This window comes from Pseudomonas sp. GL-B-26 (genome assembly GCF_019947405.1).
GTDB lineage: Bacteria > Pseudomonadota > Gammaproteobacteria > Pseudomonadales > Pseudomonadaceae > Aquipseudomonas.
The window spans coordinates 1-55,274 of the sequence record NZ_JAGYGJ010000014.1 but is presented as its reverse complement, the minus strand read 5'-3'; the positions used below and the strand labels follow the sequence as shown (position 1 = coordinate 55,274).

The window sequence follows — 55,274 nt, the reverse complement described above, 5'->3', positions numbered from 1 at the left end:
CGCCTGATCAAATAGACTTCCTGGCCGAAGTGGCCAGCGAAGGCATCGACATTGCGACTCGTGACAGCGTCAGCGTGGCGGTGCCGAAGGACTTCCACCCAGGCTTCCGCGATCCAGGCTAAAGACCAACGCAGTTCCCTGTGGCGAGGGGGTTTACCCCCGTTGGGTCGCGAAGCGGCCCTAAAAATGGGACTGCTGCGCAGTCCAACGGGGGTAAACCCCCTCGCCACAAAAGCAACTCCGATCCAATTTTTTAGAGACCCAGCATGAGACTGTCCCGCTTCTTTATCGACGCCCCCTTGAGCACCGGCGAACACGAGTTGCCTGAGGCCCAGGCCCATTACATCAGCCGCGTGTTGCGCATGGCCGAGGGTGATGCGTTGCAACTGTTCGACGGTTCGGGCCAGGAGTTTCGCGCCACGCTGGTGGAGGTCGGCAAGAAGCGCGTCGTGGTGCAGATCGATGAAAGCTTCGCCGGGCAGGTCGAGTCGCCATTGTCGATCCATCTCGGCCAGGGCTTGTCCCGTGGCGAGCGGATGGATTGGGCGATTCAGAAAGCCACCGAACTGGGGGTGACTGACATCACCCCGATCTTCAGCGACCGCTGTGAAGTCCGGCTGAAAGATGAGCGCGCCGACAAACGCCTGATGCACTGGCGCCAGGTGGCAATCAGCGCTTGCGAGCAGTGTGGGCGTTCACGGGTGCCGGTGATTCACCCGCCGCTGCTGTTGGCGGATTGGTTGAAGCAGACGGAGGCCGAATTGAAACTGGTACTGCATCCGGTGGCCGAGCCGCTGGTGAGCCATGCGAAACCGGCGACGCTGGCGTTTTTGATCGGCCCGGAAGGCGGGTTGTCCGACGCTGAAGTCGAGCAGGCCAAGGCTGGCGGTTTTCACGCCGCCCGCCTCGGCCCTCGCGTGTTGCGCACCGAAACCGCGCCCGTCGTGGCATTGGCGGTAGCCCAACAGCTTTGGGGCGACTTCTAGGGCCTCTTCGCGAGCAAGCCCGCTCCCACTCTTGATCTCAGGTGTTCACAGATACTGTGTTGACCGCAGATCTAATGTGGGAGCGGGCTTGCTCGCGAAGGCCGGCGACGCGGTTTACAAGACATAAAAAACAAAAAAACTACTGCACCGGATCACTCACCGGTTTAGCGATGATTGCTTTCAGTTCGCTGGTCATCGGGAATTCCAGGTTCAGGCCTTTGGGTGGAATCGGTTGCTGGAACCAGCGCTGATAGATGCCATTGATCTCACCCGAACTGTACAGATCGGCGAGGGTCGAGTTCACCAACGCAAGAAACTGCGGATCATCCTTGCGCACCATGCAGCTGTAGATTTCCCGCGACTGCTCCTCACCCACCACAACCCAGTTATGCGGATCGCGAGCCTTGGCGCGTTCGCCGTAAAGCAGCGCGTCATCCATATAGAACGCCGCCGCCCGACCTGACTGCAGCATCTGGAACGCTTCGCCGTGGTCCTTGGCGCTGATCACGAACATATCGATCTTGTTATCGACGTTGTAGCTCTTCAGAAACCGCTCGTTGGTGGTGCCGGCGGTGGTCACGACGTTCTTGCCACGCAGGTCGGCGAAACTCTTGATGCCGCTGTCCTTCGCCGTGAGCAACTGACCCTTCACGTAGATAAACCCGTAGGAAAACGCCACTTGCTGCATGCGCTCGGCGGTCACGCCGGTGGAGCCGCACTCAAGGTCGACCGTGCCGTTTTGCACCAGCGGAATGCGCGTTTGCGAGGTCACCAGGTTGTACTTCACCTGCAGATCCGGCAGCTCAAGCTTCTGCTTGATTCGCTCGACAATCTTACTCGCCAGGTCCACCGAATAGCCCATCGGCTGCCCCGTGTGATCACCCACGTAAGAGAACGGCACCGACGCATCGCGATAGCCCAGCGTGATGCTCTTGGCATTGGCGACCTTGTTCAGCGTGCCGGTCAATGGCGCTTCGTTGGCCTGGACCTGACTGGCGAGCAGCAGGCCGAGGGTGCAGCCGATCAACGTGATTTTTTGCATTGTTATTCTCCGTTGTGGGTAGAGCGATTAGCGGCGGGCGGCGATCACGGTGATTTCCACCAGAACCTCTGGTCGGGCCAGTTGCGCTTGCAAGGTAGTGCGGGTCGGCGCGTTGCCCGGTGACAGCCACTGCGACCAGACCTCGTTCATGGCAGCGAAATCGCGGCCAATGTCGTTCAGGTAAATGGTCGCGTTGAGCAGATGATCCTTGTCACTGCCAGCTTCGGCCAACAACGCATCGATTTTCGCCAGCACCTCAGCGGTTTGACCGGTGACGTCGGTGCTATCACCCGGAACCTGCCCCGAGAGAAACACCAGATCGCCAAAGGTCACCGCGCCAGAGAGTCGGCTATTGCTGTTGATACGGTTGATGCTCATCGGTTTTTCCTTTTCAAGTCAGGCGACGCGGGGGGCGAGGCCCTGCATTTCGATTGAAGGTGTGCGCCGGGCGATCAACTCGCTGAGCACCCGGGCACTGCCACAGGCCAGGGTAAAACCCAGGGCGCCATGACCGAGATTGAGCCAGAGATTGCGGTATGCCGTGGCGCCAATCAACGGCACACCGCTGGGGGTGGCCGGGCGCATGCCGGCCCATTCGATGGCGGCGTCGTAATCGCCGGCATTGGGTAAGGTTTCCTGCGCCTGGCGCTTGATCAGCGCCAGCCGTTTGGGGTCGAGCGCCGTGTCGAAACCGACAATGTCGACCATCGCCGCCACGCGCAGCTGTTCACCGATGCGGGCGTAAACAATCTTGCGGTTGTAATCGGTGATGCTCAGCTCCGGCGCACGATGTTCGGCGCGGATGGGCAAGGTCAGGCTGTAGCCCTTGAGCGGGTACAGCGGCAGGTTCATGCCGGGCAGCGTCAACGCCGGACTGCGATGACCGGCGGCAATCACCAGTTGCTCGACCGCCAGCACCTGCGACCCCATTTCGACGGCCTGCACCGCGCCGTCCGCGTGGCGAATGCCGGTGACCTTGCGCCCGAGCAAAAACTCGCAACGCCCCGACGCCTGAAGCCGAGCCTGCAGTTGCTGGCAGAAAGCATGGCAATCGGCGACCTCTTCGTCAGGGGTATAAATCGCGCCCACAAACGGCGCCTCGGCCAGTGCAGGCTCCAACTGTGCGCATTCGGCCCGCGACAACACGTGCTGCTGTTGCGGATCGGCCAGGCCATGGCGCGCATGCTCAAAACTCGCGGCTTCACGAAATGTCACCAGTTTGCCGTTGCGTCGCCAGTCGAAACCGTCGAGGCGGTCTTCTTCGCGCCAGCCTTGCAGCGTGGACTGGCTCAGCAGCGCCAGACGCAGCAGGTGCGCGCCGTTGCGCTGATTCACCGAACGACGGCAGGCCGCCAGGAAGGACGCCATCCAGCGCCATTGCGCCGGGTCCAGGCGCAGACGCAGCTTCAACGGCGAGTCACCGCACAGCATCCAGCCAAGCGCCTGCAACGGTACGCCGGCATCGGCCAGTGGCGCGACGTAACGGTAGGACAACTGGCCGCCGTTGGCGAAACTGGTCTCGCTGCCCAGCGAATCCCGGGCCTCGATCAGCGTCACGTCGATGCCGTCGCGCACCAGTGCGTAAGCTGTCGTCAGCCCGATGACGCCGCCACCGATGATGCAAACCCGATGAGCCATGTCTGTCCTTAACCGTTGTTGAAACAGGCTTCAGGTTAGGACCAGGTGACAGACCTTGAACAATGCTTAAAGATGCCTGACCCATAAACAAAGGTTATGGACTTGCCATGCGACTGCGACACATCGAGATTTTCCAGGCCATTCGCCAGACCGGTTCGGTCAGTGGCGCCGCACAGTTGCTGCACGTGTCGCAGCCGGCGGTGAGCAAAGTGCTGCAACACGCCGAGCAGCAACTGGGCTTTCCGTTGTTCCTGCGGGTGCGCGGAAAATTGCAGGCTACGCCCGAAGCGCTGGAGCTTGAGCGCGAGGTCGACAAGGTCACCGAAAGCCTGCAAGGCGTGCGACGTCTGGCCCAGAGCCTGCGGCGCGAGCCGGGTCACAGCGTACGGATCGGCGCGATCCCGGCGCTGGCCCTGTCGCTGCTGCCGCCGGCCATCAACGAGTGGACGCAACGCTACCCGGACATCGTCTGCGAATTGTCCAGCGCCCACAGCCGTGAGCTGATGCAGAACTTGTTGATGCGTGAAGTGGATGTCGCGCTGACCTTGCAACCGCCGGATCATCCAGGCTTGAAGGCGCAAGTCTTGGCCTGCGGGGTTTTGGTGGCGCTGGCGCCGTTGGGCTATTGGACCGACGACGCCTTGAGCCAACCGTTGCCATTGATCGAACTGGCCGGTGCGCCGCTGATCGGCCTGTCCAGCGCCGACCCGTTGGCGGCCAGACTCGACAGCTACCTTGAGGCGGTCGATCCGCCGCCACGGGTTCGCATTGCCGTGCAGACCTATTCGCTGGCGCGGGCGATGGTTGAATCCGGTGCCGGGCTGGCGGTGATCGATCCGTTTACCGCGCTCGGCGCATCCCCCGCCACCACGGCGATTCGACCTCTGGCGCCAGCACTACCGATTACCCTGTACGCGGTCACCCGCGCCGACGAACCGCCGCCCCACACCCTGAGCGACTTGTTGCAGGTGTTCAGCCGACGGGCGCAGGCACAACTGGACCGCTTGATCCCGTAGCGGCCTTAAAGGACATAAAACAGAATCGCCACGAAGTGCAGCAAACTCCCGGCGATCACGAACAGGTGCCAGATCCCGTGGGCATGGCGCAAACGATGATCGAGGGCAAAAAAGATAATGCCCACGGTGTACAGCACGCCGCCCGACGCCAGCCAGGCGAAACCTGTACTGCCCAACGCCGCCAGTAACGGCTTGACCGCCACCAGCACGATCCAGCCCATCACCGCGTAGATCACGATCGACAGAATCCGCGCTTCCGAACGCGGTTTGATCTCTTGCAGGATGCCGATCAGCGCCAATCCCCAGACAATCCCGAACAGCGTCCAGCCCCACGGCCCGCGTAGGGTCACGAGACAGAATGGCGTGTAGCTGCCGGCAATCAGCAGGTAGATCGAAAAGTGATCGACCTTCTGCATGATCGCTTTCTTGCGCCCACGCACGCTGTGGTAAACGGTCGACGCGCTGTAAAGCACCAGCAAGGTAAACCCGTAAATCGCCACGCTGACGATCTTCCACGGGCTGCCGTCCATGCCGGCGATCACCAGCATCCATACCACCCCGACCACCGCTGCCACCGCCCCGACCAGATGCGTCCAGGCGTTCAATCTTTCCCCGTGATACATGTGTTGCTCACCTCAAGATTCGTTGCAACATCGCGTAAGGCTCACGCCTGAAGGTTAAAAGCGCAATGTTTCAAAACACAAATCCCCCAAGAACCCACATACGTGCACAATCGAGCCATTCCAAAAAGAGTCTGCATCATGCTGATCGATGAAGAGTTGACCCTGAAAAAACTCGAGGTGTTCCTGGCCTTCATGCGCACCGGCAACCTGGCCCGGGCTGCCGCCGAATTGCAGACCAGCAATGTCAGCGTGCACCGGGCGATCCACTCCCTGGAAAGCGCCCTGCGCTGCCCGCTGTTCAAGCACGAAGGCCGCAATCTCACACCGCTGGAAAGCGCTTATGTGTTGGAAGAACGGGCGCAGAAGCTGATTCAGGACGTGGTCGAAACCGTGCGCCTGACCCGCGAAGCCGCCGGGTTCTCCGCCGAGCGCTTCAAGCTCGGCTCGCTGTATTCGCTGACGGTGAAGACCGTGCCGCAGCTGATCATGGGCCTGAAGATCCGCCGCAGCGAACTCAACATCGACCTGATCCTCGGCTCGAACTTCGACCTGCTGTACAAGCTCAAGAACATGGAAGTCGACGCGATCCTGGTGTCGTTGGACGAGAGCGTCAACGACCCGGACTGCGAGCAGATTCCGCTGTTTTCCGACGACATCTTTCTCGCCACACCGGCGGATTCAAAGTTTGCCCAACGGGCCGAGGTCGACCTTGCCGAAGTGCGCGATGAGACGTTCATTACGCTGACCCAGGGCTTTGCCACGCACCAGGACGGTAATCGGGTGTTCAAGCAGGCGGGGTTCGAACCGAAGGTGGCGATGCAGGTCAACGACATCTTCACTCTGCTGAGCATGGTCAGCTCGGGCGTGGGTTATGCGTTGCTGCCGGGACGGATTGCGGCGGTGTATGAGAACCGGGTGAAGCTGATTCCGTTGCAGGAAAAGTATCGGTTGCAGCAGCACATTGGGGTGGTGTTCTTGAAGGCCAAGGAGCGGGATCCGAATCTGTTGGCGTTGTTGGCTGAGTGTCGGATGTATGCGAATCGGAATGCTGTGGTGTGACTAAGAACCACCCCTCACCCCAGCCCTCTCCCCAGAGGGGAGAGGGAGCTGACCGAGTTGTTCTTTCAAGCTACATCGACCTGAAATATCGAGTCGAACTCAGGTTTTGAAAACCATGGAGATCGGCTCCCTTTCCCCCTCTCCCCTTTGGGGAGAGGGCTGGGGTGAGGGGTGGTTCTCGACCTTTACCCCACAATCCCGCGAACAATGAAGTACAGCAGCGAAGGCCCAAGCAAGCACCCAAGCCCGGTGTGAAACGTCGCCGTCAACGCCCCATAAGGCACCAACCGCCGATCCGTCGCCGCCAACCCGGCCGTCACACCGCTGACGGTGCCAGCCAACCCACCAAACACCATCGCCGAGCGCGGGTTATCCAGCCCCATCCAGCGTGCCGCCATCGGTGTGCCAACCATCACCAGAATCGCCTTGATCAACCCGGTGGCAATCGACAACGCCACCACATCCGAACTGGCACCAATTGCCGCCCCGGTCACCGGCCCGACGATGTAGGTCACCGCACCCGCGCCGATGGTGGTCATGCTGATCGCATCGCGATAACCGAACACCCAGGCCATGCTCGCACCAACAATGAACGGCAGAATCGTGCCCAGCAGCAGCGCAATCACGCCGATCAAACCAGCCTTTTTCGCTTCGGTGGCCTGCACTTCGAATGCCGTGGCGACGATCGCAAAGTCCCGCAGCATCGCGCCGCCCATCAGACCGATGCCGGAAAACAGCGTCAGGTCCGCCAGGCCTTTTTGCCCGCCAGTCAGGGTGCCGCCGACCCAGGCCAGAACAAGCCCAATCACAATGGCAATCGCCGAACCGTGAATCCGTCCGAACGTCAGGCGCTTGGACAACACCACCGACACCCACATGATCACGCCGACGAACGCGAACGCCGTCACCAGACCGTTATGTTCCAGACCTTTTTCAATGAGATCCCACATATCAACGACCTCCTACTGGAGTGCCAACCGGCGTGATGTCCGCCGGTTCATCGGGCAACGGTTCGCCTTTGTGAGTCCGGCTGATCAGCGCAATGGTGCAACCGCAGATCACTACCGAACCAATCGCCGCGAGCACCGCCACCGGACCACCGTGCAGGGCGGTGACGACGTTCTGTTGCGCGGCCATCGCGACCACGACGGGAATGTACATGGCGCCCCAGAAACCGACGCCCATCTCGCAATCCTTGGTCATGCCGCCGCGTTTATGCATCCACAACCGCGCGCAGATCAGCAGGATCATCGCGATCCCGACGCCACCGACGTTTGATTTCACGCCCAGCAACACGCCGAGCATGTCCCCCACGATCACCCCTGCCAGCGTACAAATCGCCAACAGCGCCACACCATAAATAATCATTGTTGTTGTCCTCAAAGTGCATCGTCGAATGTTGTTTTTGTTGTTCGAAGGCCTGAGTCGGTGTTCTAGGGTTGGCGGCTTCCCTCCTCACGCAACAGCGCCTGCAAGGTATCGAGCCGCGCACCGTCGAAGGCAATCACGGTGCCCTGCTCGAACACCCGGCGCGCCAGCCCGGTCAGCACCGCACCGGGCGGCAGTTCGATCTGTAGACGTACGCCGCGCTCGTAGGCGCTTTGTACCGTGCCGCGCCAATCCACCACGCGGCACATGTTGAACGCCAGGTCGTCGCGCAAGGCTTCAGTGTTGATGACGGGCCGGGCGCGACTGCCGCTCAGGTAGCCCAGCGTCGGTGTTTTCAGCTGCACCTTGGCGAAGGCTTCGGCCAGGGTTTTCGCCGGTGTTTCCAGTAGCGGGCAGTGGGACGGCACGCTGACGGCCAGACGTTTGGCCAGACCTGCACCGCGAGCTTTCGCCAACTCGGCCACTGCTTTCATCGCGCCATCGCTGCCGGCAATGACCACCTGGTTATCGGCGTTGATGTTGGCCAGGTAAACCGGTGTTGCGTCGCTGTGAACTTGCGCGAGCAAGCCTTCCACTGTGGACAAATCCAGCCCCATGATCGCGGTCATGCCGTAACCCTGTGGATAAGCCTGCTGCATCAACTCACCGCGCAGGCTCACCAGATGCAGCGCATCGCTGAAACTCAAGGCGCCAGCGACCACCGCTGCCGGGTAAGCGCCGATGGACAATCCCGCCACGTAATCCGCCGTCATTAACAACTGTCGTGAAGCCGCGACGCCGGCGATCAGCAGGCAGAGCTGAACCGCTCTTGTCGACTTCAGCGCTTCGGCAGAATCCAGAAGAAAAGCGTCTTCCCCGAGGACTTCACTTGCCTCGATCACTGTTTCCACAGGCAAACGATGCAGCATGCCCGGCTGCTGCGCGCCCTGGCCGGGGAACACCAGCAAACTGCTCACGCTGCTTGCTCCTGTGGGTTCCAGGGATTGGTGACCAGACAGGCTTCACTGGCGTTTTTTAGCAGGACCCGTTTCGAGGGACCGGCCCATTCGCGCAGGGCGACAGCACCGAAAGGTGTCTGCAATTGCATGTCCACCTTGCAGAAAGACGCATCAAGCACCCTCAGCATTTCCTGTGCCTGAGAACGATCCAACGGCTGCGGTGTACGCAGGATCAAGTCGAGATCACTGCCCTCATGCAATGCCTGAATACCGCTGGCCAATTCAAATCCGGCACTGCCGCTGACACCCCAAACCCACTCACAGGAATCGAGCATCGGCCGCAGTTGATTGAGGGCACGCACTGCAGGCAAATCCCGATCAATCGAGACATGGCAAAGCGCTTCCGGCCGGACTTGACGCTGGATCGCATCGACCGACATCACCGTCGCATACCGCTGCTCACGCAAGCGCCCGCGCACGCCGACCGCGATGTGATCCGTCGCGCTCAACGCACGCCGAACCACCACCGGTTGACCCGCACTGATCGACTCGATCACCCACGAAGGCGCATCCGCAGGCAACTGCTCTGGAGCCAGCCCCCAGAGCAGGTCGTGGGCCAGAAGCGTGTTCACCACTGCTCTCTCAGCAATTGGCGAACCTGACTCGACGCCGCGCGGTTGCTCGCGCCCAAGCGGCTGCTCAGGTCGCGGCCACTGGTGGCGACATCGCCAATCGCCTGGGTCAGGCATTCAGTCACGCGCGACAGATCCGCCGCCGTCGGCTGCTCGATCTGTTGCACCGACAAGGTTTCCCAGAGCAACCCAAGGCTCGCGTAACTGTCGATGTCATACGCCATCGGCGGCACGCTGGCGGCCAGTGCTTCGAGTTCTTCGACGCTGCGCAACGTCACCCGCGCCGCCGAAGCTTTACCCATCGCGTGAACCATCACGCCGGGATCGCGCAGGGCGATCAGCCGATTGGCCTGATACCCATGAGCCAGAAACGCCCCGGACATCGCCTTGCCCACCAGCAAACCGATCACGGCATGGCCGGCCAGTCGGGCGCGGGCATAACTGTCTGCCGCGCCGGCCAAGGCCTGATGAATGCCGAGTGCTTCTTCGCGCCGACCGTAGGCCTGACTCGGCACGTCGACGATGGCGATCAAGGCGCGTTTCTGCGGTTTATCCAGATCGGCCGCGATGACTTCATCCACGGCTTTGGCCAGTCCCCAACCTTCCAGCAAACCGACCTCGCCATTGCGGGCGCGGACGAAACGGTTGTCGGGATCAGCCACCACCGCGATAAAACGAACGGGCTGGTCACCCAAGACACCGTCGGCAACCATCAATGAAGCGGGTAAACCATCCACCGGTTTCGCGCCCGCACTCAAGGCGTTGAACCAGTTCAAACCTCTCAGGGAATACGAACTCATGAGCGCTCTCCTTGATACAGATCGCGAACCGTCGACGGCTCGATTTGCGGTTCGGCGTCCAGACGGGCCAGCCGTTGCAGGAACAGCTCGGCCTGACGGCTGCGTTGCTGTTCCGGCAAACCTTGCTTAAGCAATTCGCTGACCTGCTGCTGAACCTGCGCCACGTCGTCAGCGACAAAACGATCCACCAAACCGCTGGCGAAACGTTGCTCGCCACCGGTCAGGCTCCAGATGAAGGGACGATCACGGGAGTCGTATTCCTCAAGCCCGGCTTCCTGTTCGATCACTTGCGGACCGTTCAGGCCAAGCCGCGCTTCCTGAGTCACCAGCAAATAGCTGCACAACCCTGCGGCAATCGACATCCCGCCAAAGCAGCCGACGCTGCCCGCCACCACACCAACCACTGGCTGGTATTGGCGCAGATCGACAATCGCCGCATGAATATCGGCAATCGCCGCCAGCCCGAGATTGGCCTCCTGCAAACGTACGCCACCGGTTTCCAGCAGCAACACGGCGCGAGTGGGAACACCGTTGCGGTTGTCTTCGGCCGCCAACTCCAGCGCACCGGCAATCTTCGCCCCGCCGACCTCACCGAGGCTGCCGCCCTGGAATGCACCTTCAATGGCGGCGATCACCACCGGCAAACCGCCGATGCTGCCCTTGGCGATCACCACGCCGTCATCGGCTTGCGGCACCACGCCCTGGCGCGACAGCCATGGCGACATGACGCGTTGAAACGGGTCGAGCAATTCACGGAAGGTACCGGCGTCGAGCAACGCCTTGGCACGTTGCCGGGCACCGAGTTCGACGAAGCTGCGTCTTTGTAGGGATGGCTGGAGGAGATCAGTCATGGCCGATCTCCTCAAAGCCTTGTTCCAGACGCAAGCGCACCACACCCGGCGTCGCGCCGAAGTCGTGGATATCGATCGCCATCGCGGGCGGTGTCTGACCGTCGAACATCCGCGCAAACAGATGCTGCCAGCGTTGTTCGGCGCCGTTGACCGAGGTCTGCACCTTGATCGTCAGTTTGCCGGCCTGTCCGGGTTCGATCAGCACTTCCAGATCGCCCGAGCCGACACAGCCCACCAGCGTCCGGTCGCGTGGCGGCTGCCCGGCGGGGAATTCAAAAGATAAGGTTTCCATCAGAAAGCTCCCTGGATGAGGCCGTCGCCAGACTCGATGCGGTCGATGAACAGGCAGGCTGCGAGCAAGTCGGCAGCGCCGCCGGGCGAGGCATTCAACGCGATGAGTTGTTGGTCCAGCTCATGCAAACGACGGCGACCGGCGAGGCTGGCACTGCCGCCCGCATCGAGTACGGCTTGGGCGCCGAGTTGCATGGTCTGCAGGCCTTGTTCGCCTGCGCGGTAGAGCACGCAGGTGTCGGCCAGATTCGTCATGATCGCCAGCAAGGCATCGAGGCGAGCGTTCTGCTCGCCATGACCTAGGGCGCGGCTGCGTTTGAGTTGTGGCAGTGCGCGCTGGATCACTGCTGGGAAGCCGAGCTGTGCTTCTTCACGAGCACCGCGAGCGCCGTAACGCTGGGCGACTTGCGCGCCGTGGCTCAGAGGACGCGGCGCGTAACAGTCGTCGAGCAAGGCCAGACGTGCCGCACGCAAAGTCACGTCGTTTGCCTTGGTATTCGTCGATTCCAGCGCGGCAGCAGCGACCAACAGGCCCAAGGCCCAGATTGCACCGCGATGGGTGTTCACGCCGCCCGTGGTGGCGAGCATCACTTCCTCGCCTTCACGACCGATCAGGCCAATCGCTTCGCGCAGCGGCAGACCGACCTCGCCGAACTCGATGGCCGCTTCCGCCATTTCCTTGAACGCAGGCCACAGGGACAGCGCCGAGGCGTGCATCAGCCCAAGGTGCAAATCGGTGTGCGCGCCATTGCCACGACGATCGACCAATGCCGGTTTCGGCGACAGGTCCGCTTCGTCGATCAGCACATCGACGGCCAGATCCGCCAACTGCTCAGCCAGGGACAGGGTTTTCGATTGCAGGTTAAATGCGTGCATTACCAGCTCCTGAACTTGGCGGGCGGGTTGTAGAGGCCACCGGACCACTCGACCAGATCGGCCACGCTTTTCGCCGCCAGCAGTTCGCGGGTGGCGTCGGTGCGGCGGATGCCGAGGTCTTCGGGCAAGGCGATCAGGCCTTCGCGGCGCATGCGCGCGGTGTCTTTCGGGTTGTGGCGCAGACCGATCACGGTGACTCCGGCAACGGCCGCGATCATCGCCTGACGTTCTTCCAGCGAACGCGCTTTGTAGAGATAGGCGATGCCTTCTTCAGTCAGCAGGTGAGTGACGTCGTCGCCGTAGATCATGATCGGCGCCAGTGGCATGCCGCTTTTCTTCGCCACTTCCACCGCGTCGAGGGTTTCGACGAAGGTCGGTTTACCGCCCTCCTGGAAGGTCTCGACCATTTGCACCACGAGTTTCTTGCCTCGCTCCAGCAGCGCTTCGGGCGCATCGTCGTGACGCATGTCGAGCCAGGCCGGGGTGCCGTGACGGCGACCGCGCGGGTCATGGCCCATGTTCGGTGCACCGCCGAAACCAGCCAGGCGGCCGCGCGTCACGGTGGAGGAATGGCCGTCGCCGTCGACTTGCAGGGTGGCGCCAATGAACAGGTCTACCGCGTATTGCCCGGCCAGTTGGCAGAACATCCGGTTGGAACGCAGGGAGCCATCGCGACCGGTGAAGAACACGTCGGGCCGGGCGGCGATGTAGTTTTCCATGCCCAATTCAGTGCCGAAGCAATGCACGCTTTCGACCCAACCGCTTTCGATGGCCGGGATCAAGGTTGGGTGCGGATTGAGCGTCCAGTTGCGGCAGATCTTGCCTTTAAGGCCGAGGGATTCGCCGTAGGTCGGCAGGATCAATTCGATGGCGGCGGTGTTGAAACCGATGCCGTGGTTCAGGGACTGGACGTTGTGTTTTTCGTAGATCCCGCGGATCGCCATCATCGCCATCAACACGTGCACAGGCTTGATGTGGCGCGGGTCGCGGGTGAACAGCGGTTCGATGTAGAACGGCTTGTCGGCCACCACCACGAAATCGACCCAGGAGGCCGGGATATCGACGCGGGGTAACTCGCTGACATCGTCCACCAGTTGATTGACCTGGACGATGACGATGCCGTCGCTGAAGGCGGCCGGTTCGATCAATGCCGGCGTATCTTCGGTGCTTGGGCCGGTGTAGATGTTGCCGGCGCGGTCGGCCATGAAACCGGCCGAGAGCACGACGTTGGGAATCAGGTCCACCACCAGCCGCGCATAGAGCTCGATGTAGGTGTGAATCGCACCGATCTCCAGCAGGCCGTCTTCCAGCAGCTGGCTGATGCGCAGGCTTTGGGTGCCGGCGAAGGAGAAATCGAGCTTGCGGGCGATGCCGCGTTCAAACAGGTCCAGATGCTCGGAGCGTCCGACGCTGGGCATGATCATGTGCAGATCATGCAGCTTCGCCGGATCAGCCTTGGCCAGGGAGCGAGACAGGAAATCCGCCTGCTTCTGGTTATTGCCCTCCAGCACCACACGGTCGCCGGGCAGGATCAATGCCTCCAGCGCCGCAACGATTTTGTCGGTGGGTAAGACCACACCGTCGGCGAAACCCCGTACCAGCTCGAGACGCCGCTGCTTTTCGCTGCGCCGCCGCGTCCATCGCGAGTCGGGGGATATTGTTGTTGTCATGACCACTCCACGGGTTCGCTGTCGTGGGAGTCACCTTAGGAGTGTTGGCTGGGGGCATCAATCAAGCAGAGTGGTGGATCGTTACGGCTAGGGTAATGATTTGAAATGTTGGGTGGCTGTTAGATCCCCCCCTCACCCTAACCCTCTCCCCAGAGGGTAGAGGGGACTGACCGAGGTGTTCTTGGACCTACATCGACCTGAAATAACGAGCCGAGCTCAGGTTACGAAAACCATGAAGATCTGCTCCCTTTCCCCCTCTCCCCCGTGGGGAGAGGGCTGGGGTGGATTTCCAACACACCTAGTTTTTATGTTGAAACAGCTGTCCTGAGAAAGCTCCACAGCAATCATCGACAAGTCCCAAAAAAGGACCAATCAGTCCCTTTTTGGGACACTCTGCGTGGGAGCGATCAGGTCCGCGATGAACTGAAGGACGCCATCTGTTCCTGCACTCGAATCAGAAGCTGTTCAGCACTTTCCAACAACTGCGCCAACAACGCCGGATCTTCATCCATATAGCCTTCGTACTCCGCCAGATTTCGCCGCTCATGACACAGGGCGAATAGTCGAACCTGTACTTTGCCAATATCAGCGGTATGAACCAGGCACTGAAACACCAGATATCGCTTGTCTGAACGGTAGCCGCACAAGCGAAGAGCCGTCAGTGCAAGGGCATGGGCAGCGTTGTAAGCCAGGTCGAAACGACTCGCGAAGGAAAGCGAAGACGTTTGCGCGTCTTTCAATCGATCCACAGCCGAACGCATGAGCCCTTCGCATTCCTTGCGATCCGGTGGCTCAGCTTTCAGTCCACCGCTACGTAACAGATTCTCCAGGTTCTCGTTGCTGCCCATCCTTGGACTCCAAAGGGTTTCCCCCCATCAGATCGATCTTGTCCTGCTGCGCTACCCGCACGACGAAGCTATTTTCAGCCGCCAGTTTTGCGGCCCAGTCGTCGGGGGTGTAGAGCGTCGGGTTGAGGACGCGGCCCAACTGCTCCTCCATCGGTATAAGCCGCTCCATCACTTCACTGTAGTGGAGGCTTTCGCCGATCAGCATGAGATCAATGTCACTGGATGCGTTTGCCGAATCCTTGGCGATTGAACCGTACACAAATGCCCAGGTGATCTGTTCGGCAAAGGGTTGGAGCGCTTGGCGCAGAGGCTCGGCAATACCAAAGGTTTTGCGGGCGATGCCCAGCAGTTCGGCATAGATCGGGCAGTCGGGATTGGCTTGATAGTGGGTCTGGTTGCCCTGACGGGTCAGGGTCAGCACGCCGGCCTGCTGCAATCGATCCAACTCGCGCATGAGGCTGCCTTTACCCACTTGAGCCCAGCGAGCGATCTCGTTGGCGTAAAAACTACGGTCGGGTTTGCCGAACAACAAGCCCAGCACTTTTTGCTGAGTAGTCGTGAACAGGGCTTCGCTGAGGGAAAGGTTTTTCACAGTGGCAACCGATGAGTCCCAAAAAGGGAACGATAGGTCCCTTTTTGGGAATCTTCAACCTGTCGCGAGCCGAATGGGGATTTGTGTTTAAAAGTTTCTTCGCAGGACGGGTGAGCGGCTACGCAGTCTGGCGTCGCTGCCTACAGCAATGCCGGAACCCGCCGACTGGTGCGGTTTTGCGTTGATCTTTATCGTTTCCGGGTCGCTACCAATTCAGCGACCGGGTCTGGAAAACCCGAAGAACAGGATCAATGCACATGACATAATGCGGCGCTTTTTTTGCTCCGTAGTTCTAAGTTATGGCGGCTGTGCGTGGGAGACCTTCGGGTCTGCCGGGTTTGATCCTTTCTCGGTTTTTCCAGTCCGCGTACAGCTGCCACCCTTTTCGTCTGGAAAACGAAAAACGGCAGCTCCATCACTACAAGGATCTTTGCCATGTTCAAACCAACTCCCAACCCGCCGGAAACCGACACCGATTCCCAAGCATCCCTCGAAGCCGAAAAACTCAAGGAAGCCGCCGACCGCGTCTTTTCCTACTACTTCCCACCCCATGAAAAACCGGGCAAGCGCCGCAAACATCACCTCTTCAGCGTCTCCCCCGATATCGACACCGAAGCCCTTCTGACCAATGCCTCCGAAGACCTGCTGTCCATCAGCGCCATTGCTGCCGATCTGGCGGACGATGTGGAAGGCTCACGCCGCTCTGTAGCCTTGGCGCTCAGCCGCATGGCGGATGGGGTGCAGTTGTTGGTGGAGCGGGCGCTGGATCATCATGAGTCGTTGCAGATGAAGGCTCGGGCCGGGGTTTAGCGCAGAAACCCTTGTGGCGAGGGAGCTTGCCCCGTTGGGTCGCGAAGCGGCCCCAAAACCTGTAACCGAGGTGTATCAGGTACACCGCACGCAATGGTTTTACGACTGCTGCGCAGCCGAACGGGGGCAAGCCCCCTCGCCACAGGGATCCGGTCAGACCAGACCCGCACTCACTAGCAGTTCTTCCAGCGCCAACAAGTTCGGCACCTTGGCCACTTGCTCCCCCACCTGCACCGCCGCCTGTTCGAGCGAACACAACGGCACATCCACATAGCTCAACTGACTATCAAGCTTGTAAGACCGCGGAATCCCCTGCACCAGCAACGCAATGAATTTCAAATCGGGCCGCCCGCCGAGAGCATTGAGGATGACAATCCGCGCCCGCTCACCGATGACGATTTTCTGCCCACACGCCGACTCAAAACTCAGCAACGGAATCTGCCGGTTCCGCCACATGACCCGCCCGAGGTACCACGGCGGCGTGTCGAGGTCGAAGGCGCTGGGTTGGTAATCAATAAGCTCCGCTACAGCGACGTTGGGCAGGATCAGGTTGCGGTCAGCCAAGGGCAACAGCAGCCCGGTGAGGTTGCTGGTGCGGTGCTCAAGCATGGGTTTTGCTCCACAGGGTGATGCTTTCGAGCAGCACCGATTCCTGGTATGGCTTGCCGAGGTAGTCGTTGACGCCGATGGCCATGGCGCGGTCGCGGTGTTTCTGGCCGGTGCGGGAGGTGATCATGATGATCGGCAGGTGCTGCAGACGTTCGTCGGCGCGTACCTGGGTCGCGACTTCGAAGCCGTCCATGCGCGGCATTTCGATGTCCAGCAGCATTAGGTCGGGCATGTGTTCTTCGAGCAGCAGCATGGCATCGACACCGTCCTTGGCGGTCAGCACGTTCATGCCGTGGCGTTCCAGCAGACGGCTGGTGACCTTGCGCACGGTCACCGAGTCATCGACCACCAACACCAGCAATGGCTTGTGCGGCTCGACCTCCGCCTCCTGAGCCACTGACTGTTGCGGCAAACGGGCCTGCATCGCACGGATCGGTGCCAGCAAATCGAGAATCAGCACCACCCGCCCATCGCCGAGAATCGTGGCCCCGGACAAACCCTGCACCGCTGCAAACTGCGGGCCGAGGCTTTTGACCACGATCTCGCGAGTGCCGGCCATGGAGTCGACTTGTACCGCGATGTGCCGCTCGTTGCATTGCACCAGCAACACCGGCAGCGGCAGGCTCTGGCCCAGCAGTTTCGGGCGGTGGCTGGTTTTCAGCAGTTCACCGAGGTAGCACAGTTCATAGTGTTGCCCGGCGTATTTGTAGGTCGGCGGATCGAGCCGGTAATGCCCTTCAAGCTCGTTGGGCAGCACGCGAACGATGCCGTCGATGGTGTTCAGCGGGATCGCGTACTGATCATCAAAACACTGCACCATCAGCGCCCGGTTGACCGACACAGTGAACGGCAGGCGAATGCGGAAGTGCACGCCCTGCCCGGCCACAGAGTCGATGCTCATGCTGCCGCCGAGCTGCCGGACCTCTTCATGCACCACGTCCATGCCGACGCCGCGCCCGGAAATCTGGGTGATTTTCTCGGCGGTGGAGAACCCCGGTTGCAGGATGAATTGCAGGACATCGCGGTCGCTGATGTCGCTGTCCGGCGCCAGCAACCCGCGTTTGATCGCCTTGCGCCGCACCGCGTCCAGCGGCACGCCGGCACCGTCGTCGCGGATGTCGAAAATGATGTCGCCGCCCTCTCGCGACAGGTCGAGGGTGATTCGACCCTGAGCCGGTTTTCCCGCCGCGATACGCACCTCGGCGGATTCCAGGCCATGATCCACGGCGTTGCGCAGCATGTGTTCCAACGGCGCGGCCATGCGCTCGAGGACGTTGCGGTCCATCTCGCCTTCGGCATTGCCGACGATAAATTCCACGTCCTTGCCCAGTTCGCTGGAGACCTGACGGACGATCCGCTTCAAACGCGGCAGCATCCGTTCGAACGGCACCATGCGCGTGCGCATCAGGCCTTCCTGCAATTCGGTGTTGATGCGGCCCTGCTGCTGCAGCAGGTTTTCCGCGTCCTGATTGCGTCGGTCGAGGGTTTCCTTGAGGTCGAGCAAGTCGGAGGCGGATTCGAACAGTGCGCGCGACAGTTGCTGCAACTGCGAGTGGCGGTCCATTTCCAGCGGATCGAATTCTTCGTAGCCCAGGCGCTCGGCGTCGACTTGCTGACGGCTGAGAATCCGCCCCTGGGTCTCGGTATCTAGCCGGCGCAATTGGTCGCGCATGCGCTCGATGGTGGTTTCCATCTCGCTCAGGGTCACGCGCGCATCGTTGACCTGTTGTTCGATCCGGCCACGGAAGATCGACGTTTCGCCGGCCAGGTTCACCAGGTCGTCGAGCAGCTCTGCCGAGACCTTGACCATGTCCGCGCCGGCATCGGGTTGCGGTGCGGGCGTCTCGACTTTCGGCGTCGCGGACACCACGACCGGTGTCGGTGCTTCGGGTACGGCCGGATGACTGAAGTTCTTGATTGCGTCGATCAGTTGATCGGCGGGCGGCAAAGGCAGACCGGCACGGGTCGCGTCGAGCATCTGCGCCAGTCGGTCGTGGCTGCTTTGCAACAAGCCGAACAACGCGGCGGTGGGTTGCAGCACGCCGGCCGAGAGGCCTTCGTAGAGAAATTCCAGCTCATGGGCAAGATCGCCAATCGGCGCGATTTCCACCATCCGCGCGCCGCCCTTGAGGGTGTGCAGGTCACGCAGCAGGGTTTCCACTTCCTGACGATTCGACGGCTCGGCCTGCCAGCGCACCAACGCCGCGCCGGAGTTTTCGATGATGTCGAAACCTTCCTCGAGGAAGATCTCCAGCAGCTCTGGATCATGCCCCGGTGAATCCTCGGCCCGCGTAGGCTCGACCGTTTCCACGGCGCTGGCGTTGCCCTGGCGAAACTCGCGAATGGCCTCGATCAGCTCACCCGGATCGCCCAATGGCCGCTGGTTCTGCAACTGATCAAGCAGCTGCGCGAGCCGGTCATGACTGTGTTGCAGCAGGTGCGCCAAGGCTTCGTTGTAGGCGTAACGGCGGTCCACCAGCCCTTCGTAAAGGCTTTCCAGTTCATGAGCCAGATCACCGACCGGCTCGACCTCGGCCATCCGCGCGCCACCCTTGAGGGTGTGCAAATCTCGCTGCAACGACAACAGCGGCGCGGCGTTGTCCGGGTCGCTCAGCCAGCGTTGCAAGGCCTGGCCGGCGCTTTCGAGGATATCCACCGCCTCTTCGAGGAAGATCGAAACGATCTCATCGTCCAGCTCAACCTGGGTCGCGGTCTGTTCCAGCTCAGCCGTGGCGCTGCCCAGTTCCCGGATGCTCAACGTGCGGCTGCCATCGCTGCGAATCAGCCCCATCGCCGACGGATCCAGGCTCTCATCGAGCAACCCGCGCAAGGCCCGAATGCGTTCCGGTTGCGGGCTGACTTCCTGGCCGGCGGCCAGTTCGTCGAGCATGTTGATCAGCGCTTCATGGGCACTTTGCGCCTCGTTGAAAAACGCCTCGCTGACCGCCAGGCTGCTTTCTTCCACCGCGCCGTAGAGGTCGAGCAAGGCTTCGCAGAGTTCATCCACCGGATGCAGATCAGCCAGGTGCGCGCCTTCGCCGAGGGTGGTCAATTCGTCCAGCAATGCGCTGAGTTCCTGACGCTCGCCGGGATGTTGCTGCCAGCGTTGCAACAGGCTTTCGGCGTCGAGCAGGATGTCCATGCCTTGCGCGAGGAAGTTGTTGATCAGTTGCGGATCACGCTTGATGCGCAACCCGGTATTCGGTGAACTCAGGAGCGTTTCCAGACGCTCGGCCAGCAACGCCTGGGTTCGCTCGATCAATGAGCGGGCGCCGGGAATCTCGGCCAACGGGTCGGTTTTGAGCTGTCGCAACCCGAGACGGAACAGTCCTTCGGCTTCGAGTAACAGTTCGACTTCGTCCAGGTCGAGGGCGAGCAGGTGCGCCTTGTACTCACGGGCCAGTTGATCCAGCGGCGTTGCCAGCTCGGCGATCGGCAATACGCCAGCCATCGACGCGCTGCCCTTGAGGGTGTGCAGCGCCCGCTGCAACTCGTCGCTGGCCTGCAATGGCACGTGCTCGGCGGCTTGATCGAGGAAGCGGTTGAGGCTGCCCAAATGGGTTTCGGCTTCGTTGCGGAAGATCTCAAGCAGCAGCGGATCGAGGGCGGCGACGTCTTGTGCGTCCTCGTCGGGTATCGGCTCTTTGCCCTTGGCCAAGGCGTGGGCGCGTGCGGCCAATTGGTCAACATCGTTGCGCTGGCGCTGGGCATGGTGGGCAAACTCGGCCACCAGTTCCGGCAGCAGATTCAGCGCATCGTCCAGCAGTTGTTGCACCGCCGGCCCCGGCGAAACGCTGTGTTCCAGTACGCGGTTGAGCAGGTTTTCCACCGCCCAGGCCAGTTCACCCAGCACCAAAGCGCGGACCATCCGGCCACTGCCCTTGAGCGTATGGAAGGCCCGACGCAGTTCGCTCAGGGCCGACTTACTCTCGGGATCGGCCGACCAGCGCGGCAGGTACTCGCGGAGGATTTCCAGGACTTCATCGGTTTCTTCGAGGAACACTTCCCGCAGCTCATCGTCCACCGGTTCTTCACCGGTGGGCGGCGGCAACAGGCTTCCCGGGGTCGTCAGGGCGGGCGGGTTGATGGAGGACACGGGGCTGGCCAATACATCGGCCAGTGACTGGACGGTCTCAGGGTCATCCAGTTCCTGCAGATCCTGCATGACCTGCGCTTCACTCGGGCTGAGCACATCTTCAAGCACCGGCACCTGTTGCTCGATGGGGAAAAAGCCGAGTGAGGCCAGGCTTTTTTCCGCGACGTCGAGCAACTTTTCGCCCGGCGCTTCGGGGTCGTCGCTGAGGCGCTCCAGGTAATACTCGATGCTGGTGATGACGTCGGCCAGGCTGTCCAGTTCCTGCCAACCGGGATGATCCGGATCGAGCAGCAGGTGCTCGCGGATAAAGTGGTTGCACGTTTCGATCAGGCTCGCCGCACGGCTCAACGGAATCATCGCCAGCGCACCGCGCACCTGGGTCAGCAACGCCGGCAATGGCTGCAAGTGCTGGCGATCCCAGTCGGCGTCAATGTAGTCGACGATCATGTCCTTGGCCTGTTGCAGGCAGATGCGCGCTTCCTTGATCACGATCTGATGGATCTGGGTCAGGTCGGTGGTCGGCAGGCGGCTGTCTTCCTGGCTTTCCGGCTCGACGGTGCCGACCATGCCGGCGAGGGTCGCTTCGACGTAGAGCAAGGCACCGGCGACGTCCATCAGGATCGCGTCGTTGGGCTCACGCTGGCCCTGGGCGAGGCTGAGCACCACCGCCAGTTGGTCGATGATGACCTTGCGTGGCTGGCCGAAACCGAGCACCGCCAGGGTGTCGGCGATTTGCCGCAGGGGCGCCAGCAAGCTTTCGAGGTCCGAGGTGTGCTGGCGGTCGCTGCGCACGAACAGGTCCAGGCGTTCCTTGACCCGCACCAGCTCTTCACACAAAGCGGCCAACACCGAGCGCATGGCATCGCGGTCGGGACCGGCCAGCCGTGCTCGTTCTTCGTCGACCATTGCGCTGTCAGGCAGCGCGTCGTCCAGTCCGTAGCGATCTTTCATGGTCAGCATCTGCCCGGTGGGATGTTCGGCCTTGGCAATGTAGAACAGCAAACTCTTGAGCAACTCTAGCGGTGCTGGCTGATTGATTCCGGGCATGCCCTGTTCGAGCAGGCGCTTCAATTCTTTGTCGGCCTCCTTGAACAGACTGCGCAACGCCGGACTGTTGGCAATCGAGCCGCCGCGCATGCCTTCGACCAGCGCCGAGGCGACTTGCCACAACGGGCTCAGGGGCGCATTGCCGCACAACCCTTCGAGGCGCGCAAAAACCTTGGTCAGGTAACCGAGATTGGTTTCGCCGTCCTGTTCACGCAGCAATCCGACCAGGGCCATCTGCAACATCTGCCGCAACTTGCGCAGCACATTGGGTAAATCCGCCGGTTCCAGCAGCGCCAGCGACTCTTCGTCCAGTGGCGGCAGGTCCGGCAATTGCGGGCTGAACAGGCTGGTTTCCGACAACAGGCTTTCGCCACGGGCGCTGCGCAGATCGTTGATCAGTGGCAACACCACCAGCGGCAGGTCACGGCGCGCACCTTGCACCCGGTCGAGGTAAATCGGCAGCTGCCCAAGGGCTTGCAGCAACAGGTGGAGCGTCTCATCGCGATGACTGACGCGGTTCTGTTGCAAGGCGGAGGTCAGATGTTCCATCTCTTCGGCGAGCAGCGCCGCGCCGTAGAACTCGACCATCTGCAAACTGCCGTGAACCTGATGGATGCACGCCAGGCATTCACTGAGCGCGTGCGTCGCCTGCGGGTCATCAAGCAACGTTTCAATCGCCTGGTGAGCCACTTTCAGCGTTTCGGCAATCTCGCCTTTGACCCACTCGAGGGCCACATAGTCGTGCCGATCACCCATAACCACTCCACTCATAATTCGCGCGCCCCAAGGCGCATCACACTTTATCCGCAGCCTGCGCCTTGGCGGCCGGCAAGGTGAAACCGGATACCGAACGCCGAAGCTGGCTGGCCATTTTCGCCAGGTTGCCAATGCTCTCGGCGGTGGCGGTGGAGCCGGACGAGGTCTGCGTGGTGATCTGCTGGATCACGTTCATCGTCAGGGAAATCTGACCGGCCGAAGACGTCTGTTGCTGCGCGGCGTTGGAAATACTCTGGATCAACGCGGCGAGGGTCTTCGACACGCCTTCGATTTCTTCCAGGGCTACTCCGGCATCCTGCGCCAGACGCGCGCCGCGCACCACTTCGGTGGTGGTCTGCTCCATGGAAATCACGGCTTCGTTGGTGTCGGTCTGAATTGCCCGCACCAGGGTTTCGATCTGCCGGGTGGCGGCGGACGAGCGCTCGGCCAGCCGCTGGACTTCATCGGCGACCACCGCAAAACCGCGCCCGGCATCACCGGCCATGGAGGCCTGGATCGCCGCGTTGAGCGCAAGGATGTTGGTCTGGTCGGCAATGTCATCGATCAGGCTGACAATGTCGCCGATTTCCTGAGAAGACTCGCCGAGGCGTTTGATGCGTTTGGCGGTGTCCTGAATCTGCTCGCGAATATTGTCCATGCCGTGGATGGTGTTGTGCACCACCTCGTTGCCCTTGTTGGCGATTTCCACCGAACGCTCGGCCACCGCCGAGGATTCGGCGGCGTTGGCCGAGACCTGATCGATGGACTGGGCCATGTCATTGATCGCGGTGGACGCTTCGGCAATCTGCTGCGCCTGATGCTCGGAAGCCTGGGCCAGGTGCATGGCGGTGGCCTGGGTTTCCTGCACGGCGGCGGCGACCTGGCCAGCGGTGAGGTTGATGGTCGCTACGAGATCGCGCAGTTGGTCCACGGAATAGTTGATCGAGTCGGCGATGGTTCCGGTGAAGTCTTCGGTCACCGAGGCGGTCACGGTCAGGTCGCCGTCCGCCAGGTCTTCGATCTCGTCGAGCAGGCGCATGATCGCGTTCTGGTTGCGCTCGTTCTTCTCGGCCGTTTCGCGCAGCTGACGATTGGTTTCACGGACCATCACCAAGCCAATGAGGATGATCGACATCAGCGCCAACAGGCCCAACACATAGCCGCCAATGGTGTCGGTGTTGCGCCCACGGGCCAGGTTTTCGAAACCGCCGGCCAGGTGCGAGGCTTCCTCGAGCAGGGTCTGCGACAGGGTGAAAATTTGGGTGGCCGACTCGCGGACCTTGAACAGCTCCGGCGAGGTTTCGAGGATCTCATCCACCGAACCCGAGACGAACTCGAACAACTCAGAAATCTCGATCAACCGCGCGCGAGCATCGCGGTCTTCGACCTGACTGACTTTCAGTGACGGATTGCCCTGGAGCATGCCGTTGAGTACCTGGCCGAATCGCGCCGCATCACGACCGAAGGCGTCGGCGGCCTGCTGCGAGTTTTCATCGCCGGACAGCACGGTGTTCACCGCACCGAGAATCCGCTCAGCCAATAGCGACTGGCGCTGCGCCATGGCCACCTGCGCGGCCGGGGCACCGCGCTGGAGGAGCGTTTCGACGACTTTTTCGTACTCGACCTGCAACTGCGGCACGGTTTCGGCCAGGGTCGCGGCGACTTGATGCAACGACAGCACGGTCTGCTCGCTGGAGAGGATCGCGTCGGTGTTTTTCAACAGACGTTCCCAGTCCAGCTGCACGGCGCGCATTTCCGGGCGCACGGTGGACGGCGCCGGCGGCAGGCCGGTGGCGGGATCGCCTTTCTTCAGATAGCCCCAGCGTTGGGCAAAGTCATTGCGCGCATCGCTCAGCAGCTTGAACGCCGCCGCCTTGCCGGCAGCAGCTTCGGTGGCGTTCTTGGCAATGCGCTGGGACAGCACGCGCAGCTCACCGGCGTGGCCGATGTACTGTTTGTCGTACGTGGCCTGGGTGTTGAGGTACGCGAAGTTGGCGAACAGCAGCATGATGAAGACGATCAGCGCGATGAACAGCGCGATGATCTGTGACCGGCTGCGCGACCCTTCTGGCTTGCCTGTTTTTGCTTTTATCATCGGTCCTCGCCTGTTAACCACACCTGTGAACCTTGCCGAGAACCCTGTGGGAGCTGGCTTGCTCGCGAAAGCGGTCATTCATTCGACATCAATGCTGACTGACCCACCGCCTTCGCGAGCAAGCCCGCTCCCACATTGGATCTGCGTCATTCCGTTTACAGCGCTACGTGCATGAAGCTTTGTGACTGCACCAACGCATACGGGCTGAACACCTGCCAGGTCTGCTCGCGCTGAAACCGGCCTTTGATGAACGGTGCAATCGGGCCGCTCAAGGTATCTACCGGTTCCAGGCTGTCCTGGGCAAAGTGCTGCAAGCCGAAAACCTCATCGACCATCAACCCGGTAAACACCTCGTTATGCTCCACCACCAATACCCGGCGCTGCTTGCGCACGGCTGACAGCTCATGCCCGAAGAAGCCGCACAAATCGATGATCGGCAACAGGCGCCCGCGCAGATTGGCCACGCCCTTGACCCAGGGTCTGACCCCTGGCAGCTGGGTGAACCGAGGCTCGTGCAACACTTCGCTGACCTCGCCCATCGGCGCGACGTACCAGTGCTCGCCCAGACGGAAGCCGATGCCGCTCCAGCTGTCTTGCCGGGTCGGCTGGGACGGCAAGTCCGCCGCCAGCAGACGACAACGCTGGTCGATCTGCAGCAGCAGTTCGAAAGCCGTCAGCGACTCGGTCATGGCTGGACGATCAACCGGCCAGCACGTTGTTCAGGGTTTTGATCAGGGTTTCTTCGTCGACCGGTTTGGTCAGGTAGTCCTTGGCGCCCTGGCGGGTGCCCCAGACTTTGTCGGTTTCCTGATCCTTGGTGGTAATGATGATCACCGGGATGTGCCCGGTTTCCGGGTCTTTGGTCAGTTGACGGGTCGCCTGGAAACCATTGAGGCCAGGCATGACGATGTCCATCAGCACCGCGTCAGGTTTTTCCTGACGGGCCAGGGCCACGCCGTCGGCGCCGTTTTCGGCTTTCAACACTTCATGACCGTGCTTTTCCAGCATGCCGGTCAGTTTGTACATTTCGGTCGGCGAATCATCGACGATCAGAATACGTGCCATGGTCTTCCCCATTCTTGTCGACGCCGGGCCCGCTGGCCGAGCGTCACTGTGCGTGTCCTACTGCGGCAAAACGGCGGCGAAGCCCGGTACATGGGCCTGGATCGCGTTCAGCAGTTCTTCCTTGCTGAAAGGCTTGGTCAAAAACTGGTCGGAGCCGACGATGCGCCCCTTGGCCTTGTCGAACAGCCCATCCTTGGACGACAGCATAATCACTGGCGTGGACTTGAACGCACTGTTGTTCTTGATTAAAGCGCAGGTCTGATAACCATCCAGACGCGGCATCATGATGTCGACAAAGATGATGCCGGGGTGATTGTCAGCAATCTTGGCCAAGGCATCGAAACCATCAATGGCGGTGATCACTTCACACCCCACGTTTTTCAAAAGCGTTTCGGCAGTGCGGCGAATCGTTTTCGAATCGTCGATCACCATGACCTTCAAGGCGCTGGAATGCTGTTCCATAAATGCTCTGCCGTCGCCTTTGCGAATCAAATTGTCCATTTCCGATAACCGGAGGCTCGAAACCCTTGATGTTCAAGGGCCAGCGCGATATGGCAGCCTTTTTAGCACAGTCTCCAAAACCAATCTATCGGCCAACCCTGGCAGTGGTTTTTCCTTGACCGGGAACACACTCAGCGCCACTCTGACGCCACTTTTGCAGGTCACTGCGACCCACCCAATTTCGAGGAAAAACCCATGAGCGTTCGCGTCGGGATTGTCATGGACCCTATCGCCAGCATCTCCTATAAAAAGGATAGCTCGCTGGCCATGCTGCTGGCCGCACAGAAGCGCGGCTGGGAACTGTTCTATATGGAACAGGGCGATTTGTACCAGGCTGAAGGCGAGGCGCGGGCGCGGATGCGTCCGTTGAAAGTCTTCGCCAACCCGGAAAAATGGTTCGAACTCGACGCCGAGACCGACGCGCTGCTGAGCGATCTGGACGTGATCCTGATGCGCAAGGATCCGCCGTTCGACATGGAATTCGTCTACTCCACTTACCTGCTGGAGCAAGCCGAACGCGCTGGCGTGCTGGTAGTCAACAAGCCGCAAAGCCTGCGTGACTGCAACGAAAAACTGTTCGCCACGCTGTTCCCGCAGTGCACGCCGCCGACCATCGTCAGCCGTCGCCCGGACGTACTGCGTGAATTCGCCGATCACCACGGCGACGTGATCCTCAAGCCGCTGGACGGCATGGGCGGCTCGTCGATCTTCCGTCACACCGCTGGCCACCCGAACCTGTCGGTGATCCTCGAAACCCTGACCCTGCATGGCAAACAGCAGATCATGATCCAGGGTTACCTGCCGGCAATCGTCGATGGCGACAAGCGCATCCTGATGATCGACGGCGAGCCGGTGGATTACTGCCTGGCACGAATTCCTGCCGCCGGTGAAACCCGTGGCAACCTCGCCGCCGGTGGCCGTGGCGAAGCCCGTCCGCTGACCGAGAAAGATCGCTGGATCGCCGCACAAGTCGGCCCGACCCTGCGCGAAAAAGGCCTGTTGTTCGTCGGTCTGGACGTGATCGGCGAACATCTGACGGAAATCAACGTCACCAGCCCGACCTGCATTCGCGAGATTGATAACGCGTTTGGCACCGACATCGGCGGCCTGCTGATGGATGCCATCGATCAGAAGCTCAAGGCCCGTTGATATAGAACAGCCAAGAAACGACCAACATTGCGTTATCATCCGCGGCCTGTGAAAAACGCGATGTTGGTTTTTTTGTCATGACGCTCCCGTCCGATCTGCCCGCTGAACTCGCCCATCGTGGCGTGCGCCCGGCTGATCGCCTCGGTTTTACCCTGTTTCTCGCGGCGCTGATTCACCTGGCCTTGCTGTTGGGCGTCGGTTTTACGATGGTCGAACCCAAGCAAATCAGCAAAACCCTGGAAATCACCCTCGCCACCTTTAAAAGCGAAAAGAAGCCTGAAAAAGCCGATTTTCTTGCTCAAGAGAATCAGCAAGGCAGCGGCACCCTGGATAAAAAGGCAATTCCCAAGACCACCGAGGTCGCGCCTTTCCAGGACAACAAGGTGCAGAACGTCACGCCACCGCCAGCGGCCAAGCCTCAAGTGCAGGAAGCCGCCCCCAAGGCAGCCGTGACGACCGTCGCGCCCAAGCCGAAAAAGGCCGCGGCCAAAACCGAAGAACCCAAGCCCGTCACCAAACCCGCCGTCGCCGCGCCGACGTTCGACAGTGAACAGCTGTCCAGCGACATCGCCAGCCTGGAAGCGGAACTGGCCAACGAACAACAGCTGTATGCCAAGCGCCCGCGTATCCACCGCCTGAGCGCCGCGTCGACCATGCGCGACAAGGGCGCCTGGTATAAGGACGAGTGGCGCAAGAAGGTCGAGCGCATCGGTAATCTGAATTACCCCGACGAAGCGCGACGCAAGCAGATCTACGGCAATTTGCGCCTGATGGTTTCGATCAACCGCGACGGCTCGCTCTTTGAAGTGCTGGTGCTGGAGTCGTCCGGACAACCGCTGCTGGATCAGGCGGCGCAGCGCATCGTGCGGCTGGCGGCGCCGTTTTCACCGTTTACCGGGGATTTGTCGGATATCGATCGTCTGGAAATCATCCGGACCTGGAAGTTTGCCCGCGGGGACAGACTCTCCAGCAACTGACACCCCACAAATCCCTGTGGGAGCGGGCTTGCTCGCGAATGCGGTCAATCATTCAACATTGATGTCGACTGACACGACGCCTTCGCGAGCAAGCCCGCTCCCACATTTGACCTGTGCCGACTGCCAAATTGCGCCATCCTCAGCTTGTCAGTTCGCCCCTCCAACGCCACACTAGCGCTCATGAAGAACGTCAGCCCCAGCTACCTCAAGCATCAATTCCTGATCGCCATGCCTCACATGGTCGACCCGAACTTTGCGCACACCTTGACCTACATCGTCGAGCACACGGCCAATGGTGCCATGGGCCTGGTGGTCAATCGTCCGCAAGACCTCAACCTGGCCGATATCCTCGAGCAATTGCGCCCCGACATCGAACCGCCGGTACTCTGCCAGCATGTGCCGATCTTCATCGGCGGCCCGGTGCAGACCGATCGTGGTTTTGTCCTGCACCCCTCGGGGCAGAGTTATCAGGCCACCGTCGAGCTTGATGAGAAACTGGCCCTGTCGACCTCCCAGGATGTGCTGTTCGCCATCGCCGACGGCGTCGGTCCGGCGAAAAGCCTGATCGCCCTCGGATACGCTGGCTGGGAAGCCGGGCAGCTGGAAGCCGAACTGGCCCAGAACGCCTGGCTGACCTGCCCGTTCGATGCCGATATTTTGTTCAACACCAGCAGCGAACTGCGCCTGGAAGCAGCGGCCAAGCACCTGGGCGTCAATCTCAGCCTGCTGACCAGCCAAGCGGGACACTCCTGATGGCCCTGCGCCTGATTTTGGGTTTCGACTACGGCACCAAACAGATCGGCGTTGCGGTCGGCCAGGTGATTACCGGCCAGGCCCGCGAGCTATGCACCTTGAAGGCACAAAACGGTATTCCCGACTGGAATCAGGTCGAAGCCCTGATTAAAGAGTGGAAACCCGATGCCGTGGTGGTTGGCCTGCCCTTGAACATGGACGGCACGCCGAGCGACATGTGCCTGCGCGCCGAGAAATTCGCCCGCCGCCTCAATGGCCGCTACAACCTGCCCTTCTATACCCACGATGAACGCCTGACCACCTTCGAAGCCAAGGGTGAACGGCGTGATCGTGGCGGACAAAAGGGCAGCTACCGCGACAACCCGGTGGACGCCATCGCCGCCGCCCTGCTGCTGCAAGGCTGGCTCGACGAAAACACCGCACTGTTCGAATCCTGAAGAGCCGCAACAAGCGTCTCTACTTAGCTACAACCCGAGCCACCTCTCCAGCAGAACCCGGCTCGGGCCCAAGAAGGAGCAACCATGAGCCTGCCCAATCCCGCCGAACTGATCAGCCAGATGGCGACCCGTCTCAAGGCGCACCTGGAACACCGTGGCATCAGCGAGCCGCGCTACATCGGCATTCGTACCGGTGGCGTCTGGGTCGCCCAGGCGTTGCTCGATGAACTGGGCAGCGATTCGCCTCTTGGCACCCTGGACGTCTCCTTCTACCGCGACGACTTCAGCCAGAACGGCCTGCACCCACAAGTGCGCCCGTCCGCCCTGCCGTTCGAGATCGAAGGTCAGCACCTGGTGCTGATCGACGACGTGCTGATGAGCGGCCGGACCATCCGCGCCGCCCTCAATGAGCTGTTCGACTACGGCCGCCCGGCCAGCGTGACATTGGTGTGCCTGCTGGACCTGGACGCCGGCGAGCTGCCGATCCGCCCGAATGTGGTCGGCGCGACCCTGTCGCTGGCCGCCCACGAACGGGTGAAACTGTCCGGCCCGGAACTCAAGCTCGAACTGCAAGACCTCGCCCTTTAATTCGCCCTATTGAGAGTCCCCCTCGCGATGACGCCTCTAGAAACCAAGCGCCCGCTGCAGCTCAATGATCAGGGCCAGCTGCGCCACTTCCTCTCGCTCGACGGTTTGCGCCGCGAGCTGCTGACGGAAATCCTCGACACCGCCGACTCGTTCCTCGAAGTCGGCGCCCGGGCGGTGAAGAAAGTCCCGTTGCTGCGCGGCAAGACCGTGTGCAACGTGTTCTTCGAGAACTCCACCCGCACCCGCACCACCTTCGAACTGGCCGCCCAGCGGCTGTCGGCGGACGTGATCACCCTGAACGTGTCCACGTCGTCGGCGAGCAAGGGCGAAACCCTGCTCGACACCCTGCGCAACCTGGAAGCCATGGCCGCCGACATGTTCGTCGTGCGTCACGGTGATTCCGGCGCGGCGCACTTCATCGCCGAACATGTCTGCCCGCAAGTGGCGATCATCAACGGCGGCGACGGCCGTCACGCCCACCCGACCCAGGGCATGCTCGACATGCTCACCATCCGTCGGCACAAGGGCGGCTTCGAAAACCTTTCGGTGGCTATCGTCGGCGACATCCTGCACTCGCGGGTGGCGCGCTCGAACATGCTGGCGCTGAAAACCCTCGGTTGCCCGGACATCCGCGTGATCGCGCCGAAAACCCTGCTGCCGATCGGCATCGAGCAATACGGCGTGAAGGTTTACACCGACATGACCGAAGGCCTGAAAGACGTCGACGTGGTGATCATGCTGCGCCTGCAGCGTGAGCGCATGACTGGCGGCCTGCTGCCGAGCGAAGGCGAGTTCTACCGCCTGTTCGGCCTGACCACCGCGCGCCTGGCCGGGGCCAAACCGGATTGCATCGTCATGCACCCGGGGCCGATCAACCGCGGCGTGGAGATTGAGTCGGCGGTGGCCGACGGCCCGCACTCGGTCATCCTCAATCAAGTCACCTACGGCATCGCGATTCGTATGGCCGTGCTGTCCATGGCCATGAGCGGGCAGACTGCGCAACGTCAATTCGAGCAAGGCCAATTCGAGCAGGAGAAAGCCCAGTGAAGCTCAGCATTCTCGGCGCCCGCGTCATCGATCCGGCCAGCGGCCTGGATCAAGTTACTGATATCCATATTGAAGCCTGCAAGATCATTGCCCTTGGCGCCGCGCCGGCCGGTTTTGTCGCCGTCGATACCCTCGACGCCAAAGGCCTGGTCGCCGCCCCTGGGCTGGTTGACCTGAACGTCGCCCTGCGCGAGCCGGGCTACAGCCGTAAAGGTTCAATCGTCAGCGAAACCCGCGCCGCTGCGGCCGGTGGTGTCACCAGCCTGTGCTGCCCGCCGAAAACCAAACCGGTGCTGGACACCTCGGCCGTGGCCGAATTGATCCTCGACCGCGCCCGCGAGGCCGGCAACACCAAGGTGTTCCCGATCGGCGCCCTGAGCAAAGGCCTGGACGGCGAACAGCTGGCCGAACTGGTTGCCTTGCGCGATGCCGGTTGCGTGGCCTTCGGCAACGGCCTGGACAGCTTCCGCAACACCCGCACGCTGTGCCGGGCGCTGGAATACGCCGCAACATTCGACCTGACGGTGATTTTCAACTCTCAGGACCATGACCTGGCCGAAGGTGGCCTGGCCCACGAAGGCCCGACCGCCAGCTTCCTCGGTTTGCCGGGCATTCCCGAAACCGCCGAAACCGTGGCTCTCGCGCGGGATCTGCTGCTGGTCGAGCAAAGTGGCGTGCGCGCGCACTTCAGCCAGCTCACCAGCGCCCGTGGCGTGGCGCTGATCGCTCAGGCCCAGGCTCGCGGCCTGCCGGTGACGGCCGATGTCGCCCTGTATCAGCTGATCCTGACCGACGAAGCGCTGATCGACTTCAGCAGCCTCTATCACGTCCAGCCGCCGCTGCGCACCCGCGCCGACCGCGATGGCCTGCGTGAAGCGGTGAAATCGGGTGTGGTCTCGGCCATTTCCAGTCATCACCAACCCCACGAGCGGGACGCCAAACTGGCGCCGTTCGGGGCCACCGAGCCGGGCATCAGTAGCGTTGAACTGCTGCTGCCGTTGGCGATGACGCTGGTGGAAGACGGTTTACTGGACCTGCCAACGCTGTTGGCGCGCTTGAGCACCGGACCTGCCGAGGCATTGCGCCTGCCGGCGGGCAAACTGGCGGTAGGTGGACCGGCGGACATCGTGCTGTTCGATCCGGCGGCTTCGACCGTGGCTGGTGAGACCTGGCTGTCCAAGGGTGAAAACTGCCCGTTCATTGGCCACAGCCTGCCGGGCGTGGTGCGTTACACCCTGGTGGATGGACGCATTAGCCACCAGGCGTAAGAATGTGGCGAGGGAGCTTGCTCCCGTTGGGTCGCGAAGCGACCCCAAAACAGGTCTGCTGCGCAGCCCAGCGGGAGCAAGCTCCCTCGCCACAATTTACTGGAAGGCACCTCTGTTCTGGGCGTTGCGAATCGACACCTGGTCATTCAGCGTCCAGAAGTCATACAGCACCCCCAGAAAGAACACCCCGCCCGTCACCAGGTACAGCAATCCGCTGATCCACTTCCCCTGATACATCCGGTGTACGCCGAATACCCCCAGAAACGTCAGCAGAATCCACGCCACGTTGTACTCGATAGGCCCGGCGGTAAAACGCAGGTCCGCTTCACGATCCATGGCCGGGATCAGAAACACGTCGATCAGCCAACCGATACCCAACAAACCGAAGGTGAAGAACCAGATCGTCCCCGTCACTGGCTTGCCGTAATAGAAGCGGTGAGCGCCGGTAAAACCGAAAATCCACAGCAGGTAACCGATCACTTTGCTGTGCGTGTCTTGATGCGAAACGGGCTGTTGATAGGTGTTCATGAAGGACCTCGATTCACACGATAGATAAATATTCTTTAAATCTTTGTGACTTTTTTACAGGTTGCCGACGTATGGCAAATGCTACCTTGTGTCCCGTCAAAGCCTTGTACCACAAGCGTTGTGTCCGACAATCGCGTCTATTTTCCGCTTATTTGGTTCCGTTGACCCCAAGGTTGAATCGACCAACGGCCTCGGAACGGCCAAAAAAGCTGTTATAAAGTTGCGCGCTAACTTATATGAGCCTTGCCTAATGCGTCCATTTTTCAAGACATGGCTAACCATTTGCCTTTTGATGCCACTGGCCGCCCACGCCACCAATCGTGAGCAACGTCTTCCTAACGTTAATGGTTACACCCAAAAATCCCATGTTTCTGCTCCTTCGAGCAAAAACAAACAGACCGTAAATCGCGCTCCCCAGTTGAGCAGCAGCAAAAGCAGCCTTGTACCGCCGATGGCGACCAAGGAAAGCAGCAATGTGCTGAGCCGCGCCGTAAACGTCCTCGGTACTCCGTACCGTTGGGGCGGCAGCAGCCCAAGTAAAGGGTTCGACTGCAGTGGCCTGGTGAAATACGCGTTTAACGACGCCACCTTTGACCTGCCGCGCACTTCCAACGCCATGGCCAGCGGTCATGGGGAGAAAGTCGATCGCAAGGATCTGAAGCCTGGCGACCTGATTTTCTTCAACATCAAGAGCCGTCGGGTCAATCACGTTGCCATCTACCTGGGCAACGACCGCTTCATCCACGCACCACGTCGTGGCAAGTCGGTGACCATCGATACGCTGAAAAAACCCTACTGGGAAAGCCACTACGTGGTTGCCAAGCGGGTTATGCCGAAAGAGAAGAACACCCTGCAGGTTGTTCAGCGCTGATTTGAAGCAAGATCAAAAGATCGCAGGCTGCGATCTTTTGCTTTTAAGCCTCAAAAACCATCCGGCGTGCGCGCCTTCTCCCGCGCATGCTCGCGGCTGATCAAGCCCTTGCTCACCAGCTCCTTCAAGCACATATCCAGCGTCTGCATCCCCAGGTTTCCCCCGGTCTGAATCGACGAGTACATCTGCGCCACCTTGTCCTCGCGGATCAGGTTACGGATCGCTGACGTGCCGAGCATGATTTCGTGGGCCGCGATCCGCCCGCCGCCGATCTTCTTGACCAACGTCTGCGACACCACCGCCAGCAACGACTCGGACAGCATCGAACGAACCATCGATTTCTCGTCCCCCGGAAACACGTCCACCACCCGGTCGATGGTTTTCGCCGCCGAGGTCGTGTGCAGCGTGCCAAACACCAGATGCCCGGTTTCGGCGGCGGTCAACGCCAGGCGAATGGTCTCCAGATCCCGCATCTCCCCCACCAGAATCACGTCCGGGTCCTCCCGCAGGGCCGAGCGCAGAGCCGTGGCAAAGCTGCGCGTATCACGATGGACTTCACGCTGATTGATCAAGCATTTGCGTGACTCGTGGACGAACTCGATCGGGTCTTCGATGGTGAGGATGTGCTGATGGCGATGGGTGTTCAGGTGATCGATCATCGCCGCCAGGGTGGTGGATTTGCCGGAACCGGTCGGACCGGTCACCAGCACCAGCCCTCGCGGCGCTTCGGTAATCTTGCGAAACACTTCCCCCATACCGAGATCGTCCATGCTCAGGACCTTGGACGGAATGGTCCGGAACACCGCGCCAGCACCGCGATTGTGGTTGAACGCGTTAACCCGAAAACGCGCCACGCCGGGCACGTCAAAGGAGAAGTCGGTCTCCAGGTGCTTCTCGAAGTCCACCCGCTGCGTGTCGTTCATGATGTCGTAGATCAGCGCCTGCACCTGTTTGTGGTCCAGGGCTGGCAGGTTGATGCGCCGCACATCGCCGTCGACGCGGATCATCGGTGGCAGGCCGGCAGACAGATGCAAGTCGGACGCGCCCTGTTTCGCGCTGAAAGCCAGCAGCTCAGTGATATCCATAGCGTTCCTCAATTCCAGTAGAATGCCGCGAACCTTCAGCCGCCGGCGCCTCTTGATGTCCACGATAGCAGACAACATTGCTCAGGTTAGTTCACGCATCCACGCCGCTGCCGTCGCCGCAAAACGCGACGAAGACAGCGTCCAGCTGCTGGCTGTGAGCAAGACCAAGCCCGCCGAAGCCCTGCGCGAAGCGTATGCCGCCGGGCTGCGCGACTTTGGCGAGAACTACCTGCAGGAAGCCCTGAGCAAACAGCTCGAATTGACCGACCTGCCCTTGATCTGGCACTTCATCGGCCCCATTCAATCGAACAAGACTCGCGCTATCGCCGAGCACTTCGCCTGGGTGCATTCCGTGGATCGTTTGAAAATCGCACAACGCCTGTCCGAACAACGTCCTGCCGATTTGCCCCCACTGAACATCTGCATCCAGGTCAACGTCAGCGGTGAAGCCAGCAAGTCCGGCTGCACCCCGGCCGACCTGCCGGCCCTGGCCAATGCCATCAGCGAACTGCCGCGCATCAAGCTGCGCGGGTTGATGGCAATCCCCGAGCCAACCGAAGATCGCGCCGCCCAGGACGCTGCTTTTGCCGCCGTACAAAGCCTGCAAGCCAGCCTGAGCCTGCCGCTCGACACACTTTCCATGGGCATGAGCCACGACCTCGAGTCAGCCATCGCCCAAGGCGCCAACTGGGTCCGTATCGGTACGGCCCTGTTTGGTGCCCGCGACTACGGCCAGCCTTGAAAAATGGCTGACTCCTCTCTTTATAAGGACCTGACATGAGCAAGACTCGTATTGCCTTTATCGGTGCCGGCAACATGGCAGCCAGCCTGATCGGCGGCCTGCGCGCCAAAGGTCTGGACGCCGCGCAGATCCGCGCCAGCGATCCGGGCGCTGAAACCCGCGCTCGCGTGAACGCTGAACACGGTATCGAGGCGTTCGCCGACAACGCCGACGCCATTCAGGGCGTGGACGTGATCGTGCTGGCGGTCAAACCCCAAGCGATGAAAGCCGTCTGCGAAGCGCTTCGCCCAAGCCTCAAGCCGAATCAACTGGTGGTCTCGATTGCGGCCGGCATCACCTGCGCCAGCATGAACAACTGGCTCGGCGCCCAACCGATCGTGCGTTGCATGCCCAACACCCCGGCGCTGCTGCGTCAGGGCGTAAGCGGCTTGTTCGCCACGGCTGAAGTGAACAACGAGCAACGTAAACAGGCGCAAGAACTGCTGTCCGCCGTCGGCATCGCACTGTGGCTGGATGAAGAGCAACAACTGGACGCGGTCACCGCCGTCTCCGGCTCGGGCCCTGCGTACTTCTTCCTGCTGATCGAAGCCATGACCGCCGCAGGTGTGAAGCTCGGTCTGCCAGCAGACATCGCCGCACAACTGACCCTGCAAACCGCTTTGGGCGCTGCTCACATGGCCGTGGCCAGTGACGTCGACGCTGCGGAACTGCGTCGCCGCGTGACCTCGCCTGCGGGCACGACGGAAGCGGCGATCAAGTCGTTCCAGGCCGGCGGCTTCGAAGCCCTGGTAGAAAAAGCACTTGGCGCCGCGGCGCATCGCTCGGCCGAGATGGCCGAACAATTGGGTCAATAAGGAGCCTTACATGATTGGATTGAACACTGCAGCGGTCTACGTGCTGCAAACCCTCGGCAGCCTGTACCTGCTGATCGTGCTGCTGCGCTTCGTGCTGCAACTGGTACGCGCAAACTTCTACAACCCGCTCTGCCAGTTCGCCGTGAAGGCCACTCAGCCGCTGCTCAAGCCATTGCGCCGGATCATCCCGAGCATGTTCGGCCTGGACATGTCCTCGCTGGTGCTGGCGATCCTCGTGCAACTGGCGCTGATGGCCCTGACCCTGCTGCTGACTTACGGCACCATCGGTAACCCGCTGCAATTGCTGATCTGGTCGCTGATCGGCGTGACCGCGCTGTTCCTGAAGATTTTCTTCTTTGCCCTGATCATCAGCGTGATCCTGTCCTGGGTCGCACCGGGCAGCCATAACCCTGGCGCCGAGCTGGTGAACCAGATCTGCGAACCAGCCCTGGCGCCGTTCCGCAAGATCCTGCCAAACCTTGGCGGCCTGGATATCTCGCCGATCCTGGCGTTCATGGCGCTCAAGCTGATCGACATGCTGGTGATCAACAACCTCGCCGCCATGACGATGATGCCGGAAATCCTCCGTTTGCTGATCTGACCCGGTGAGCTACTTTCGCTGGGACGGTGATGACCTGATTCTGGAGTGTCACTTGCAACCGGCGGCCCGCAGCGATGATTTCTGCGGGCTGCATGGGGATCGATTGAAGATCCGCCTGACGGCACCGCCGGTTGAAGGCAAGGCCAATGCGTATTTGATGGCGTTTCTGGCCAAGGCGTTCGGGGTGTCCAAGAGTCAGGTGAGCTTGATTAGCGGCGAGTTGAACCGGCAGAAGCGGGTGCGGATTTGTTCGCCGAAGAAGCTGCCGGAGTTGCCGGGTTTGGTGCCGCGCTCGCTTTGATTGTGTGTCGCTTCATTAAGCCACCCCTCACCCCAGCCCTCTCCCCATAGGGGAGAGGGGAAAGGGAGCAGATCGGGGACTTTTCAGAACCTGAGTTCGACTCAATATTTCAGGTCGATGTAGCTTGGCCAAACACCTCGGTCAGTCCCCTCTACCCTCTGGGGAGAGGGTTAGGGTGAGGGGGCGATCCAATGCCGAGCACCCATTTCCCAAACACCCCGGCCTTTGCTTGCCGCTAACCCCACCGGTCTTTAGACTTACGCCTCATTTCAACGAGAGCAGGGTCGATGCCAGCTGCCTTTCCCCCCGATTCTGTTGGTCTGGTGACGCCGCAAGTGGCGCACTTCAGTGAACCCCTGGCCTTGGCCTGCGGCCGTTCGCTCCCAGCTTATGACCTGATCTATGAAACCTACGGCACGCTGAACGCCGCGGCGAGCAACGCCGTGCTGATCTGCCACGCCTTGTCGGGTCACCATCACGCTGCCGGCTTCCACAGCCCCGACGACCGTAAACCCGGTTGGTGGGACAGCTGCATCGGGCCTGGCAAGCCAATCGACACCAGCAAATTCTTCGTGGTCAGCCTGAACAACCTCGGCGGCTGCAACGGCTCCACCGGCCCGAGCAGCATCAATCCGGAAACCGGCAAGCCGTTTGGCGCCGACTTCCCGGTGTTGACCGTGGAAGACTGGGTTCACAGCCAGGCGCGCCTGGCAGACCTGCTTGGCATCGGCCAATGGGCCGCCGTGATTGGCGGCAGCCTCGGCGGCATGCAGGCCATGCAGTGGAGCATCACTTACCCCGATCGCATTCGCCACTGCCTGGCCATCGCCTCGGCCCCCAAGCTGTCGGCGCAGAACATCGCCTTCAACGAAGTGGCGCGCCAGGCGATCCTGACCGACCCCGAGTTCCACGGCGGTTCGTTCCAGGAAGCGGGCGTGATCCCCAAGCGCGGCTTGATGCTGGCGCGAATGGTCGGGCACATCACGTACCTGTCCGACGACTCCATGGGCGAGAAATTCGGCCGGGGCCTGAAGAGCGAGAAGCTCAACTACGACTTCCACAGCGTCGAGTTCCAGGTCGAAAGCTACCTGCGTTATCAGGGCGAAGAGTTCTCCGGGCGCTTCGACGCCAACACGTACCTGCTGATGACCAAGGCGCTGGACTACTTCGATCCGGCGGCGAACTTCGACGATGACCTGGCGAAAACCTTCGCCAACGCCCAGGCCAAGTTCTGCGTGATGTCCTTCACCACCGACTGGCGCTTCTCCCCTGCCCGCTCGCGGGAACTGGTGGACGCGCTGATGGCGGCCAAGAAAGACGTCTGCTACCTCGAGATCGACGCTCCGCAAGGCCACGACGCCTTCCTGATTCCGATCCCGCGCTACTTGCAGGCATTCAGCAATTACATGAACCGCATTACGTTGTGAGAAAGCCATGAGAGCTGATCTGGAAATCATCCAGGAATGGATCCCCGCCGGCAGCCGCGTGCTCGACCTCGGTTGTGGCGATGGCGAATTGCTGACCTGGCTGCGCGATAACAAGCAAGTCACCGGCTATGGCCTGGAAAACGACCCGGAGAACATCGCCGAGTGCGTGGCCAAGGGCATCAACGTGATTGAGCAGGACCTGGACAAGGGCCTGGGCAACTTTGCCAGCAACAGCTTCGACGTCGTGGTCATGACCCAGGCGCTGCAAGCCGTGCATTACCCGGACAGAATCCTCGACGAAATGCTGCGCGTCGGTCGCCAGTGCATCATCACCTTCCCCAACTTCGGTCACTGGCGCTGCCGCTGGTACCTGGCGAGCAAGGGCCGGATGCCGGTGTCCGATTTTCTGCCGTACACCTGGTACAACACGCCGAACATCCACTTTTGCACCTTCGAAGACTTTGAAGCGTTGTGTCGCGAACGTGAAGCCAGGGTCATTGATCGGCTTGCCGTGGATCAACAGCATCGGCACGGGTGGGCCAGTAAGCTATGGCCTAATCTGTTAGGTGAGATCGGTATTTACCGTGTCAGCAGCCCCGGGCTGCAGGATCACAAGGTCGCTGTCTGAACCACGACATTCCAAGGAGAACGAACATGGGTCGTCTAGCGCTGTTTTTACTCACTGCCTGCCTGAGCGTCACCGCCATGGCCGCCGACGTCATCAAAGGCGAGCGCAAGGAAACCTTTGGCGACGTGACGGTGCACTACAACACCTTCAACTCCACCTTCCTGACACCCGACATTGCCAAAGCGGCCGGGCTGACGCGGAGCAAGAACCAGGGTGTGATAAACGTCTCCGTGCTCAAGGATGGCAAACCACTGACCGCTGAAGTCAGCGGATCGGTGAAAGACCTGACCAGCCAGACCGTGCCGTTGAAGTTCAAACAGATCACTGAACAAGGCGCGATCTACTACATCGCCCAGTTCCCGGTCGATCAACAGGAAGTCCGCACCTTCGACATCAAGGTGCAGAACGGCGATAAAATCAACACCATCAATTTCAACCAAGAGCTCTTCCCCGGCGAATGATCAACTTCACGCAACTCGTACTGGCCAGCCACAACGCCGGCAAACTCAAGGAACTTCAGGCCATGCTCGGCGAATCGGTGCAACTGCGCTCGATCGGCGAGTTCAGCAGCGTCGAACCTGAAGAAACCGGCCTGTCATTCGTCGAAAACGCCATCCTCAAGGCCCGCAATGCCGCGCGCATCTCCGGCCTGCCGGCGCTGGCCGACGATTCGGGGTTGGCCGTCGATTTCCTCGGCGGTGCGCCGGGTATCTACTCGGCTCGTTATGCCGACGGTCAGGGCGATGCGGCGAACAACGCCAAACTGCTCGACGTATTGAAGGACGTGCCGGAAGCCGAACGCGGCGCGCAGTTCGTCTGTGTGCTGGCGCTGGTGCGTCATGCCGACGATCCGTTGCCGATTATCTGCGAAGGCCTGTGGCACGGGCGCATCCTGCCGGAAGCCAGCGGCGAACACGGTTTCGGTTACGATCCGCTGTTCTGGGTGCCGGAGCGCGATTGCTCCAGCGCCGAGTTGAGCCCGAGCGACAAGAACCTCATCAGCCACCGCGCCCGTGCAATGGATCTGCTGCGCCAGCGTCTGGGCCTGAAATGATCCATGACTCATCCGCATCGCCGCTGATCTTCGGCGGCGATGCCCAATCGCCTCGGGCCGCCCTGCCGGTACTGCCGCCCTTGGCGTTGTACATCCACATCCCGTGGTGTGTGCGCAAATGCCCTTATTGCGACTTCAATTCCCACACCGCCAGCCCGGTGCTGCCGGAAGAAGAATATGTGGACGCGCTGCTGGCCGACCTCGATCAGGACCTGCATGCGGTTTACGGCCGTGAGCTGAGTTCGATCTTCTTTGGTGGCGGCACGCCGAGCCTGTTCAGCGCTGAAGCCCTGGGCCGTTTGCTCAAAGGCGTCGAGCAACGCATTCCGTTCGCCAGCGACATCGAAATCACTCTGGAGGCCAATCCGGGAACGTTCGAGCAAGAGAAGTTCGTCGCCTACCGGGCGCTGGGCATCAATCGCCTGTCGATCGGCATCCAGAGCTTTCAGGAAGAGAAACTCAAGGCCCTGGGGCGGATTCACAACGGTGACGAAGCGGTACGTGCCGCCGGCATGGCCCGTCAGGCCGGGTTCGACAACTTCAATCTGGACTTGATGCACGGTTTACCCGATCAGTCCCTGGACGACGCCCTGAGCGACCTGCGCCAGGCCATCGCCCTGAAGCCGACCCACTTGTCCTGGTATCAGCTAACCCTGGAGCCGAACACGGTGTTCTGGAACCAGCCGCCGACGCTGCCGGAAGACGACACGCTGTGGGACATTCAGGAGGCCGGGCAGGCGCTGTTGGCCGAGCACGGTTACGCGCAATACGAAGTCTCGGCGTATGCCCAGCCCGGCCGTCCGGCGCGGCATAACCTCAATTACTGGAGTTTCGGCGACTTCATCGGCATCGGTGCCGGGGCTCACGGCAAACTCAGCCACCCGGACGGGCGCATCGTGCGCACCTGGAAGACCCGACTGCCGAAGGACTACCTCAACCCGGCCAAAAGCTTCAAGGCCGGCGAGAAAGCGCTGACCAATGATGAGATGCCGTTCGAGTTCCTGATGAACGCGCTACGCCTGACCGAGGGCGTGGAATCGCGGCTGTATCCGGAACGCACCGGGATGACCCTGGAAAGCCTCGCCGAACACCGCCGCGAAGCCGAACAAAGCGGCTTGTTGCAGGTCGAACCGTCACGTCTGGCGGCCACCGAGCGCGGACAACTGTTTCTCAATGACTTGCTGCAGACATTTCTGAGCTGATTTCAGCCTTAAGGGAAAACGAATGGATTTGATACTCGACCTGCTCGCCACCGCGTCCCGCTGGAGCCGTAGCAACCTGTCCGAAATCGCTCTGGCACTGGTGGGCTGCCTGCTGGTGTTGTTTGGCGCCGATATCAAAGGCTGGGTCGACCAACGCCTGGGCAGCATCGCTGGCGCCTTGCGCGTCCCGCTGATGGCCCTGCTGTGCATGATCGGCAGCGGCGTCGCGCTGATCTATGCCACGCCGTGGATCATCAAAGGCCTGAGCCAGTTCAACAACTACAGCCTGGCGCCGGTGTTGTTGGTGGTGCTGGTACTGATCGGCGTAGTCGCCGACCGCCGCTAAATTTCGAACACACCCAAAAACAAATGTGGGAGCGGGCTTGCTCGCGAAGGCGTCGTGTCAGTCAACATAAATGTGTCTGATACACCGCTTTCGCGAGCAAGCCCGCTCCCACATTTGGTATTGCGTAGGGCTTAGGACTGCTTTTCGAACTTCAGATCCCACACGCCATGCCCAAGACGTTCGCCGCGGCGTTCGAACTTGGTGATCGGGCGCTCGGCCGGGCGCGGCACGCATTTGCCATCTTCGGCCAGGTTGCGATAACCCGGCGCCACGTTCATCACTTCCAGCATGTACTCGGCGTACGGTTCCCAGTCAGTGGCCATGTGCAGCACACCGCCGACCTTCAACTTGCTGCGCACCAGCTCAGCGAACGACGCCTGAACGATACGACGCTTGTGGTGACGGCTCTTGTGCCACGGATCCGGGAAAAACAGCATCAGGCGATCGAGACTGTTGTCGGCCACGCAACGGTTGAGCACTTCAATCGCGTCGCAATCGTAGACCCGCAGGTTGGTCAGGCCCTGAGTGAGCACGCCATTGAGCAGCGCGCCAACACCCGGACGGTGCACTTCCACGCCGATGAAATCCTGCTCCGGCGAGGCTGCGGCCATTTCCAGCAGCGAATGGCCCATGCCGAAACCGATCTCCAGCGAGCGCGGTGCCGAACGACCGAACACCTGATCGAAGTCCACCGGCGCATCGGCCAGAGGCAACACGAACAGCGGCGTGCCCTGCTCCAGACCTTTTTGCTGGCCTTCGGTCATGCGCCCGGCGCGCATCACGAAACTCTTGATGCGGCGGTGTTGGCGCTCTTCGCCTTCTTCCGGCTGGATAGGCGTTTCGTTTGATTCAGTCATCAATGGCTCTTACTTGATCAGACCATCCAGCGGCGAGGAGGCGCTGGCATAGAGTTTTTTCGGCATGCGGCCGGCGAGGTAGGCCAAACGACCTGCAACGATGGCGTGTTTCATGGCTTCAGCCATCATGATCGGCTGCTGGGCATGGGCGATGGCCGAGTTCATCAGCACCGCTTCGCAACCCAGTTCCATGGCGATGGTGGCGTCGGAGGCGGTACCGACACCGGCATCCACCAGCACCGGGATCTTGGCTTCTTCGAGGATGATCTGCAGGTTGTACGGGTTGCAGATCCCCAGGCCCGTGCCGATCAGGCCGGCCAGCGGCATCACCGCGATAACGCCGATTTCCGCCAGTTGACGGGCGATGATCGGGTCATCGCTGGTGTAGACCATCACGTCGAAACCTTCCTTGACCAGCACTTCAGCGGCCTTGAGGGTTTCGATCACGTTGGGGAACAGGGTTTTCTGATCCGCCAGCACTTCCAGCTTCACCAGGTTGTGGCCACCGAGCAGCTCACGGGCCAGGCGGCAGGTGCGCACAGCCTCGGTAGCGTCGAAGCAACCGGCGGTGTTAGGCAGGAAGGTGTAGCGATCCGGCGACAGGACTTCGAGCAGGTTCGGTTCGCCCGGGTTCTGGCCGAGGTTGGTGCGGCGCACGGCGAAGGTGACGATCTCGGCACCCGAGGCTTCGATGGCCAGGCGGGTTTCTTCCATGTCGCGGTACTTGCCGGTGCCTACCAGCAAACGCGACTGGTAAGTACGACCGGCCAGGACGAAGGGCTTGTCGCTACGAACGATGCTCATGGGAAATCCTCTGTAGGGGTGAGGTTCTTGCAGAATTCTGTGCCCTTGCGGGCCGGGCGACTAGCCGCCGCCGATGGCGTGTACCACTTCGACGGAATCGCCGTCATTCAGCGTGGTGTCCGCATGCTGGCTGCGCGGGACGATATCCAGATTGAGTTCGACCGCCACCCGGCGTCCGGTCAGTTCCAGACGGGTCAGCAGGGCCGCAACGGTTTCGCCGTCGGGCAGTTCAAGGGATTCGCCGTTCAACTGAATGCGCATACCGAATGCCGCCATCATTTTTAGGGGCTGGCATTCTAGCCCGATCAGTCTTGGCGACCCAAGCCATTCGTCATGAAATGGACCACCCGGTCAGCTCAACCGCCAGGCGGCAAGCCCCAGGCAGAACCAGCCGACCAGAAATGCCAGGCCGCCGAAGGGGGTGATGATCCCAAGCTTGCTGACGCCGGTCATGGTCAACAGGTACAGACTGCCGGAAAACAGCAGGATGCCGACGACAAACGATACTCCCGCCCAGGTGATCAGGCGCCCGGAAATTTGCGTGGCCAGCAGCGCAACGCCCAGCAATGCCAATGTGTGCACCAACTGATAGGTCACGCCGGTGTGGAAAATTGCCAGGTACTCGGGCGTCAGGCGGCTTTTCAAGCCATGGGCAGCGAACGCGCCAAGGGCAACGCCGGTGAAGCCGAAGAAAGCGGCCAGCATCAGAAAGCCACGCAGCATGAAGAACTCCAGTCAGACTCGATCCACAGGGTCTGTATAATGGCCCGCTCAACGGGTTCGGCCAAGCCATCTCTATGCTGCGTATATTTTTGCGACGATTCACGAAGGCCCTGCTCTGGTTCGCGGGTGGCAGCGTATTGCTGGTGCTGATCTTTCGCGTGGTACCGCCACCGGGAACCGCGTTGATGGTCGAGCGCAAGGTCGAATCCTGGTTCGACGGCGAGCCCATTGATCTGCAACGCACCTGGAAACCCTGGGATGAAATTTCCGATGACCTGAAGGTCGCGGTGATTGCCGGCGAAGATCAGAAATTCCCGGAGCATTGGGGCTTTGACTTTGGCGCGATCCAGGCCGCACTGGCCCACAACGAACTCGGCGGAACGATTCGCGGCGCCAGCACCCTGAGCCAGCAGGTCTCGAAGAATCTGTTTCTGTGGTCCGGCCGCAGCTGGTTGCGCAAAGGCCTGGAAGCCTGGTTTACCGGACTGATCGAAGTGTTCTGGCCCAAGCAGCGAATTCTCGAGGTCTACCTCAACAGCGTTGAGTGGGATGACGGTGTGTTTGGCGCTGAAGCAGCAGCCAGGCATCACTTTGGCGTCGGCGCTCGCTCGCTGTCTCGCCAGCAGACCAGCTTGCTGGCTGCGGTGCTGCCTAACCCGCGGGTGTGGAGCGCCAGTCATCCAACTAACTACGTCGCACGGCGAGCGGGATGGATTCGGCAACAGATGAGTCAGCTCGGTGGCGATAGCTACCTTGTAGGGATCAATGATTCACGCCGCGCACCTTGGGCTCAGTGACCTTTTGATGCGCAAACAAAAACGCCCCGATCAATGATCGGGGCGTTTTTTTATGCCTGAGCTGCGGTTAGGCGGCGATCGACAACTTGAGCTTGTTCATCGCGCTCTTCTCGAGCTGACGAATACGCTCGGCCGACACGTTGTACTTCTGCGCCAGGTCATGCAGTGTGGCTTTTTCTTCCGCCAGCCAGCGCTGGTAGAGGATGTCACGGCTGCGGTCGTCCAGCACTTCAAGCGCTTCGTGCAGGTTGTGGTTCGAGTTGTCGCTCCAGTCGGCATCTTCCAGTTGACGGGCCGGGTCGTACCGGTGGTCTTCCAGATAGTTGGCTGGCGATTGGAAAGCACTGTCGTCGTCCGCTTCCGCGGCCGGATCGAAGGCCATGTCATGGCCGGTCAGGCGACTTTCCATCTCACGCACTTCCCGAGGCTCTACACCGAGGCTTTCCGCCACACGGTGGACTTCCTCGTTGTTCAGCCACGCCAGACGTTTCTTCTGGCTGCGCAGGTTGAAGAACAGCTTGCGCTGGGCCTTGGTGGTCGCGACTTTCACAATGCGCCAGTTGCGCAGGATGAATTCGTGAATTTCCGCCTTGATCCAGTGCACGGCAAAGGACACCAGGCGCACACCCATTTCCGGGTTGAAGCGCTTCACGGCCTTCATCAGGCCGACGTTGCCTTCCTGGATCAGGTCAGCCTGAGCCAGACCGTAGCCGGAATAGCTACGGGCGATATGTACGACAAAACGCAGGTGGGCGAGCACCATCTGCCGAGCCGCCCCCAAATCCTGCTCATAATAGAGACTCTCGGCCAGTTCACGCTCCTGCTCCGGCGTCAGCAATGGAATGCTGTTCACGGTGTGCACATAGGCCTCCAGGTTCGCACCCGGGACCAGAGCATATGCAGGTTGCAAAGAATTGGTCATACGAAAAAACCTCCGACTTACATAACTCGTGCAGTTCAGCACTGCGAAAATTGACCGGAAACCGAAAGACAAGTTCCCATAAACGCTGAAAGGTCAATACGAGCAAAATGATATTACTTTGGCGCAAGCTCCCGCAGGTGGCGTGCGACTGCAATCCATGCACCGATATACCCCAACAGCACCGCGCCAAGCAAGAGCGACAGACCGTCGGCAACTGGCACTCCGGCCAGCGCAAAATCACTGCCGTACAAACCGGCCAGCCCAACCACCGCGTCGTTCAGCCAATCAAGGCCGAACGCCAATACGCCCCAGGAAAGAATCCCCGCACCGAAGCCATAAAGCGCACCCATATACAGAAAGGGCCTGCGCACATAGCTGTCAGTGCCGCCGACGAGTTTAATCACTTCTATCTCTGTGCGGCGGTTTTCAATATGAAGACGAATGGTATTGCCTATCACCAAAAGTAATGCAGAAACCAGAAGCACGGTCAGACCGAAGACAAAACGGTCACCCAGCTTGAGGATGGCTGCCAGACGCTCGACCCAGACTAGATCAAGTTGCGCCTGTTGTACCTTCGGCAACTCGGAAAGTTTTTGTCGTAATGCTTCAAGCGCGGGCTTGTCGACTTCGTTCGGGGTGACCAGAACCACGCCTGGCAGCGGGTTTTCCGGCAGCTCCTTGAGCGCCTCACCCAGACCGGACTGCTGCTGGAACTCTTCCAGCGCCTGATCGCGGCCGACATATTCAGCATCAGCTACGCCAGGCATGCCTTTGATCTGCTCGCGCAACGACTCGCCTTCAGCGGGGCTGGCCTCGATTTGCAGGTACAGGGAAATCTGCGCCGCACGCTGCCAGGAACCGCCGAGACGCTCGACGTTACTTAGCAAAAGTGACAGGCCCATCGGCAAACTCAGGGCAACCGCCATCACCAGGCAGGTGAAGAAGCTACCGATTGGCTGCTTGCCCAAACGACGCAAGCTATCGAGCAGGCTGGCGCGATGACTCTCGACCCAGGCACGGAACAGTGTGGCGAAATCCGGGCCGTCATCATCGTCGCGTTTCTTCTTCTGCGGTTGCTGATCGGCGGCCTTCGGGGCCACGCGCTCGGAAACCTTGGGGCTACGTGTCGCACTCATACGCCGGCCTCCCCGTCACCGATCAATCGGCCGCGCTGCAGGGTCAGCATGCGGTGGCGCATGCGGGCGATCAGTGCCAGATCGTGGCTGGCGATCAGCACGCTGGTGCCCAGACGATTGATGTCTTCGAACACGCCCATGATTTCGGCCGCCAGACGCGGGTCGAGGTTACCGGTCGGTTCGTCCGCCAGCAGCAAGGCCGGGCGGTGAACGATGGCGCGGGCGATGCCGACGCGCTGTTGCTGACCAGTGGACAGATCGCCAGGGTACAAATCGGTCTTGTCCGACAGCGCCACGCGCTCCAGCGCCGAATCCACGCGCTTGGTGATCTCGGCCTTGGACAGCCCAAGGATCTGCAAGGGCAGCGCGATATTGTTGAACACCGTGCGATCGAACAGTAATTGGTGGTTCTGGAACACCACGCCGATCTGCCGCCGCAAGTACGGGATCTGCGCATTGCTGATGGTGCTCAGGTCTTGCCCGGCCAACAGCAATTTGCCGGTGGTTGGACGCTCCATTGCCAGCAGCAGGCGCAACAAGGTGCTTTTACCGGCGCCAGAATGGCCGGTCACAAACAAAAACTCGCCCCGACGGACTCGAAAGCTCAGCTCATGCAAGCCGACATGACCATTCGGGTAGCGCTTACCGACCTGTTCGAAACGAATCATGAACGCTCCCGCTCGGCAAACAATGCCTGGACAAAGGGTTCTGCTTCAAAAGTACGCAAATCATCGATGCCTTCACCGACGCCGATGTAGCGAATCGGCAGGCCAAACTGCTTGGCGAGGGCGAAAATCACCCCGCCTTTGGCGGTGCCATCGAGCTTGGTCAGCGCCAGGCCGGTCAGTTCGACGGTCTGGTTGAATTGTTTGGCCTGGCTGATCGCGTTCTGGCCAGTGCCGGCATCGAGCACCAACAGCACCTCGTGAGGCGCGTCGGCGTCGAGCTTGCTAATCACCCGACGAACCTTCTTCAGCTCTTCCATCAAGTTGTCTTTGGTGTGCAAACGACCGGCGGTGTCGGCGATCAGCACGTCAATGCCACGGGCCTTGGCGGCTTGCACGGCGTCGAAGATAACTGAAGCCGAGTCAGCGCCGGTGTGCTGGGCGATGACCGGGATCTTGTTGCGCTCGCCCCAGACCTGCAATTGCTCGACGGCGGCGGCGCGGAAGGTATCGCCGGCCGCGAGCATGACTTTCTTGCCTTCGAGCTGCAGCTTCTTCGCCAATTTGCCGATGGTGGTGGTCTTGCCGGCGCCGTTGACGCCGACGACCAGAATCACGAACGGCTTGTTCTGCGAAGTGATTTTCAGCGGTTGCTCGACGGGTTTGAGCATCGCCGCCAGTTCCGCTTGCAGGGATTTGTACAGCGCATCGGCATCGGCCAGTTCTTTGCGAGCGACCTTCTGGGTCAGACGCTGAATGATCACCGAAGTCGCCTCGACGCCCACGTCGGCGGTCAACAGGCGGGTTTCGATGTCTTCGAGCAGCTCGTCATCGATAATCTTCTTGCCCAGGAACAGGCTGGCCATGCCTTCGCCGATGCTGGCGCTGGTCTTGGACAAACCCTGTTTCAGGCGGGCGAAGAAACCGGCTTTGGTTTCTTCTGTACGCACGGGCCCGGCAGGCGCTTCGACGGGAACGACAGGTGCGGCGGCAACAGGAGCGACGACCGGTGCCGGCGCTTGAACAACCGGAGCAACGAATGCGGGCACCACAGATTCCGGAACAACCGGCTCAGGCTCAACCACCACTGGCGCAACAACCGGCTCAACCACTGGCGCTTGAACGGGCTCAGGAGCAAAGGCAGTCGGCGCTGGAATCGGCGGTGTAACGTGCGGCGCCAGATCATCTTCAACCAATGCCACCGGCTCTTCCGCCACGGGCAACGTCAGCCATGGCTCGGCAACGGGCGTGAGCGGCACCTGGGTCACGACTTCGGCGACAACATCAGGCTCAGGCTCGATGGCCGTTTGCAGCACCGGCTCAGCGATCGGCAGGGCAATCGGCGCGGGCTCTTCTTCTATTACCGGCGCAGGCGTGGGCTCAGGAAGTGGCTGTGGCTGTTCGACGACGGGTTCCTGCGGCTTTTTGCGCAGCCATCCGAACAGGCTTTTCTTCTCGCCAGCCGCAGCTGGGGCTTTCTTGTCGTCGTTGGAACCAAACATGGAGGACGGCTATCTCACGGTAGCGACGCGCCAAAGGCGCCTCGGCAAATAAATTTTCGATGCAGAACAGACTGCGATTGACCCAGCTTGTTCACGCGCAACATTTTGTCGAGGTGCAAACAGCACCTCAAAGGTCGACTAATACGAAGGACTGGAACGGCATCGTCGGCGAAAACGCAGAGTTTAGCTGACAAACTCAAAGCTTCAGCCGTAAACCCAAACAACCTGCTGACCGATCAAAGGCCTGATAGGCGTGGCCGCCAGTAAAACGGATCAGTATCCTAGCACCCTCTCGCCCGCCGACGCTAAGACCAAGCGGGCAGCCCCAAAGGTTTAAAAACGAATGAATGCTCTAGCCCGCCGCGCTGCAGGCCTGCTGCTCAGCACAGTTTGTCTGCCCCTCTCGGCCCTGGCTGCCGATCCACAACCCACTCACGAATTCACCCTCGATAACGGCCTGAAGGTCGTCGTGCGCGAAGACCATCGTGCGCCGGTGGTGGTTTCCCAAGTCTGGTACAAGGTCGGCTCAAGCTACGAGACCCCGGGTCAGACCGGTTTGTCCCACGCTCTGGAACACATGATGTTCAAGGGCAGCGAGAAAGTCGGCCCTGGCGAAGCGTCGCTGATCCTGCGCGACCTCGGCGCCGAAGAGAACGCGTTCACCAGCGACGACTTCACGGCGTATTACCAGGTGCTGGCTCGCGACCGCCTGGGCGTGGCCTTCGAGCTGGAAGCCGACCGCATGGCCAGCCTGCGTCTGCCGGCCGACGAGTTCGCCCGCGAGATCGAAGTCATTAAAGAAGAACGTCGCCTGCGCACCGACGACAAGCCGATGTCCAAGGCTTACGAACGCTTCAAGGCCATGGCCTACCCGGCCAGCGGTTACCACACGCCGACCATCGGCTGGATGGCTGACCTGGACCGCATGAAAGTCGAAGAGCTGCGCCACTGGTACCAATCCTGGTACGTGCCGAACAACGCCACGTTGGTGGTGGTGGGCGACGTGACTCCGGACGAGGTCAAAACCCTGGCCCAGCGCTATTTCGGCCCGATCGCCAAACGTGATGTGCCATCGGCGAAAATCCCGCTGGAACTGGCCGAACCCGGCGAACGACAGATCACCCTGCATGTGAAGACCCAATTGCCGAGCCTGATGCTGGGTTTCAACGTGCCAAGCATCGCCACCGCAGAAGACAAACGCTTGGTCAACGCCTTGCGTCTGATCTCCGCCCTGCTCGACGGCGGCTACAGCGGACGTATCCCGACGCAACTGGAGCGCGGCGAAGAGCTGGTCTCCGGCGGTTCGTCGAGTTACGACGCCTATACCCGTGGCGACAGCCTGTTCACCTTGTCGGCAACGCCCAATACTCAGAAAAACAAAACCATGGCCCAGGCTGAAGCTGGCCTGTGGAAACTGCTTGAACAGTTGAAAACCACCGCGCCGTCCGCTGAAGAACTGGAACGAGTGCGGGCTCAAGTGATTGCCGGCCTGGTTTTCGAGCGTGACTCGATCACCAGCCAGGCCACCGCCATTGGCCAATTGGAAACCGTCGGCCTGTCGTGGAAGCTGATGGACACCGAACTCGCTGACCTGGAAAGCGTGACCCCGCAAGACATCCAGAAAGCCGCCAAGCTGTATTTCACCCGCGAACGTCTCAGCGTCGCCCATGTATTGCCGGAGGAGACGACTCATGAGTGAGCGTAAAAAACCGCGCCTGGTCCTGATGGGCCTGATCGCTGTCGCCTTGATCGGGTCTGCCGCGTTCTACTTCTCAAAGACCGACGAATCCAAGGCCAGCGAAGCCCTCGACAAGGCCAAGGCCAGCCAGAAACTGCAATCGCTGGCCGAACTCGACGGCAAGGCGCCAAGCCACCGCACCCTGGACGTGCAGACCTGGAAAACCGCCGAGGGCGCCAAGGTGCTGTTCGTTGAAGCCCGGGAGCTGCCGATGTTCGACATGCGCCTGATCTTCGCCGCCGGCAGCAGCCAGGACGGCGACGCACCCGGCCTCTCCGTGCTGACCAATGCCATGCTCAACGAAGGTGTGGCCGGCAAAGATGTCGGCGCCATCGCTCAGGGCTTCGAAGGCCTGGGCGCAGATTTCGGCAACGGCGCATTTAAGGACATGGCACTGGCTTCCCTGCGCAGCCTCAGCGCCGCGGACAAACGCGAGCCGGCCCTGAAGTTGTTCTCTGAAGTCGTCGGCAAACCGACCTTCCCTGCCGATTCCTTTGCGCGCATCAAGAACCAGATGCTCGCCGGTTTCGAATACCAGAAGCAGAACCCGGGCAAACTGGCGAGCCTGGAGCTGATGAACCGTCTGTACGGCGATCACCCGTACGCGCACTCCAGCGACGGCACGGCGAAAACCGTTCCAGCGATCACACTGGCTCAACTGAAAGCGTTCCATGAGAAGGCCTATGCGGCTGGCAACGTGGTGATTGCGCTGGTGGGCGACCTGTCTCGTGCCGAGGCGGAGGCGATTGCTGCGCAAGTCTCCAGCGCGCTGCCAAAAGGCCCGGAGCTGGCGAAAATCCCGCAACCTGTGGAACCGAAAGCCAGCATCGGTCACATCGAGTTTCCGTCCAAGCAGACCAACCTGATGCTCGCGCAATTGGGCATCGACCGTGACGACCCGGACTACGCGGCACTGTCCATGGGTAACCAGATCCTTGGCGGCGGTGGCTTCGGCACCCGGTTGATGAGCGAAGTGCGCGAGAAGCGCGGCCTGACGTACGGCGTCTATTCGGGCTTTACCCCAATGCAGGCTCGCGGTCCGTTCATGATCAACCTGCAAACCCGCGCCGAGATGAGCGAAGGCACGCTGAAACTGGTACAGGATGTGCTCGCCGACTACCTTAAAACCGGCCCGACCCAGAAAGAACTCGACGACGCCAAGCGTGAACTGGCTGGCAGCTTCCCGCTGTCCACCGCCAGCAACGCCGATATCGTCGGCCAACTCGGCGCCATGGGTTTCTACAACCTGCCGCTGAGTTATCTGGATGACTTTATGCGCGAGTCCCAGAGCCTGACGGTCGAGCAGGTCAAAACCGCACTGAACAAACACTTGAGCACGGACAAAATGGTCATCGTCAGCGCTGGCCCGACCGTGCCGCAAAAGCCGTTACCGGCCCCCACTGATAAACCTGCCGAGCAACCGCTCGGGGTTCCGGAGCATTAATGGCCACTCGTCCTAAAAAACCCGTACACAACGTCCATAACGGCGTGAACCAACTGCGCATCATCGGCGGTGAATGGGGCAGCCGAAAGCTGAGCTTCCCGGATGCACCGGGCCTGCGCCCTACCCCGGACCGGGTGCGTGAAACCCTGTTCAACTGGCTCGCGCCTTATGTCGCTGGCGCCAAGGTTCTGGACCCGTTCGCCGGCAGCGGCGCGTTGTTCCTTGAAGCCTTGTCCCGTGGGGCGGCAATGGGTCAGGCACTGGACGCCAGTAACATCGCGGTCGCCAGCATCAAGGAGCATCTGGGCACGCTGCGCTGCACCACCGGCCAGATTCAGACCGCCGATGCCCTGCGCTACCTGGAAACCCAGACAGCGACTGCTTACGACGTGGTGTTCCTCGATCCGCCGTTCAACCAGAACCTGTTGCCGGGCGTTTGCGCATTACTTGAAGAGCGTCAGTGGCTGGCCGACGAAGCTTGGATCTACACTGAAAGCGAGAATGCGCCATCGAGCCTTGGCTTACCAGGCAACTGGCGCCTGCACCGGGAGCAGAAATCCGGGCGGGTGTATTACGCGTTGTGGCAACGTATGGCAGAGATTGCCGGTTAATCAACCGGCCTGAAAAAGGTGCGCGCCTCAAGCGAGGCTCGCACCGCTGCATCGAGAACCATCGTGCCCCAGACGCCAGAACGCTTCACTCCCGCCTTCGGCCTCGGCAACCCGCACTTGCAAACCTTGTGGGGACCGCTGTGGCGCAAAACCACGCACATCGAACGTCAGCGCGAACGCTTGTGGCTTGAGGATGGCGACTTTCTCGATCTCGACTGGCACGGCCCGCACAGCGCCGATGCGCCACTGGTGCTGGTGTTGCACGGCCTGACCGGCTCTTCGAATTCGCCTTACGTGGCCGGAGTGCAGAAAGCGCTGGGTGCCCAAGGCTGGGCCAGCGTCGCACTGAACTGGCGCGGCTGTTCGGGCGAGCCGAATCTGCTTCCACGTAGCTACCATTCCGGCGCCAGTGAAGACCTGGCCGAAACCATCAAACACCTGAAGGCCCAACGACCACTCGCGCCGTTGTATGCGGTCGGCTATTCCATGGGCGGCAATGTGTTGCTCAAGCACTTGGGCGAATCCGGCAACGACAGTGGCGTGGCCGGTGCGGTGGCAGTGTCGGTGCCGTTTCGTCTCGATCAATGCGCCGACCGTATCGGCCAGGGTTTCTCCAAGGTCTATCAGGCACATTTCATGCGGGAGATGGTGGCCTACATCAAGAACAAGCAGCGACAATTCCAGCACGATGGGCGCGAGGAAGGACTGGCGGCATTGGCCGCGCTGGGCTCACTGGAGAACATGCGCACGTTCTGGGATTTCGATGGCCGGGTCACCGCGCCGCTGAACGGTTTTGCCGATGCCAAGGATTACTATGACCGCGCCTCAAGTCGCTATTTCCTTGGCGAAATTCGTACGCCAACCCTGATCATTCAAGCGGCCGATGACCCGTTTATATTTCCTCATAGCCTGCCGCATGCCGACGAATTGTCCGCCTGCACTCAATTCGAGTTACAGACCAAGGGTGGGCATGTCGGCTTCGTCGAGGGTTCGTTCCGGCAACCGGGTTACTACCTGGAACGCCGCATCCCGCAGTGGCTGACCGCCGTGGGTCGTCAGTAAGGCCATGGACGTCGATCAGGGCGAGTCGATCCGATTCTGGCAAACAGCGCCGTTGGCTGGCGTCGAGTTATTGTCCGCGCGCTACATCGAACACCGTTTCGCGCCCCATGTGCATGACGGTTACGTGATCGGCATGATCATGGCGGGCGCCCAACGCTATCGTTATCGCGGTGCCGAACACCTGGCCGGTAGCGGCACGCTGGTGCTGATCAATCCGGACGAACTGCACACCGGCCATAAAGGCACGGAGGAGGGTTGGTTGTATCGGGCGTTCTATCCGGACAGCGGTCAGATTCTCTCGCTACTCGATGAACTGGAACTGCCGACCAACGACTTGCCAGCATTTGGCGCCACGCTGTATCGCGATCCGGATCTGGTGAAGGGTTTCTGCCAACTGCATCGTCTACTGGAAAGTCCGTCCACTGCCCTGCAACAACAAACGGTCTGGCGGGAAATGATGCTGTCGCTGCTGCAACGGCACGCGGCCGTGCCGATTGCCGGCAAGCCGGGCAAGGAACATCGCGCGGTGACGCTGGCCAAGGATCTGTTGCAAGCACAATTGGCGACGCCGCCTTCGCTGGAAGAACTGGCAGCGGCAGTCAATCTTTCGCCCTTCCACTTCGCCCGGGTGTTCCGCCGCGCCACGGGCATGCCGCCACACACCTGGCTGATGCAGCAGCGCATCGCTCGGGCGCGGGCGCTGTTACAGAGCGGTTGTTTGCCGCTGGAAGTGGCGACGCAGTTGGGGTTTGCTGACCAGAGTCATCTGAGTCGGCAATTCAAGCAGGTTTACGGCGTGGGACCGGGCGCGTATCGCAGCGCCCGGCAACTCCCCGGACTTTGATGACGACGATCCAAATGTGGGAGCGGGCTTGCTCGCGAAAGCGGTGTTTCAGTCGAAACTTAATGTTGGCTGACCCACCGC

General features: G+C 60.9%; 60 protein-coding genes (1 of these 60 running past the window's edge). 29 read left to right on the top strand and 31 right to left on the bottom strand.

The window, feature by feature from the left end; genetic code table 11:
• Together KGB23_RS11665 and KGB23_RS11660 are read left to right on the top strand one after the other, a co-directional pair.
• Positions 1-122, top strand: partial view of an adenosylmethionine--8-amino-7-oxononanoate transaminase gene (locus tag KGB23_RS11665; protein WP_223431188.1) — the end only. It extends 1,285 nt beyond the left edge of the window; 122 of the gene's 1,407 nt are visible here — the last part of the coding sequence; its start codon lies beyond the left edge, outside the window; the stop codon is at positions 120-122.
• Positions 123-266: 144 nt separating this feature from the next.
• The gene (locus tag KGB23_RS11660) at positions 267-986 is read left to right on the top strand and encodes a 16S rRNA (uracil(1498)-N(3))-methyltransferase (RefSeq protein WP_223431187.1); all 720 of its coding nucleotides are present in this window, start codon (positions 267-269) and stop codon (positions 984-986) included.
• Positions 987-1,125: 139 nt separating this feature from the next.
• Here KGB23_RS11660 and KGB23_RS11655 read toward each other — a convergent pair whose 3' ends face one another.
• From KGB23_RS11655 to KGB23_RS11645, 3 genes are read right to left on the bottom strand one after another with little or no spacing between them, the layout of a single operon-like run.
• Complete coding sequence (locus KGB23_RS11655; RefSeq protein WP_223431186.1) at positions 1,126-2,028, bottom strand: transporter substrate-binding domain-containing protein; 903 nt, start codon at positions 2,026-2,028, stop codon at positions 1,126-1,128.
• 27 nt (positions 2,029-2,055) lie between these two features.
• Positions 2,056-2,406: a RidA family protein gene (locus tag KGB23_RS11650; RefSeq protein WP_223431185.1), complete on the bottom strand. Its 351-nt coding sequence runs from the start codon at positions 2,404-2,406 to the stop codon at positions 2,056-2,058.
• An 18-nt stretch (positions 2,407-2,424) separates the two neighbouring features.
• Positions 2,425-3,666 carry a D-amino acid dehydrogenase gene (locus KGB23_RS11645; RefSeq protein WP_223431184.1) on the bottom strand — a complete coding sequence of 414 codons (1,242 nt, stop codon included), beginning with the start codon at positions 3,664-3,666 and terminating at the stop codon, positions 2,425-2,427.
• A 107-nt stretch (positions 3,667-3,773) separates the two neighbouring features.
• Between KGB23_RS11645 and KGB23_RS11640 the strand changes: the two genes are divergently transcribed.
• Complete coding sequence (locus KGB23_RS11640) at positions 3,774-4,682, top strand: LysR family transcriptional regulator (protein WP_109635550.1); 909 nt, start codon at positions 3,774-3,776, stop codon at positions 4,680-4,682.
• Positions 4,683-4,687: 5 nt separating this feature from the next.
• On the opposite strand, the gene trhA is transcribed toward KGB23_RS11640, so the two are convergent.
• Positions 4,688-5,305, bottom strand: coding sequence for a PAQR family membrane homeostasis protein TrhA (trhA, locus tag KGB23_RS11635; RefSeq protein ID WP_223431183.1), 618 nt, complete (start codon positions 5,303-5,305; stop codon positions 4,688-4,690).
• A gap of 138 nt (positions 5,306-5,443) precedes the next feature.
• Here trhA and KGB23_RS11630 point away from each other — a divergent pair, with 138 nt between their 5' ends.
• A complete protein-coding gene (locus tag KGB23_RS11630; protein ID WP_223431182.1) occupies positions 5,444-6,364 on the top strand; it encodes a LysR substrate-binding domain-containing protein in 921 nt (306 codons plus the stop codon).
• 185 nt (positions 6,365-6,549) lie between these two features.
• On the opposite strand, the gene madM is transcribed toward KGB23_RS11630, so the two are convergent.
• The 11 genes from madM to KGB23_RS11575 all read right to left on the bottom strand — a co-directional run bounded on the left by madM (position 6,550) and on the right by KGB23_RS11575 (position 15,251).
• Positions 6,550-7,314, bottom strand: a complete 765-nt coding sequence (gene madM / locus KGB23_RS11625) for a malonate transporter subunit MadM (protein ID WP_223431181.1) — start codon at positions 7,312-7,314, stop codon at positions 6,550-6,552.
• 1 nt (position 7,315) lies between these two features.
• The gene (gene madL, locus KGB23_RS11620) at positions 7,316-7,732 is read right to left on the bottom strand and encodes a malonate transporter subunit MadL (RefSeq protein ID WP_223431180.1); all 417 of its coding nucleotides are present in this window, start codon (positions 7,730-7,732) and stop codon (positions 7,316-7,318) included.
• 65 nt (positions 7,733-7,797) lie between these two features.
• Positions 7,798-8,709: a malonate decarboxylase subunit epsilon gene (mdcH, locus tag KGB23_RS11615; RefSeq protein WP_223431179.1), complete on the bottom strand. Its 912-nt coding sequence runs from the start codon at positions 8,707-8,709 to the stop codon at positions 7,798-7,800.
• On the bottom strand, positions 8,706-9,326 hold the full coding sequence (locus KGB23_RS11610) for a malonate decarboxylase holo-ACP synthase (protein WP_223431178.1): 621 nt from the start codon (positions 9,324-9,326) through the stop codon (positions 8,706-8,708). Before KGB23_RS11610 ends, mdcH begins: the two co-directional genes overlap by 4 nt.
• On the bottom strand, positions 9,320-10,123 hold the full coding sequence (gene mdcE, locus KGB23_RS11605) for a biotin-independent malonate decarboxylase subunit gamma (protein ID WP_223431177.1): 804 nt from the start codon (positions 10,121-10,123) through the stop codon (positions 9,320-9,322). The genes KGB23_RS11610 and mdcE overlap by 7 nt, the downstream gene beginning before the upstream one ends.
• Positions 10,120-10,974: a biotin-independent malonate decarboxylase subunit beta gene (locus KGB23_RS11600; RefSeq protein ID WP_223431176.1), complete on the bottom strand. Its 855-nt coding sequence runs from the start codon at positions 10,972-10,974 to the stop codon at positions 10,120-10,122. The genes mdcE and KGB23_RS11600 overlap by 4 nt, the downstream gene beginning before the upstream one ends.
• Positions 10,967-11,266 (bottom strand): malonate decarboxylase subunit delta, encoded by a 300-nt coding sequence (locus KGB23_RS11595; RefSeq protein ID WP_223431175.1) that lies wholly within the window; start codon positions 11,264-11,266, stop codon positions 10,967-10,969. Before KGB23_RS11595 ends, KGB23_RS11600 begins: the two co-directional genes overlap by 8 nt.
• The gene (locus KGB23_RS11590; protein WP_223431174.1) at positions 11,266-12,141 is read right to left on the bottom strand and encodes a triphosphoribosyl-dephospho-CoA synthase; all 876 of its coding nucleotides are present in this window, start codon (positions 12,139-12,141) and stop codon (positions 11,266-11,268) included. Before KGB23_RS11590 ends, KGB23_RS11595 begins: the two co-directional genes overlap by 1 nt.
• On the bottom strand, positions 12,141-13,811 hold the full coding sequence (gene mdcA / locus KGB23_RS11585; RefSeq protein ID WP_033060450.1) for a malonate decarboxylase subunit alpha: 1,671 nt from the start codon (positions 13,809-13,811) through the stop codon (positions 12,141-12,143). Before mdcA ends, KGB23_RS11590 begins: the two co-directional genes overlap by 1 nt.
• Positions 13,812-14,218: 407 nt before the next feature.
• The gene (locus KGB23_RS11580) at positions 14,219-14,659 is read right to left on the bottom strand and encodes a hypothetical protein (protein ID WP_111452973.1); all 441 of its coding nucleotides are present in this window, start codon (positions 14,657-14,659) and stop codon (positions 14,219-14,221) included.
• Positions 14,622-15,251, bottom strand: a complete 630-nt coding sequence (locus KGB23_RS11575; protein ID WP_223431173.1) for a nucleotidyltransferase domain-containing protein — start codon at positions 15,249-15,251, stop codon at positions 14,622-14,624. Before KGB23_RS11575 ends, KGB23_RS11580 begins: the two co-directional genes overlap by 38 nt.
• 435 nt (positions 15,252-15,686) lie before the next feature.
• Between KGB23_RS11575 and KGB23_RS11570 the strand changes: the two genes are divergently transcribed.
• Positions 15,687-16,061 carry a DUF6124 family protein gene (locus KGB23_RS11570; protein WP_223431172.1) on the top strand — a complete coding sequence of 125 codons (375 nt, stop codon included), beginning with the start codon at positions 15,687-15,689 and terminating at the stop codon, positions 16,059-16,061.
• Positions 16,062-16,214: 153 nt separating this feature from the next.
• Here KGB23_RS11570 and KGB23_RS11565 read toward each other — a convergent pair whose 3' ends face one another.
• From KGB23_RS11565 to pilG, 6 genes are all read right to left on the bottom strand, one after another.
• Positions 16,215-16,670: a chemotaxis protein CheW gene (locus KGB23_RS11565; protein ID WP_046053659.1), complete on the bottom strand. Its 456-nt coding sequence runs from the start codon at positions 16,668-16,670 to the stop codon at positions 16,215-16,217.
• Positions 16,663-22,569 carry an Hpt domain-containing protein gene (locus KGB23_RS11560; RefSeq protein ID WP_223431171.1) on the bottom strand — a complete coding sequence of 1,969 codons (5,907 nt, stop codon included), beginning with the start codon at positions 22,567-22,569 and terminating at the stop codon, positions 16,663-16,665. Before KGB23_RS11560 ends, KGB23_RS11565 begins: the two co-directional genes overlap by 8 nt.
• A gap of 37 nt (positions 22,570-22,606) precedes the next feature.
• Complete coding sequence (locus tag KGB23_RS11555) at positions 22,607-24,664, bottom strand: methyl-accepting chemotaxis protein (protein WP_223431170.1); 2,058 nt, start codon at positions 24,662-24,664, stop codon at positions 22,607-22,609.
• A gap of 155 nt (positions 24,665-24,819) precedes the next feature.
• The gene (locus KGB23_RS11550; protein ID WP_223431169.1) at positions 24,820-25,353 is read right to left on the bottom strand and encodes a chemotaxis protein CheW; all 534 of its coding nucleotides are present in this window, start codon (positions 25,351-25,353) and stop codon (positions 24,820-24,822) included.
• A 10-nt stretch (positions 25,354-25,363) separates the two neighbouring features.
• Complete coding sequence (pilH, locus tag KGB23_RS11545) at positions 25,364-25,729, bottom strand: twitching motility response regulator PilH (RefSeq protein WP_008068134.1); 366 nt, start codon at positions 25,727-25,729, stop codon at positions 25,364-25,366.
• Positions 25,730-25,786: 57 nt separating this feature from the next.
• On the bottom strand, positions 25,787-26,191 hold the full coding sequence (gene pilG / locus KGB23_RS11540; RefSeq protein ID WP_008152601.1) for a twitching motility response regulator PilG: 405 nt from the start codon (positions 26,189-26,191) through the stop codon (positions 25,787-25,789).
• Positions 26,192-26,425: 234 nt separating this feature from the next.
• Here pilG and gshB point away from each other — a divergent pair, with 234 nt between their 5' ends.
• From gshB to KGB23_RS11505, 7 genes are all read left to right on the top strand, one after another.
• Positions 26,426-27,379, top strand: a complete 954-nt coding sequence (gshB, locus tag KGB23_RS11535; RefSeq protein WP_140675026.1) for a glutathione synthase — start codon at positions 26,426-26,428, stop codon at positions 27,377-27,379.
• A 77-nt stretch (positions 27,380-27,456) separates the two neighbouring features.
• Entirely contained in the window at positions 27,457-28,356 is a 900-nt protein-coding gene (locus tag KGB23_RS11530; protein ID WP_223431168.1) for an energy transducer TonB, read from the top strand.
• Between the two features lie 180 nt (positions 28,357-28,536).
• Positions 28,537-29,109 carry a YqgE/AlgH family protein gene (locus tag KGB23_RS11525; RefSeq protein ID WP_150658376.1) on the top strand — a complete coding sequence of 191 codons (573 nt, stop codon included), beginning with the start codon at positions 28,537-28,539 and terminating at the stop codon, positions 29,107-29,109.
• Positions 29,109-29,546, top strand: a complete 438-nt coding sequence (gene ruvX, locus KGB23_RS11520) for a Holliday junction resolvase RuvX (protein WP_005792259.1) — start codon at positions 29,109-29,111, stop codon at positions 29,544-29,546. The genes KGB23_RS11525 and ruvX overlap by 1 nt, the downstream gene beginning before the upstream one ends.
• 84 nt (positions 29,547-29,630) lie before the next feature.
• Positions 29,631-30,134 (top strand): bifunctional pyr operon transcriptional regulator/uracil phosphoribosyltransferase PyrR, encoded by a 504-nt coding sequence (gene pyrR, locus KGB23_RS11515; protein WP_008152613.1) that lies wholly within the window; start codon positions 29,631-29,633, stop codon positions 30,132-30,134.
• A gap of 27 nt (positions 30,135-30,161) precedes the next feature.
• On the top strand, positions 30,162-31,181 hold the full coding sequence (locus KGB23_RS11510) for an aspartate carbamoyltransferase catalytic subunit (protein WP_223431167.1): 1,020 nt from the start codon (positions 30,162-30,164) through the stop codon (positions 31,179-31,181).
• Positions 31,178-32,449: a dihydroorotase gene (locus tag KGB23_RS11505; RefSeq protein WP_008152614.1), complete on the top strand. Its 1,272-nt coding sequence runs from the start codon at positions 31,178-31,180 to the stop codon at positions 32,447-32,449. The genes KGB23_RS11510 and KGB23_RS11505 overlap by 4 nt, the downstream gene beginning before the upstream one ends.
• 96 nt (positions 32,450-32,545) lie before the next feature.
• Here the strand turns inward: KGB23_RS11505 and KGB23_RS11500 are convergent, their stop codons facing one another.
• Positions 32,546-32,977: an NINE protein gene (locus KGB23_RS11500; RefSeq protein ID WP_046045230.1), complete on the bottom strand. Its 432-nt coding sequence runs from the start codon at positions 32,975-32,977 to the stop codon at positions 32,546-32,548.
• 250 nt (positions 32,978-33,227) lie between these two features.
• On the opposite strand from KGB23_RS11500, the gene KGB23_RS11495 reads away from it, so the two are divergent.
• On the top strand, positions 33,228-33,848 hold the full coding sequence (locus KGB23_RS11495) for a C40 family peptidase (RefSeq protein ID WP_150658524.1): 621 nt from the start codon (positions 33,228-33,230) through the stop codon (positions 33,846-33,848).
• Positions 33,849-33,898: 50 nt separating this feature from the next.
• Here KGB23_RS11495 and KGB23_RS11490 read toward each other — a convergent pair whose 3' ends face one another.
• Entirely contained in the window at positions 33,899-34,933 is a 1,035-nt protein-coding gene (locus KGB23_RS11490; RefSeq protein ID WP_095127084.1) for a type IV pilus twitching motility protein PilT, read from the bottom strand.
• A 55-nt stretch (positions 34,934-34,988) separates the two neighbouring features.
• Here KGB23_RS11490 and KGB23_RS11485 point away from each other — a divergent pair, with 55 nt between their 5' ends.
• From KGB23_RS11485 to KGB23_RS11440, 10 genes are all read left to right on the top strand, one after another.
• Entirely contained in the window at positions 34,989-35,675 is a 687-nt protein-coding gene (locus KGB23_RS11485; protein WP_223431166.1) for a YggS family pyridoxal phosphate-dependent enzyme, read from the top strand.
• A 35-nt stretch (positions 35,676-35,710) separates the two neighbouring features.
• Positions 35,711-36,529, top strand: coding sequence for a pyrroline-5-carboxylate reductase (proC, locus tag KGB23_RS11480; RefSeq protein WP_223431165.1), 819 nt, complete (start codon positions 35,711-35,713; stop codon positions 36,527-36,529).
• Positions 36,530-36,539: 10 nt separating this feature from the next.
• Entirely contained in the window at positions 36,540-37,130 is a 591-nt protein-coding gene (locus tag KGB23_RS11475; RefSeq protein ID WP_095127081.1) for a YggT family protein, read from the top strand.
• Positions 37,131-37,134: 4 nt separating this feature from the next.
• Positions 37,135-37,431 (top strand): DUF167 domain-containing protein, encoded by a 297-nt coding sequence (locus KGB23_RS11470; protein ID WP_223431164.1) that lies wholly within the window; start codon positions 37,135-37,137, stop codon positions 37,429-37,431.
• 287 nt (positions 37,432-37,718) lie between these two features.
• Entirely contained in the window at positions 37,719-38,858 is a 1,140-nt protein-coding gene (metX, locus tag KGB23_RS11465; RefSeq protein WP_223431163.1) for a homoserine O-succinyltransferase MetX, read from the top strand.
• 7 nt (positions 38,859-38,865) lie between these two features.
• Positions 38,866-39,486, top strand: coding sequence for a methionine biosynthesis protein MetW (metW, locus tag KGB23_RS11460; RefSeq protein WP_223431162.1), 621 nt, complete (start codon positions 38,866-38,868; stop codon positions 39,484-39,486).
• A gap of 26 nt (positions 39,487-39,512) precedes the next feature.
• Complete coding sequence (locus tag KGB23_RS11455; RefSeq protein WP_150658369.1) at positions 39,513-39,947, top strand: DUF4426 domain-containing protein; 435 nt, start codon at positions 39,513-39,515, stop codon at positions 39,945-39,947.
• Complete coding sequence (gene rdgB / locus KGB23_RS11450; RefSeq protein ID WP_223431161.1) at positions 39,944-40,540, top strand: RdgB/HAM1 family non-canonical purine NTP pyrophosphatase; 597 nt, start codon at positions 39,944-39,946, stop codon at positions 40,538-40,540. Before KGB23_RS11455 ends, rdgB begins: the two co-directional genes overlap by 4 nt.
• Positions 40,537-41,742, top strand: coding sequence for a radical SAM family heme chaperone HemW (hemW, locus tag KGB23_RS11445; protein ID WP_046045221.1), 1,206 nt, complete (start codon positions 40,537-40,539; stop codon positions 41,740-41,742). The genes rdgB and hemW overlap by 4 nt, the downstream gene beginning before the upstream one ends.
• A 22-nt stretch (positions 41,743-41,764) precedes the next feature.
• Entirely contained in the window at positions 41,765-42,088 is a 324-nt protein-coding gene (locus KGB23_RS11440) for a DUF3392 domain-containing protein (protein ID WP_046045220.1), read from the top strand.
• 131 nt (positions 42,089-42,219) lie between these two features.
• Here KGB23_RS11440 and trmB read toward each other — a convergent pair whose 3' ends face one another.
• From trmB to KGB23_RS11420, 4 genes are all read right to left on the bottom strand, one after another.
• A complete protein-coding gene (gene trmB, locus KGB23_RS11435) occupies positions 42,220-42,945 on the bottom strand; it encodes a tRNA (guanosine(46)-N7)-methyltransferase TrmB (protein WP_150658366.1) in 726 nt (241 codons plus the stop codon).
• Between the two features lie 9 nt (positions 42,946-42,954).
• On the bottom strand, positions 42,955-43,749 hold the full coding sequence (locus KGB23_RS11430) for a thiazole synthase (RefSeq protein WP_008068101.1): 795 nt from the start codon (positions 43,747-43,749) through the stop codon (positions 42,955-42,957).
• 60 nt (positions 43,750-43,809) lie between these two features.
• Entirely contained in the window at positions 43,810-44,010 is a 201-nt protein-coding gene (gene thiS, locus KGB23_RS11425; protein WP_008026157.1) for a sulfur carrier protein ThiS, read from the bottom strand.
• A gap of 90 nt (positions 44,011-44,100) precedes the next feature.
• Positions 44,101-44,472, bottom strand: coding sequence for a DUF423 domain-containing protein (locus KGB23_RS11420; RefSeq protein WP_223431160.1), 372 nt, complete (start codon positions 44,470-44,472; stop codon positions 44,101-44,103).
• Between the two features lie 74 nt (positions 44,473-44,546).
• Here KGB23_RS11420 and mtgA point away from each other — a divergent pair, with 74 nt between their 5' ends.
• Entirely contained in the window at positions 44,547-45,269 is a 723-nt protein-coding gene (gene mtgA / locus KGB23_RS11415) for a monofunctional biosynthetic peptidoglycan transglycosylase (RefSeq protein ID WP_223431159.1), read from the top strand.
• 67 nt (positions 45,270-45,336) lie between these two features.
• Here mtgA and rpoH read toward each other — a convergent pair whose 3' ends face one another.
• The 4 genes from rpoH to ftsY all read right to left on the bottom strand — a co-directional run bounded on the left by rpoH (position 45,337) and on the right by ftsY (position 49,494).
• A complete protein-coding gene (gene rpoH, locus KGB23_RS11410) occupies positions 45,337-46,191 on the bottom strand; it encodes an RNA polymerase sigma factor RpoH (protein ID WP_007897890.1) in 855 nt (284 codons plus the stop codon).
• A 113-nt stretch (positions 46,192-46,304) separates the two neighbouring features.
• The gene (gene ftsX, locus KGB23_RS11405; protein ID WP_046045216.1) at positions 46,305-47,327 is read right to left on the bottom strand and encodes a permease-like cell division protein FtsX; all 1,023 of its coding nucleotides are present in this window, start codon (positions 47,325-47,327) and stop codon (positions 46,305-46,307) included.
• Positions 47,324-47,995: a cell division ATP-binding protein FtsE gene (gene ftsE, locus KGB23_RS11400; protein WP_056738938.1), complete on the bottom strand. Its 672-nt coding sequence runs from the start codon at positions 47,993-47,995 to the stop codon at positions 47,324-47,326. Before ftsE ends, ftsX begins: the two co-directional genes overlap by 4 nt.
• Positions 47,992-49,494, bottom strand: a complete 1,503-nt coding sequence (gene ftsY, locus KGB23_RS11395) for a signal recognition particle-docking protein FtsY (protein WP_223431158.1) — start codon at positions 49,492-49,494, stop codon at positions 47,992-47,994. The genes ftsE and ftsY overlap by 4 nt, the downstream gene beginning before the upstream one ends.
• A gap of 343 nt (positions 49,495-49,837) precedes the next feature.
• Here ftsY and KGB23_RS11390 point away from each other — a divergent pair, with 343 nt between their 5' ends.
• From KGB23_RS11390 to KGB23_RS11370, 5 genes are all read left to right on the top strand, one after another.
• The gene (locus KGB23_RS11390) at positions 49,838-51,193 is read left to right on the top strand and encodes a M16 family metallopeptidase (protein ID WP_223431157.1); all 1,356 of its coding nucleotides are present in this window, start codon (positions 49,838-49,840) and stop codon (positions 51,191-51,193) included.
• Positions 51,186-52,676: a M16 family metallopeptidase gene (locus tag KGB23_RS11385; protein WP_223431156.1), complete on the top strand. Its 1,491-nt coding sequence runs from the start codon at positions 51,186-51,188 to the stop codon at positions 52,674-52,676. Before KGB23_RS11390 ends, KGB23_RS11385 begins: the two co-directional genes overlap by 8 nt.
• Positions 52,676-53,287: a 16S rRNA (guanine(966)-N(2))-methyltransferase RsmD gene (rsmD, locus tag KGB23_RS11380; protein WP_046053684.1), complete on the top strand. Its 612-nt coding sequence runs from the start codon at positions 52,676-52,678 to the stop codon at positions 53,285-53,287. Before KGB23_RS11385 ends, rsmD begins: the two co-directional genes overlap by 1 nt.
• Positions 53,288-53,350: 63 nt before the next feature.
• Positions 53,351-54,349 carry a hydrolase gene (locus tag KGB23_RS11375; protein ID WP_223431155.1) on the top strand — a complete coding sequence of 333 codons (999 nt, stop codon included), beginning with the start codon at positions 53,351-53,353 and terminating at the stop codon, positions 54,347-54,349.
• Between the two features lie 4 nt (positions 54,350-54,353).
• Complete coding sequence (locus tag KGB23_RS11370; protein WP_223431154.1) at positions 54,354-55,193, top strand: AraC family transcriptional regulator; 840 nt, start codon at positions 54,354-54,356, stop codon at positions 55,191-55,193.
• Positions 55,194-55,274 lie beyond the last annotated feature (81 nt).

Excerpts from the sequence above, each read along its gene's own strand:
- KGB23_RS11440 (WP_046045220.1), top strand. The coding sequence starts at position 41,765 with ATGGATTTGATACTCGACCTGCTCGCCACCGCGTCCCGCTGGAGCCGT.
- KGB23_RS11530 (WP_223431168.1), top strand. The coding sequence starts at position 27,457 with ATGACGCTCCCGTCCGATCTGCCCGCTGAACTCGCCCATCGTGGCGTG.
- metX (WP_223431163.1), top strand. The coding sequence starts at position 37,719 with ATGCCAGCTGCCTTTCCCCCCGATTCTGTTGGTCTGGTGACGCCGCAA.
- ftsE (WP_056738938.1), bottom strand. The coding sequence starts at position 47,995 with ATGATTCGTTTCGAACAGGTCGGTAAGCGCTACCCGAATGGTCATGTC.
- KGB23_RS11590 (WP_223431174.1), bottom strand. The coding sequence starts at position 12,141 with ATGCACGCATTTAACCTGCAATCGAAAACCCTGTCCCTGGCTGAGCAG.
- rdgB (WP_223431161.1), top strand. The coding sequence starts at position 39,944 with ATGATCAACTTCACGCAACTCGTACTGGCCAGCCACAACGCCGGCAAA.
- KGB23_RS11660 (WP_223431187.1), top strand. The coding sequence starts at position 267 with ATGAGACTGTCCCGCTTCTTTATCGACGCCCCCTTGAGCACCGGCGAA.
- mdcE (WP_223431177.1), bottom strand. The coding sequence starts at position 10,123 with ATGAGTTCGTATTCCCTGAGAGGTTTGAACTGGTTCAACGCCTTGAGT.
- KGB23_RS11455 (WP_150658369.1), top strand. The coding sequence starts at position 39,513 with ATGGGTCGTCTAGCGCTGTTTTTACTCACTGCCTGCCTGAGCGTCACC.
- KGB23_RS11490 (WP_095127084.1), bottom strand. The coding sequence starts at position 34,933 with ATGGATATCACTGAGCTGCTGGCTTTCAGCGCGAAACAGGGCGCGTCC.
- trhA (WP_223431183.1), bottom strand. The coding sequence starts at position 5,305 with ATGTATCACGGGGAAAGATTGAACGCCTGGACGCATCTGGTCGGGGCG.
- trmB (WP_150658366.1), bottom strand. The coding sequence starts at position 42,945 with ATGACTGAATCAAACGAAACGCCTATCCAGCCGGAAGAAGGCGAAGAG.
- KGB23_RS11525 (WP_150658376.1), top strand. The coding sequence starts at position 28,537 with ATGAAGAACGTCAGCCCCAGCTACCTCAAGCATCAATTCCTGATCGCC.
- KGB23_RS11560 (WP_223431171.1), bottom strand. The coding sequence starts at position 22,569 with ATGGGTGATCGGCACGACTATGTGGCCCTCGAGTGGGTCAAAGGCGAG.
- ftsY (WP_223431158.1), bottom strand. The coding sequence starts at position 49,494 with ATGTTTGGTTCCAACGACGACAAGAAAGCCCCAGCTGCGGCTGGCGAG.
- KGB23_RS11485 (WP_223431166.1), top strand. The coding sequence starts at position 34,989 with ATGTCCACGATAGCAGACAACATTGCTCAGGTTAGTTCACGCATCCAC.
- pyrR (WP_008152613.1), top strand. The coding sequence starts at position 29,631 with ATGAGCCTGCCCAATCCCGCCGAACTGATCAGCCAGATGGCGACCCGT.
- KGB23_RS11500 (WP_046045230.1), bottom strand. The coding sequence starts at position 32,977 with ATGAACACCTATCAACAGCCCGTTTCGCATCAAGACACGCACAGCAAA.
- KGB23_RS11370 (WP_223431154.1), top strand. The coding sequence starts at position 54,354 with ATGGACGTCGATCAGGGCGAGTCGATCCGATTCTGGCAAACAGCGCCG.
- KGB23_RS11580 (WP_111452973.1), bottom strand. The coding sequence starts at position 14,659 with ATGGGCAGCAACGAGAACCTGGAGAATCTGTTACGTAGCGGTGGACTG.
- KGB23_RS11555 (WP_223431170.1), bottom strand. The coding sequence starts at position 24,664 with ATGATAAAAGCAAAAACAGGCAAGCCAGAAGGGTCGCGCAGCCGGTCA.
- KGB23_RS11570 (WP_223431172.1), top strand. The coding sequence starts at position 15,687 with ATGTTCAAACCAACTCCCAACCCGCCGGAAACCGACACCGATTCCCAA.
- KGB23_RS11640 (WP_109635550.1), top strand. The coding sequence starts at position 3,774 with ATGCGACTGCGACACATCGAGATTTTCCAGGCCATTCGCCAGACCGGT.
- mtgA (WP_223431159.1), top strand. The coding sequence starts at position 44,547 with ATGCTGCGTATATTTTTGCGACGATTCACGAAGGCCCTGCTCTGGTTC.
- KGB23_RS11595 (WP_223431175.1), bottom strand. The coding sequence starts at position 11,266 with ATGGAAACCTTATCTTTTGAATTCCCCGCCGGGCAGCCGCCACGCGAC.
- KGB23_RS11645 (WP_223431184.1), bottom strand. The coding sequence starts at position 3,666 with ATGGCTCATCGGGTTTGCATCATCGGTGGCGGCGTCATCGGGCTGACG.
- KGB23_RS11630 (WP_223431182.1), top strand. The coding sequence starts at position 5,444 with ATGCTGATCGATGAAGAGTTGACCCTGAAAAAACTCGAGGTGTTCCTG.
- gshB (WP_140675026.1), top strand. The coding sequence starts at position 26,426 with ATGAGCGTTCGCGTCGGGATTGTCATGGACCCTATCGCCAGCATCTCC.
- KGB23_RS11600 (WP_223431176.1), bottom strand. The coding sequence starts at position 10,974 with ATGACTGATCTCCTCCAGCCATCCCTACAAAGACGCAGCTTCGTCGAA.
- hemW (WP_046045221.1), top strand. The coding sequence starts at position 40,537 with ATGATCCATGACTCATCCGCATCGCCGCTGATCTTCGGCGGCGATGCC.
- rsmD (WP_046053684.1), top strand. The coding sequence starts at position 52,676 with ATGGCCACTCGTCCTAAAAAACCCGTACACAACGTCCATAACGGCGTG.
- KGB23_RS11565 (WP_046053659.1), bottom strand. The coding sequence starts at position 16,670 with ATGCTTGAGCACCGCACCAGCAACCTCACCGGGCTGCTGTTGCCCTTG.
- pilH (WP_008068134.1), bottom strand. The coding sequence starts at position 25,729 with ATGGCACGTATTCTGATCGTCGATGATTCGCCGACCGAAATGTACAAA.
- KGB23_RS11650 (WP_223431185.1), bottom strand. The coding sequence starts at position 2,406 with ATGAGCATCAACCGTATCAACAGCAATAGCCGACTCTCTGGCGCGGTG.
- KGB23_RS11420 (WP_223431160.1), bottom strand. The coding sequence starts at position 44,472 with ATGCTGCGTGGCTTTCTGATGCTGGCCGCTTTCTTCGGCTTCACCGGC.
- ftsX (WP_046045216.1), bottom strand. The coding sequence starts at position 47,327 with ATGAGTGCGACACGTAGCCCCAAGGTTTCCGAGCGCGTGGCCCCGAAG.
- madM (WP_223431181.1), bottom strand. The coding sequence starts at position 7,314 with ATGTGGGATCTCATTGAAAAAGGTCTGGAACATAACGGTCTGGTGACG.
- madL (WP_223431180.1), bottom strand. The coding sequence starts at position 7,732 with ATGATTATTTATGGTGTGGCGCTGTTGGCGATTTGTACGCTGGCAGGG.
- rpoH (WP_007897890.1), bottom strand. The coding sequence starts at position 46,191 with ATGACCAATTCTTTGCAACCTGCATATGCTCTGGTCCCGGGTGCGAAC.
- ruvX (WP_005792259.1), top strand. The coding sequence starts at position 29,109 with ATGGCCCTGCGCCTGATTTTGGGTTTCGACTACGGCACCAAACAGATC.
- pilG (WP_008152601.1), bottom strand. The coding sequence starts at position 26,191 with ATGGAACAGCATTCCAGCGCCTTGAAGGTCATGGTGATCGACGATTCG.
- KGB23_RS11385 (WP_223431156.1), top strand. The coding sequence starts at position 51,186 with ATGAGTGAGCGTAAAAAACCGCGCCTGGTCCTGATGGGCCTGATCGCT.
- proC (WP_223431165.1), top strand. The coding sequence starts at position 35,711 with ATGAGCAAGACTCGTATTGCCTTTATCGGTGCCGGCAACATGGCAGCC.
- KGB23_RS11495 (WP_150658524.1), top strand. The coding sequence starts at position 33,228 with ATGCGTCCATTTTTCAAGACATGGCTAACCATTTGCCTTTTGATGCCA.
- KGB23_RS11390 (WP_223431157.1), top strand. The coding sequence starts at position 49,838 with ATGAATGCTCTAGCCCGCCGCGCTGCAGGCCTGCTGCTCAGCACAGTT.
- mdcA (WP_033060450.1), bottom strand. The coding sequence starts at position 13,811 with ATGACAACAACAATATCCCCCGACTCGCGATGGACGCGGCGGCGCAGC.
- KGB23_RS11475 (WP_095127081.1), top strand. The coding sequence starts at position 36,540 with ATGATTGGATTGAACACTGCAGCGGTCTACGTGCTGCAAACCCTCGGC.
- thiS (WP_008026157.1), bottom strand. The coding sequence starts at position 44,010 with ATGCGCATTCAGTTGAACGGCGAATCCCTTGAACTGCCCGACGGCGAA.
- KGB23_RS11655 (WP_223431186.1), bottom strand. The coding sequence starts at position 2,028 with ATGCAAAAAATCACGTTGATCGGCTGCACCCTCGGCCTGCTGCTCGCC.
- KGB23_RS11550 (WP_223431169.1), bottom strand. The coding sequence starts at position 25,353 with ATGACCGAGTCGCTGACGGCTTTCGAACTGCTGCTGCAGATCGACCAG.
- metW (WP_223431162.1), top strand. The coding sequence starts at position 38,866 with ATGAGAGCTGATCTGGAAATCATCCAGGAATGGATCCCCGCCGGCAGC.
- KGB23_RS11510 (WP_223431167.1), top strand. The coding sequence starts at position 30,162 with ATGACGCCTCTAGAAACCAAGCGCCCGCTGCAGCTCAATGATCAGGGC.
- KGB23_RS11430 (WP_008068101.1), bottom strand. The coding sequence starts at position 43,749 with ATGAGCATCGTTCGTAGCGACAAGCCCTTCGTCCTGGCCGGTCGTACT.